We start from the raw sequence: 56,936 nt of genomic DNA, 5'->3' as shown, positions 1-56,936 counted from the left end.
GCTGGAGTCCGCTCGCGCCACGCTGGAGCGCAAGGTCGAGGACCTGCGTGGCTTCGAGCGCGAGTACCGGACCCGTCTGAAGTCCTACCTGGAGAGCCAGCTGCGCCAGCTGGAGAACCAGGCGGACGACTCGCTGGCTCCGCCGCGCACTCCGGCCGCCCCCTCGCTGCCGCCGTCGCCGTCGATGGCGGGTGCCGGTGCGGGATCGATGGGCCACACCATGGGCGGCAACCAGTCTCTCGGTGGTCACGGCGGGCACGGTGGTCACGGCGGGCACGGCGGGCACTCTCCGGCGAGCGGCGGGCCCTCGTACGGCGGGCAGCAGCAGATGTCTCCGGCGATGACGCAGCCGATGGCGCCGGTGCGGCCGCAGGGCCCGCCGATGCAGCAGGCGCCGTCCCCGATGCGGGGCTTCCTTATCGACGAGGACGACAACTGACGCGGGCGCACATCGTGCGTTGAGTTGTGGTCGTCGGCAGATCGCAACGGGCCGGGCCCGGGACACCAGTCCCAGGCCCGGCCCTTCGCGTATCCGCGCACTGGTGTGCGCGGCAGCGCCCGGCCGGAGGGGCCCCTGGTAACGCAAGGCCCCGCCCTGGCGGCGGTTACCCACGCCTGCGCGCCCTGTTCACAGCGACGGCGGGACGTCGCCGCGCCCCTCTTGTCTTGCTCGCCGCCCCATGAATGGGGCGGGTAGGGAAATCCCCCGGCGCGGAGCGCCGGGGGAGTCGGGGCCCGGGGCCGGAGGCCGTTAGGCCTTGCGGAGGCGGAAGGTGAGCGTCAGCGACTCATCGGTGAACGGATCACCGTAGCCATCGTCACCCTCGCCGGAGGCGAAGTCCGTGGCCAGAACCTCGTCGGCGATCAGCCCGGCATGCTCGCCCAGTGCGGTACGGACCTCCTCGTCCGCCGCCTGCCACCGCAGCGCGATCCGGTCCGCCACGTCCAGCCCGCTGTTCTTGCGCGCCTCCTGGATCAGCCGGATCGCGTCACGGGCCAGCCCCGCGCGCCGCAGCTCCGGGGTGATCTCCAGGTCGAGGGCGACCGTCGCACCCGCGTCGGAGGCCACCGACCAGCCTTCCCGCGGGGTCTCGGTGATGATGACCTCCTCCGGGGACAGCGAGATGGTCTCGCCGTCGACCACCACCGAGGCCGTACCCTCCCGCAGGGCCACCGACAGCGCCGCCGCGTCCGCCTCGGCGATCGCCTTGGCGACCGTCGGGGTGCCCTTGCCGAAGCGCTTGCCCAGCGCGCGGAAGTTGGCCTTCGCCGTGGTGTCCACCAGCGAACCGCCGACCTCGGAGAGAGCGGCGAGGGAGGAGACGTTCAACTCCTCGGTGATCTGCGCCCGCAGCTCGTCCCCCAGCTCCTCGAAACCGGCCGCGGCCACCAGCGCACGGGACAGCGGCTGGCGGGTCTTCACCCCGGACTCCGCGCGGGTGGCGCGCCCCAGCTCGACCAGCCGCCGGACCAGCACCATCTGCCGGGACAGCTCCGGGTCGATCAGCGTGCTGTCCACCTCCGGCCACGTGGCCAGGTGCACCGAGTCGGGCGCGCCCGGGGTGACCGGGACGACCAGGTCCTGCCAGACCCGCTCGGTGATGAACGGAACGATCGGTGCCATGAGCCGGGTGACGGTCTCGATCACGTCGTGGAGGGTGCGCAGCGCGGCCGCGTCGCCCTGCCAGAACCGGCGGCGCGAGCGGCGCACGTACCAGTTGGACAGGTCGTCGACGAAGGCCGACAGCAGCTTGCCGGCGCGCTGGGTGTCGTACCCGTCCAGGGCCTGCGTGACCTGCTCGGTCAGCGCGTTCAGCTCGCTGAGCAGCCAGCGGTCCAGCAGTGGCCGGTCCGCAGGCACCGGGTCGAACTCGCTCGGCGCCCATCCGGACGTCCGGGCGTACAGGGCCTGGAAGGCGACCGTGTTCCAGTAGGTGAGGAGCGTCTTGCGGACGACCTCCTGGATCGTGCCGTGGCCCACCCGGCGCGCGGCCCAGGGGGAGCCGCCGGCCGCCATGAACCAGCGCACCGCGTCGGCACCGTGCTCGTCCATGAGCGGGATCGGTTGCAGGATGTTGCCCAGGTGCTTGGACATCTTCCGGCCGTCCTCGGCCAGGATGTGGCCCAGGCACACCACGTTCTCGTAACTGGACCTGTCAAAGACCAGCGTGCCGACCGCCATCAGCGTGTAGAACCAGCCGCGGGTCTGGTCGATGGCCTCGGAGATGAACTGCGCCGGGTAGCGCTTCTCGAAGATCTCCTTGTTGCGGTACGGGTAGCCCCACTGCGCGAACGGCATCGAGCCCGAGTCGTACCAGGCGTCGATCACCTCGGGCACCCGCGTCGCCTCCAGCGCGCAGCCCTCGGCGGTGCAGGTGAAGGTGATCTCGTCGATGTACGGCCGGTGCGGGTCCAGGCCCATCTGGTCGGTGCCGGTGAGGTCGGACAGCTCGGTGAGGGAGCCGACGCAGGTGAGGTGGTTCTCGGCGCAGCGCCAGATCGGCAGCGGCGTGCCCCAGTAGCGGTTGCGGGACAGCGCCCAGTCGATGTTGTTGTTCAGCCAGTCGCCGTAGCGGCCGTGCTTGACCGACTCCGGGAACCAGTTGGTGTTCTCGTTCTCCCGGAGCAGCTTGTCCTTGATCGCGGTGGTGCGGATGTACCAGGACGGCTGCGCGTAGTAGAGCAGCGCCGTGTGGCAGCGCCAGCAGTGCGGGTAGCTGTGCTCGTACGGCAGGTGCCGGAACAGCAGGCCGCGCTGCTGGAGGTCCGCGACCAGGGCCTCGTCGGCCTTCTTGAAGAACTGGCCGCCGACCAGGGACAGGCCCTCCTCGAAGGTGCCGTCGGGGCGGACCGGGTTCACCACCGGCAGGCCGTACGCCCGGCAGGTCCGCAGGTCGTCCTCACCGAAGGCCGGTGCCTGGTGGACCAGGCCGGTGCCGTCGTCGGTCGTCACATAGTCGGCGTTGACGACGAAGTGGGCGTCCTCGATGTCGACGAGGGTGAAGGGACGCTCGTACGTCCAGCGCTCCATCTCCCGGCCGCTGAAGCTCTGCCCGGTGGCGGTCCACCCTTCGCCGAGGGCTTTCTCCAGGAGGGGCTCGGCGACGACCAGCTTCTCCTCGCCGTTCGTGGCGACGATGTACGTCACCTCGGGGTGCGCGGCGACGGCGGTGTTGGACACCAGGGTCCACGGGGTGGTCGTCCAGACCAGCAGGGACGCCTCGCCGGCGAGCGGGCCGGAGGTCAGCGGGAAGCGGACGAAGACCGAGGGGTCGAGGACCGTCTCGTAGCCCTGGGCCAGCTCATGGTCGGACAGGCCGGTGCCGCAGCGCGGGCACCAGGGTGCGACCCGGTGGTCCTGGACCAGCAGCCCCTTGTTGAAGATCTCCTTCAGCGACCACCACACGGATTCCACGTACTCGGGGTCCATGGTGCGGTAGGCGTCGTCCAGGTCGACCCAGTACCCCATGCGCGTGGTGAGCTGGGCGAAGGCGTCGGTGTGGCGGGTGACCGACTCGCGGCACTTGGCGTTGAACTCGGCGATGCCGTACGCCTCGATGTCCTGCTTGCCGGAGAAGCCGAGCTCTTTCTCCACCGCGAGCTCGACAGGCAGGCCATGGCAGTCCCAGCCGGCCTTGCGGGCCACGTGGTAGCCCCGCATGGTCCGGAACCGGGGGAAGACGTCCTTGAAGACGCGCGCCTCGATGTGGTGGGCGCCGGGCATGCCGTTGGCGGTCGGCGGGCCCTCGTAGAAGACCCACTCAGGGCGCCCTTCGGACTGCTCCAGGGAGCGGGCGAAGATCTTGCTCTCGCGCCAGAAGTCGAGCACGGCGTGCTCGAGCGCGGGCAGGTCGACCTGGGCGGGCACCTGACGGTACTGCTGAGGCATCGGATTCCTCCGGCGGACACGGTCTGCGTTCTCCGTCGGAGGGACGAGAGCTTGTGGCTCCCGCGGTACCACCCTCCTTGGCCGAGGAGAACTCCTCGGCCCCCTCATTGGGTCGCGCAGCCGGTTCTACTTGCTCGGGGAGCTTTCTTCCGGCGGCTCCGGGGTGATCTTCACGTCGCGCTCGCCCCCGGGCTCACACCGCCCCCGGGTCGCTCATGGCTGCGTACGGCGCTACTCGTCCCCTTCCACGCCTGTCGCTGCGCCCAGTGTACGGGGCGCAGCCGATCGCGGCCGACCGGTTTTGCGGCAGGCCGGCTGTGACCCGAATGGCGACCTGAGGACGATGGCGGATTACCTGGCCGGGAGCGGGGCACAACCGTTGCAGGCCAGCCCTGCCACCCCGGCAAGGCGGTGCGAATCGGGCGGCGTGCCCCGTTGCCGTGGGCTTCGAGTCGATTTATCGTCCCAGCACGATTCGCGCGCGAGATCACAATATGTGAAGGGGGCGCGGCCATGGTGGCGAAGAAGAGCACCACGAAGAAGACCACCAGCACAAAGACCACCGGAGCGGGCTCCAGGACCGCGCCGGCGAAGAAGGCCGCCGCCCCGAGGAAGAGCACCTCCCCGGCGGAGAAGGCGGCGCCGGTGATGAAGAAGACCACGACGACGGCTGCGAAGAAGACGGCGTCGAGGCCGGCGAGGACGAACGCGGCCGCGGCGACGGCGCCGAGGAATGCCGTGAGCGCGAAGACCCCGAAGACGACCACGGCGGCGAAGCCGGGCACGGCTGCGAAGACGGCGGCTGCGCCGAAGAAGACCGCGGACGCCAAGACGGTCCCGGCCAAGAAGGCCACAGCGAAGAAGACGACGGCGAAGAAGACGACGGCGGAGAAGACCGCTGCCAAGAAGACCACGGCCGCCAAGGCCGTACCGGCCAAGAAGGCCGCGAAGGCGGCGCCCGCCGCCGGGAAGCCCGCACAGCAGACGGGAGCCACGACGGTGGTTGCGAAGAAGACTCCACGGGGGACGGCCGCCAAGAAGGTCCCGGCCACTGCTGCGGCCGCGTCCACGGTTCCCAAGGCCCGCATCGCCAAGGCCGAGCCGGGAGAGCTTCCCGTACGGCCGGGCGAGGACCCCTGGTCGGCCGAGGAGGTCGCCGAGGCCCGCGCCGAACTGATGGGTGAGACGGTGCGGCTGCGCAGCGAGATCCTCGCCTCCGAGGAGGCGATCAGCGGGCTGATGCGCGACTCCGGCGACGGCTCCGGCGACGACCAGGCGGACACCGGCAGCAAGAACATCACCCGGGAGCACGAGCTGGCGCTCGCCGCCAACGCCCGCGAGATGCTCATCCAGACCGAGCGGGCGCTCGACCGCCTCGACGCGGGGACGTACGGGCTCTGCGAGTCTTGCGGAAACCCGATCGGCAAGGCGCGGATGCAGGCGTTCCCCCGGGCCACCTTGTGCGTGGACTGCAAGCAGAAGCAGGAGCGCCGCTGAGTCCGTACGTTTGTGCCGTACGCTCGTCCTCGAGTCAGGGGGGCGAGGGGAACCCCTGGAGGCGCCCCAGCGAGCTGGGGTGCGAGATGCGAGGTCGAGGGACTCAGGTGGCAGAGTCGGAGCGGATCATCGGTACTCCGGATTTTGAGGAGACCCGGCCGGAGCAGGCCGAGGAGCCCGCGGTCCGGGGGAAGAGGCGTATCGCGGTGCTGCTCACGGTGGCGGCGATGGCCTACGCCCTGGACCTGGTCAGCAAGCTGATCGTCGTCGCGGAGCTGGAGCACCGCCCGGCGGTGGAACTCGTCCCGGGGCTCCTCAGGCTCGAGGCGGTGCGCAACGCGGGCGCGGCCTTCGGCATCGGCGAGGCCCTGACCATCGTCTTCACGATCATCGCCGTGACCGTGGTCGTGGTGATCGCGAGGATCGCCCGCAAGCTCTACAGCGTGCCGTGGGCCATCGCGCTCGGCCTGCTGCTCGGCGGCGCGTTCGGCAACCTCACCGACCGGATCTTCCGGGCGCCCGCGGTCTTTCAGGGGGCCGTGGTGGACTTCATCGCGCCCACGCACTTCGCGGTCTTCAATCTCGCCGACTCGGCGATCGTCTGCGGCGGCATCCTCATCGTGATCCTCTCCTTCCGTGGTCTGGACCCCGACGGCACGGTTCACAAGGACTGAGACCACGGTGGAGTGCGCGGCCTGGCGCCCCCGGCGGCCGGGAGGGCGTACGGACTCGCCTGTCCGGTCCGGCATACTCGACGGGTGAGCATCCTTCCCGAGATCCGTACGCTGCCCGTACCCGAGGGGCTGGAGGGCGAGCGCGTGGACGCCGCCATAGCCCGTATGTTCGGCTTTTCCCGGACCAAGGCCGCGGAGCTCGCCGCAGCCGGAAAGGTCCAGGTCAACGGCAGTGTCGCCGGGAAGTCCGACCGGGTGGTCGGCGGGTCGTGGCTCGAGGTCGAGATGCCCCAGGCGGCCCCGCCGGTGCAGGTCGTGGCGGAGCCCGTGGAGGGCATGGAGATCGTGCACGACGATGAGGACATCGTCGTGATCGACAAGCCGATCGGGGTCGCGGCCCACCCGAGCCCGGGCTGGACCGGGACCACCGTCATCGGCGGGCTCGCGGCCGCGGGCTACCGGATCTCCACCTCCGGCGCCGCGGAGCGGCAGGGCATCGTGCACCGCCTCGACGTCGGCACCTCCGGCCTGATGGTCGTCGCGAAGTCCGAGCGCGCGTACACGCGGCTCAAGCACCAGTTCCGGGAGCGGATCACCGACAAGCGCTACCACGCGCTGGTGCAGGGCCACCCGGACCCGCTGAGCGGCACCATCGACGCCCCCATCGGCCGCCACCCGACCCATGACTACAAGTGGGCTGTGATCGCCGAGGGCAAGCCCAGCGTCACGCACTACGACCTCATCGAGGCCTTCCGGGCAGCCAGCCTGCTCGACATCAAGCTGGAGACCGGGCGCACTCACCAGATCCGCGTGCACATGGCCGCGCACCGCCACCCCTGCGTAGGCGACCTCACCTACGGCGCCGACCCCACGCTCGCGAAGCGGCTGAAGGTCACCCGGCAGTGGCTGCACGCGGTCAAGCTCGGCTTCGAGCACCCGGCGGACGGGCGCTGGGTCGAGTTCGAGAGCCCGTACCCGGAGGACCTGCAGCGCGCGCTGGACATCGTGCGGGCGGAGAGCGCCTGAGTCCCACCCACCCGCCCTGAAAAGGGTGGGTGGATGGGAAAAACCCGGGCGCAGCGCCCGGGAAACGTGGCCCTTGGGTCAGCGGTTGTCAGAGGAGCCGCGGCCGGCCAGCGCCGCAGGCAAGCGCTTCCCGTCCGTCGCCGGATGCGGCGGCGCGGGGGCCGTGGCAATGCGCGGCAGCGCGTACGGGTGCTCCTCGCGCAGCCAGTCGATCATGCGCTCGCGCACCTCGCACCGCGCATTCCACACCGCGTCCGCGTCCCGTGCCGTGACCAGGGCGCGCACCTCGATCGTGGTCGGTGTGGTATCCGTCACAACCAAAGACCAGGCGCGCCCGTCCCAGTCCTCGCACTCCGCCAGGATCGCGTGCAACTTCTCCCGCATCGCCTCCACCGGCGCGGAGTGATCCAGGTGGAAGAAGACCGTGCCGGTCATCTGCGGGCCACCGCGCGACCAGTTCTCGAACGGCTTGCCGGTGAAGTACGACACCGGCATGGTGATCCGGCGCTCGTCCCAGGTTCGTACGGTCAGAAACGTGAGCGTGATCTCCTCGACCGTGCCCCACTCGCCGTCGACCACGACCGTGTCCCCGATCCGCACCATGTCGCCGAACACGATCTGCAGTCCGGCGAAGAGGTTGCCCAGCGTGGACTGGGCGGCGATGCCGGCCACGATGCCGAGCAGACCGGCCGAGGCCAGCATGGAGGTGCCGACCGTGCGCATCGCGGGGAAGGTCAGCAGCATCGCGGCGGCCGCCACCACGCCCACAATGGCGGTCACCACCCGCTGGATCAGAGTCACTTGGGTGCGTACGCGCCGCACCCGCGCCGGATCGCGCGTCGCGGTCGCGTAGCGCGCGTACGTGGACTCCATGACCATCATGACGGTCCGCACCACCAGCCAGGCCGCGGCCCCGATCAGCACCAGGGTGAGGACCTGGCCGACCGCCTCCCGGTGATCGCGGGCGACGTGCGCCTGGTCGTACAGGCCGCGCAGCAGCGCAGCGCACAGCACCACCTGGAGTGGCACCCGGCAGCGGCGCAACAGCCCCCACAGCGGTGTCTCCGGATGCGTGGCATCGGTTCGGCGGAGCACTTGGTCGACCGCCCAGCCCGCGACGAGCGTGACCGTGACCGAGCCGCCGAGCACGATCACCGGGCGCAGAACCTCCTCCATGAACACCTCAGCTCCTCTGCCTCTCCTGCTTCGTGGTCATGGCTGTGCACGTACCCAGGACGGTAGCTGGCACGATGTGAGAAGCGCGATGGACTGAAGGAGATGAAGCCGTGTCCTCTTCGCACACGATTTTCCTGTTTCATTCCGCCTTCGGGCTGCGTCCTGCGGTCCACGCGGCCGCCGAGCGGCTGCGCGCCGCCGGGCACGAGGTCCACGTGCCGGACCTCTACGACGGGCGGACGGCCGAGACCGTTGAGGAGGGCATGGCGATCAAGGACGAGATCGGCAACGACGAGCTGCTGAAGCGGGCCGTCTCCGCCGTCGCCCCGTTCTCGGACCGGGGTCTGGTCTATGCCGGCCTCTCGCTCGGCGGCTCGATCGCGCAGAACCTGGCGCTCGCCGATGAGAAGGCCCGCGGGCTGCTGCTTCTGCACGGCACCTCGGACATCACGGAGGGCGCGACGACCGACGAGCTGCCCGTACAGCTGCATGTGGCCGACCCTGACCCCTTCGAGCCGCAGGACTGGCAGAACGCCTGGTATCTGCAGATGCGGCGGGCCGGTGCGGATGTCGAGGTGTTCCGCTACCGGGGCGCCGGGCATCTGTACACCGACCCGGAGCTGCCGGACTACGACGCCGAGGCGGCGGAGGCCACCTGGGCGGTGGCCCTCGCCTTCCTCGACGAGCTGTAGCGGTCGGCGTCGTTCAGCGCACGGGCTGATACGCCCGCTCCACCCGCTGGGTGCCGGACAGGGTCCGGTAGGAGCGGGCCCAGGTGGCCGACGCCTGGCGGTCGGTCCGGTCGGAGAGCACGTAGTAGTCCATCTGCGCGCGCTCGGCGGTCACATCGAGGACCCCGTAGCCGTGGGAGTCCATGTCCAGCCACTTGACGTGGCGGTTGGCCACCTTGATCGCCCCGGCCGCGGCGAGCGAGACGGTGTGCGGCGGCACATGGGCGAAGTCGTCGAGGTTGTCCGAGGTCACGGACGTCACCACGAACTCGGTCGCGGCGGTACCGGAGAACGGGTACGTCGCGGCCTTCACCGGCACGTCGTTGGCCCATGCCATGTGGATGTCGCCGGTCAGGAACACCGTGTTGGCGATGGAGCGCTCGCGCAGGTGGCTGAGCAGCTCACGGCGGTCATCGGTGTAGCCGTCCCACTGGTCGACGTTGATCGCCAGCCCCTCCTTGGGCAGGCCCAGTACCTCCGCCAGCGGGCCCAGCAGATCCGCGGGCACGGAGCCGAAGGCGACCGGCGAGATCATCACGGAGGTGCCGACGAGCCGCCAGGAGGTGTCGGAGGCGGCCAGCCCCGCCTTCAGCCAGTCGAGTTGGGCCCGGCCCGTGACCGTACGGTCCGGGTTGTCGACCTCCCCGCTGCCGATCTTGGCCTGCTGGGAGCGGAAGGAGCGCAGATCGAGGAGGTGGAGGTCGGCGAGCTTGCCGAAGCGCAGCCGCCGGTAGGTGGTGCCGGCGGTCGAGGGCCGGACGGGCATCCACTCGAAGTACGCCTGCTTGGCGGCCGCCACGCGCTGGGCCCAGGTGCCCTCGGTGTCCGGCGTGTGGTTCTGCGCCCCGCCGGACCAGGCGTCGTTGGCGAACTCGTGGTCGTCCCAGATCGCGATGACCGTGTGCGCGGCGTGCAGGGCCTGCAGATCGGCGTCCGTCTTGTACTGGCCGTGCCGGGTGCGGTAGTCGGCGAGCGTGAGGATCTCGTGGGCGGGGGAGTGCTGCCGCACCACGTACGGCTGCGCCGGGTACTCGCCCGTCTTGTACTCGTAGATGTAGTCACCGAGGTGCAGCACGGCGTCCAGGTCGGTACGGGCGGCCAGATGGCGGTAGGCGGAGAACCAGCCGGCCTCCCAGTTGGAGCACGACACCACGCCGAGGCGGACGGTGTGCGTGGCATCGTCGTGCGCCGGGGTGGTGCGCGTACGGCCCACCGGGGAGGTCACGCCGCCGGCGGTGAAGCGGTAGAAGTACCCGGTCGCCGGGCGCAGTCCGCGTACATCGGCCTTGACGGTGTGGTCGGAGGCGGCCGTGGCGGTCGCGGTGCCGCGGGCGACGACGCGGGCGAACGCCTTGTCCTCGGCGACCTCCCAAGCGACCTTCATCTCGGGCCCCTTGCCGGAGCCGGGCACGGCATCCGGGGCCGGGGTGAGACGGGTCCACAGCAGTACGCCGTCGGGGAGCGGGTCGCCGGAGGCGACGCCGTGGAGGAAAGCGGGGCCCGCCGCCGCGGCCGCGGTGGCGCGGGGTGCGGCGACGAGCGGGACGAAAGCGGCGGAGGCGGCCGCGGCCTTGACGACCGTCCGGCGGGAGGTGTTCTGAGTCTGGTCATCGGTCACGGCCGATCAGATTACTGGCAGGTAAGAACAAACGGGCGGGCGAACTCCATAAGTTCGCCCGCCCGTTGACAGATCGGCGTCACGTCGTTGCGTTCAGGACCTGTCAGTGCATCCGGCCGCTTGCCTACTTGGCGGCGAGAGCCTTCTGGTATGCGGCGTTGAACTGCTGAGGCGTGATGATGGGGGTGCCCTCCGGAGCGCCCTCAACGACCATCTTCTTGCCGTTCAGCTTGAAGCTCGGGGTGCCCGTGATGTCCTTGACCCCGTTGAACTTCTCGGACATCGCCAGCGCCCACTGGTCGTAGGTGCCGTTGTTGACGTCCTTCTCGAACGCCTTGTTGCCCTTCAGGGCCGGCACCTGCTGAGCGATCTCGATCAGCTTGGCGTCGCTGGAGAAGGCGTCGTCCGTCTCCTTCGGGTGGTTCTTCACGGAGTAGAGGGTCTTCTTGTACTCCAGAAAGGCCTCCGGGCTGACGTTCAGCGCGGCACCCAGCGCGCTCAGCGCGTTCTTCGAACCCGAGCCCTTGAGGTTGTTGTCGAGGAAGGTGCCCATGGTGAAGGACAGCTTGTACTTGCCTGCCTTCATGTCCTTCAGGACCAGGTCGCCGGACGCCTGCTCGAACGAGGCGCACACCGGGCAGCGCGGGTCCTCGAACACATCCAGGGTGTTCTTGGCGTTCTTCTGGCCGATGAGGACCGTCGTGCCCTTGTCGCCCGTGCTGTTGGCCGGGGCCTTGAACGGCTTCTTCTTGGCGGCGGCGGTCCAGTCCGAGGCGCTGACCTTGCTGGTGCCGTTGCCGCCGCTCAGGTTGGAGACGGCCACGCCGACGCCGGCGGCGATCCCCAGCACCGCGACGATCGCGCCACCGACGATCAGCCGGCGCCGGACCTTGTCCCGCTTCTGCTGTCGCTCGCGCTCCACGCGCATGCGCTCGGTGGCCGCCCGCTTGTTGGCCAGGTTGTTGCGATTGCTCATGGTGGTTTCTGCTCCGTGTGTGAGTGGTGGGACTGCTGTGCTCGGTGTGTCTGAGCGCTGAGGCTCAGACGGTGAGCGAGCACGGCGGTCCGCGCCGTACGACGGAGTGCACCAGCAGCGGGAGCGTACGGGCGGCCTGCACACGGTGCACGGCACGCGGCGCGCGCCGTGGCGGCCCGTACGGCCTCGTCACGGCGGCCACGGCGATCAGCAGCGGCCGGAAGGCAGCCGCGGCGGCGGAGCGCACCAGACGCCCCAGCGCCGCCTCGCCGCGCCGCAGCCACGCCGCCGCGGCGAGGCCGACCGCGACATGGGCCGCCAGCAGCAGCCAGGGCGTGGCCTGGTCGCCCAGGTCCGGCAGGGCGAGGGGGCTGTCGTGGCCGGCTGTCATACCGGCGAGCGGGGTGCCGACGTCGCCACCGCGGCACAGCAGGTCGACCCCGACCAGGCGCAGCGGTCCCGCGACGGGGCCGCCGGCCTGGCCGTAACAGGCGTGCTGCCCGGTGGTGAAGACCGTGTCCGCGGCCAGTTCCAGCGGTATGAGCAGGGCGGCGATCGCCCCGTAGCCGCGCTCCCGGCCGGCCAGTGCGTAGGCGAGCACGAACACACCGGCGCAGAGCGCGGCGACCGTGGTGACGGGCAGTGGCATCCCTGACAGCAGCACATGCGCGCCGGCGGACAGCGTCACGCAGAGCGCTGTGAACAGCGCAGCGCGCAGTGTCCGTAGCCGTGCACCTGATATGTCCATCGTCGGAGAGTGTGCCATGACCGCGGGTAAGCGGTGCTTAAAGCCCCGGAATGCGGCCGTTGCGGAACAGGTCGACGAAGATCTGGTGGTCGGCGCGGGCCTGGGCCCCGTAGGAGTGCGCGAAGTCCACCAGCAGCTTGGCGAAGCCGTCCTCGTCCGCCGCGATCGCCGCGTCGATGGCGCGCTCGGTGGAGAAGGGGACCAGCGAGTGGCCGCTCTCGTCGTCGGCGGCGGCATGCATGGTCGCCGTGGCGCGTCCGAGGTCCGAGACCACGGCGTGGATCTCGGCGAGGTCGTCGATGTCGGACCAGTCGAGGTCGACGGCGTACGGCGACACCTCGGCGACCAGCTGTCCCGCGCCGTCCAGCTGGGTCCAGCCCAGCCACGGGTCGGCGTTGTCCTGCAGGGCGCGCTGCGAGATGACGGTGCGGTGGCCCTCGTGCTGGAAGTAGGAACGAACCCGCTCGTCGGTGATGTGCCGGGAGACCGCCGGGGTCTGGGCCTGCTTCATGTAGATCACGACGTCGTTCTCGAGGGCGTCGCTGTTGCCCTCGAGCAGGATGTTGTACGAGGGCAGACCGGCGCTGCCGATGCCGATGCCACGGCGGCCGACGACGTCCTTGACGCGGTAGGAGTCGGGGCGGGCGAGGCTGGACTCGGGCAGGGTGTCCAGATAGCCGTCGAAAGCGGCCAGGACCTTGTAGCGGGTCGCGGCGTCCAGCTCGATCGCGCCGCCGCCGGGGGAGAAGCGGCGCTCGAAGTCGCGGATCTCGGTCATCGACTCCAGCAGCCCGAAGCGGGTCAGCGAGCGGGCGTCACGCAGCGCGTCCAGCAGGGCACCCTCGGCGGTGTCGAGGGTGAAGGGCCGCACCTCGCTCTCCCCGGCTCCGGTGGCGAGCGCGTGGATCCGCTCGCGGTAGGCGGCCGCGTAGGTACGGACCAGGTCCGTGATCATCTCGTCACTGAGCGCCTTGCTGTAGCCGATCAGGGCGACGGAGGCGGCGAAGCGCTTGAGGTCCCAGGTGAAGGGGCCGACGTAGGCCTCGTCGAAGTCGTTGACGTTGAAGATCAGCCGCCCGGTGGCGTCCATGTAGGTGCCGAAATTCTCGGCGTGCAGATCGCCGTGGATCCACACCCGCGAGGTCCGCTCGTCCAGATACGGGCCGCTGTCCCGCTCGGCCTCCAGGTCCTTGTAGAACAGGCAGGCGGTCCCGCGGTAGAAGGCGAAGGCGGATGCCGCCATCTTGCGGAACTTGACCCGGAAGGCCGCCGGGTCGGCGCTGAGCAGCTCGCCGAAGGCGGTGTCGAAGACGGCGAGGATCTCCTCGCCGCGCTGCTCGGCCTGGTCGGTCATGGCGGGCTGGGTCGGCATCGTGGTGCCTCCTGGTGCGTGACACATGGGACTGGCGTTCGCTCCGTTCCCCCGGCTGTCAACGCGCGAGGCTACCCGCGAGTGCCCGCCCGCTGTCAGTCCCGAGACGTAGACTTCGATGCCGTTGCCCCAACCTGTCGCCCACCCGTCACCCGACGGCCACCCCTCATCGAGGGGCTTCGCGCCGCAGTCATTTTGGAGGTCTTCCGCCGTGGCCAAGCCGCCGTTCACGCACCTGCATGTGCACACCCAGTACTCGCTGCTGGACGGTGCGGCGCGGCTGGGGGACATGTTCAAGGCGTGCCAGGAAATGGGCATGACGCACATCGCCATGACCGACCACGGCAACCTGCACGGTGCATACGACTTCTTCCAGCAGGCCACCAAGGCGGGCATCACGCCGATCATCGGCATCGAGGCGTACGTCGCGCCCGCGTCGCGGCGGCACAAGCAGCGCGTCACCTGGGGCCAGCCGCACCAGAAGCGTGACGATGTCTCGGGTTCGGGCGGTTACACCCACAAGACGATCTGGGCGTCGAACAAGACCGGTCTGCACAACCTGTTCCGGCTCTCCTCCGACGCCTACATGGAAGGCTTCTTCGTCAAGTGGCCGCGGATGGACAAGGAGACCATCGCCCAGTACTCCGAGGGGCTGATCGCCTCCACCGGGTGCCCGTCCGGCGAGGTGCAGACCCGGCTGCGGCTCGGCCACTTCGACGAGGCGCTGAAGGCGGCCTCCGAGTACCAGGACATCTTCGGGAAGGACAAGTACTTCCTGGAGTTGATGGACCACGGCATCGAGATCGAGCGCCGGGTCCGCGACGGGCTGCTGGAGATCGGCAAGAAGCTGGGCATCCCCCCGCTGGTCACCAATGACTCGCACTACACCTATGCGCGCGAGGCCGAAGCCCACGACGCGCTGCTGTGCGTCCAGACCGGCAAGAACCTCTCCGACCCCGACCGCTTCAGGTTCGACGGCACCGGCTACTACCTGAAGTCGACCGAGGAGATGTACGCCATCGACTCCTCCGACGCCTGGCAGGAGGGGTGCGCCAACACGCTGCTGGTCGCCGAGCAGGTCGACACCACGGGATGGTTCGAGAAGCGCGACCTGATGCCGCGGTTCGACGTCCCCGAGGGCTACACCGAGGTCACCTGGTTCCGTGAGGAGGTCGCGCGCGGCATGGCCCGCCGCTACCCGAACGGCATCCCCGAGGACCGGCAGCGCCAGGCCGACTACGAGATGGATGTCATCATCCAGATGGGGTTCCCGGGGTACTTCCTCGTCGTCGCCGACTTCATCATGTGGGCCAAGAACAACGGCATCGCGGTGGGCCCCGGCCGAGGATCCGCGGCGGGTTCCATCGTCGCGTACGCCATGGGCATCACCGACCTCGACCCCATCGAGCACGGTCTGATCTTCGAGCGGTTCCTCAACCCCGAGCGCGTCTCCATGCCCGACGTCGACATCGACTTCGACGAGCGTCGGCGCGGTGAGGTGATCCGGTACGTCACCGAGAAATACGGCGCCGACAAGGTCGCCCAGATCGGCACGTACGGCACCATCAAAGCCAAGAACGCCATCAAGGACTCCGCGCGCGTGCTCGGCTACCCATACGCCATGGGCGACCGGATCACCAAAGCCATGCCGGCCGACGTCCTCGGCAAGGGCATCCCGCTCTCCGGCATCACCGACCCCAGCCACCCGCGCTACAGCGAGGCGGGCGAGGTCCGGGGGATGTACGAGAACGAGCCGGATGTGAAGAAGGTCATCGACACCGCCCGTGGCATCGAGGGCCTGGTCCGGCAGATGGGTGTGCACGCGGCCGGCGTGATCATGTCCAGCGAGACGCTGGTCGACCACGTGCCCGTCTTCAGCCCCAAGAACGACGGCCAGGTCGTCACGCAGTGGGACTACCCCACCTGCGAGTCGCTCGGCCTGCTGAAGATGGACTTCCTCGGCCTGCGCAACCTGACGATCATGGATGACGCGGTCAAGCTGGTGAAGGCCAACAAGGGCATCGACATCACCCTGCTCGACCTGTCGCTGGACGACCCCAAGACCTTCGAACTGCTCTCCCGCGGCGACACCCTCGGCGTCTTCCAGTTCGACGGCGGCCCCATGCGCTCCCTGCTGCGCATGATGAAGCCCGACAACTTCGAGGACATCTCCGCGGTCTCGGCCCTCTACCGGCCGGGCCCGATGGGCATGAACTCGCACATCAACTACGCCCTGCGCAAGAACGGCCAGCAGGAGATCACCCCGATCCACCCGGAGCTCGAGGAGCCGCTGAAGGAAGTCCTCGACATCACCTACGGCCTGATCGTGTACCAGGAGCAGGTACAGAAGGCCGCCCAGGTGCTCGCGGGCTACTCCCTCGGCCAAGCCGACCTGCTGCGCCGCGCGATGGGCAAGAAGAAGAAGGAAGTCCTCGACGCCGAGTTCGTCAACTTCCAGAAGGGCGCTCGCGAGAAGGGCTACTCGGACGAGGCCATCCAGGCCGTGTGGGACGTCCTGGTCCCCTTCGCCGGCTACGCCTTCAACAAGGCGCACTCCTCGGCGTACGGCCTGGTCTCGTACTGGACCGCCTACCTCAAGGCCAACTACCCGGCCGAGTACATGGCGGCGCTGCTCACCTCGGTGCGCGACGACAAGGACAAGTCGGCGATCTACCTCAACGAGTGCCGCCGTATGGGCATCAAGGTGCTGCCGCCGGACGTCAACGAGTCCGATGCGAACTTCACCCCGCGCGGCGACGACACGATCGTCTTCGGTCTCACGGCGGTGCGCAACGTCGGGCAGAACGTGGTGGATTCGATCGTCCGCTGCCGCAAGGCCAAGGGGAGGTACACCTCCTTCCCCGACTTCCTGGACAAGGTCGAGGCGGTGGTCTGCAACAAGCGGACGGTCGAATCACTGATCAAGGCGGGCGCCTTCGACGAGCTGGGCCACACCCGCAAGGGCCTCATGGCGCACTACGAGCCCATGATCGACAACGTGGTGCAGGTCAAGCGCAAGGAGGCCGAGGGGCAGTTCGACCTCTTCGGCGGCATGGGCGACGACAGCGCCGACGACGGGCCGGGCTTCGGGCTGGACGTGCAGTTCTCCGACGTCGAGTGGGACAAGACCTATCTGCTGGCACAGGAGCGGGAGATGCTCGGGCTCTACGTCTCCGACCACCCGCTCTTCGGTATCGAGCACGTCCTGGGCGACAAGGCCGACGCCGCCATCTCCCAGCTCACCGGTGGCGAGCACGCCGACGGCGCGATTGTCACCATCGGCGGCATCATTTCCGGTCTGCAGCGCAAGATGACCAAGCAGGGCAACGCCTGGGCCATCGCCACCGTCGAGGACCTCGCGGGCTCGATCGACTGCATGTTCTTCCCCGCGACCTACCAGCTGGTGTCCACCCAGCTCGTTGAGGACGCCGTGGTGTTCGTCAAGGGCCGGCTCGACAAGCGGGAGGACGTCCCGCGACTGGTCGCGATGGAGCTGATGGTGCCGGACCTGTCCGAGGCGTCCGCCAACGCGCCGGTGACGATCACCATCCCGACGGTGAAGGTCACCCCGCCGCTGGTGGAGAAGCTGGGCGAAGTCCTCGCCCACCACAAGGGATCGACGGAGGTGCGGATCAAGCTGCAGGGGGCCCGTAAGACCACCGTTCTGCGGCTGGACCGGCACCGGGTCACCCCCGACCCGGCGCTCTTCGGCGACCTCAAGGTGCTGCTCGGGCCGTCCTGCCTGGCCGGCTGAGCGGGTCGCGGGCGCCCTTGCCCGGTGGCGAGGGCGCCGCGGTGTGCCCAGGGGTTCAGGCTCAGGGGCGGCGCGGGCCGCAAGCGGCGATGAACCCCTTGAGGAGACGGGTCCTGTGCTCGCTGGATCCGTCCGGATCCTCCGGGTGCCACTGCACTCCGACCACCCACTTCTCGGGGTGCTCGATCGCTTCGATCACGCCGTCATCGGCGTACGCGGCCGCCACCAGCTCCTGGCCCACCACGTCGACGGCCTGGTGGTGGCCCGACCGCACGGTCAGGCGTCCCGTGCCGGCGAGAGCCGAGAGTCGGGTGCCGTCGTTGATCGTGACCTTCTCGTCCACGAACAGCGGATGGCCCGGCTCTCCGCGGTGAAGCCGGTAGTCCTGGATGTCGGGTATGAGCGTGCCGCCGTAGGCGATGTTGATCAGCTGGGAGCCGCGGCAGATCCCGAGCACCGGGCGGTCCGCGGCGACGGCGGCCCGGATGGCTGCGATGCTGTGCTCGTCCGCCCTGCGGTCCACACCGTAGGAGTTCGGTACGTCGCCGCTGACGCCGTACAGCTCGCCGTCCACGTCGCCGCCGCCGAGCAGGAACAGCCCGTCGAAGCCGGCCACGCCGGCGGGGTCGCCGAGCGAGCTGTCCGAGGTGTCGAACAGCTCGTACCCGGCGCCCAGTTCACACAGCGTCGTCAGGGCCGTCCGCGTGAAGCGCCGCACCAGGTCCGCCACCGGCTCGGTCAGATCCGGGAAGTTCAGCGAGACCAGAACCGCGATCCGCGGATTCCCGCCACCGCCGCCCGGCTCCACCTCGTGCCGGTGGACGAACGGCCGGTTGCCGGACACCGCCCGCGCCGTCACAGCTTGATCCACGTGGTCTTGAGCTGGGTGTACTTCTCCAGCGCGTGCAGCGACTTGTCGCGGCCGAAACCGGACTGCGCGTACCCGCCGAACGGCACGGTGATGTCGCTCTCGTCGAAGCAGTTGACCCATACGGTGCCGGCCCGGATCGCCCGAGCCATGCGGTGCGCGGCCGACAGGTCCTTGGTCCACACCGCGGCCGCCAGGCCGTAGTCGGTGCCGTTGGCGATGCGCACCGCCTCCTCGGTGTCCTTGAAGGTGAGCACCGAGAGCACCGGGCCGAAGACCTCCTGCCGGGCGATGCGCATTCCGGGGTCGACCTGGTCGAAGACGGTCGGTTCCAGGTAGTAGCCCCCGGTCTCCTCGAGCACCCGGTTGCCGCCCAGAAGCAGCTGAGCTCCGTCGTCGACGGCGCCGCGTACGTGCCCGAGGACCCGCTCGAGGTGCCCCTCCTCCACCAGCGCGCCCACCGAGGTCCGGGGGTCGAGTGGGTCGCCCACCACGGTCCGGCGGCTCGCTGCGAGGACCCGTTCGAGCAGCTCGTCCTTGACGGCCCGGTGGACCAGGAGCCGCGACCCGGCCGAGCACACCTCCCCCTGGTTGAAGAAGATGCCCCCGGCGATCGCCTGGGCGACAACGTCCAGGTCCGGCGCGTCCTCCAGGACGACCTGCGGTGACTTCCCGCCGAGTTCGAGCGAGACCTGCTTGAGATTCGACTCCGCCGAGTAGCGCATGAAGAGCCGGCCGACCTCACCGGAGCCGGTGAAGGTGATCGCGTCGACGTCCGGATGCAGACCCAGGGCGGCACCCGCGGTGGGCCCGAACCCGGGCACCACATTGAGGATGCCGTCGGGCACGCCCGCCTCGGTGGCGAGCTCGGCGAACCGCAGGGCCGTCAGCGGGGACTGCTCCGCCGGCTTGAGGACGACGGCGTTGCCCACCGCCAGCGCGGGCGCGATCTTCCAGACCGCCATCATCAGCGGGAAGTTCCATGGCACCACCGCGCCGACGACACCGAGCGGCTCCCGGGTGATGGTGGCCAGGGTGTCCCGGTCGGTGGGCGCCACCTCGTCGTAACTCTTGTCCACCGCCTCGGCGTAGAAGTCGAGGGCCTGAACCGTAACCCGCAGGTCGACGGCGAGCGCGTCGGTGTACGGCTTGCCCATGTCGACGCTTTCGAGCAGGGCCAGCTCCTCGGCGTGCTCCTCGACCAAGCGTGCCAGGCGCTGCAGTACGGCACGCCGCTGCCGGGGCGACCGCCCCGACCAGCAGCCGCTCTCGAACGCGCGCCGGGAGCTCGCGACGGCGCGGTCGATGTCCTCGGCGTCCCCGGCGCTGACCTGGGCGATCAACTGTCCGTCCCGCGGGGAGATCCGCTCGAAGGTGGCACCGCTGAGGGCGTCGACCCGCTGCCCGTCGATGTACAGCTGCGTCGCCAGGGACAGACCGGCGAAGCGCTTTTCGAGCTCCGCGCGTGCGGCGAGGGCCTGGGCCTCGGCGGCCCGCGCGTCCACGGTCGTGGTGGTCATGCTGCGGCTTCCTTTCGGATTCTGGCACGGTCGATGAGGTCGCTGAACAGGGCACCGTCGTACCGGGACGTGTCCGCCAGGTCCTCGGGGTGCCATTGCACGGCGAGGACGTCCGCGGTCATGTGCTCCACCGCCTCCACGCAACCGTCCGCCGACCGCGCCACCACGCGCAGTCCACGGCCGAGCCGGTCGATCGCCTGGTGGTGGTAGGAGGAGACCTTGAAGGCCTCGGACCCGACAACGGACGCCAGTCGGGAATCCGGCACGGCTGTGACCTCGTGGATGGCGTCCAGGTGCTCGACCGGACCGTCGGCGAGGTGCTGTACGAGGGTCCCGCCGCAGGCGATGTTGAGCACCTGCATGCCGCGGCACACCGCCAGCGCCGGGACGCCGAGTTCGACCACGGCCCTCGCCACCGCCAGATCCAGCTCGTCCTGCTCGTCGTGATCGGGCTGCGTCTCGGGGTGCGGATCCTGGCCGTAGCGCACGGGATTGACATCCGAGCCGCCCGGCAGCAGGACGCCCGCGAAGGCGGTCAGCCGCTGCGGCAGGCCGGACAGCACGTGCCGCGGCCCACCGTGCAGCACCAGCGGCTCGCCTCCGGCAGCGAAAACCGCGTCACACACGGCCTCGGCCGCGATGGTGCCGCTGAACCGGATGCCGGAGACGCGCGTGGCGCGGCGGCCGACGACGGCGATGAGCGGGCGCATGCTCATCCCTCCGCGGTGCCGTCGAAGGGATATTCCAGCGCCGGGAGCCACGCGGCCCAGGCCTCGGCCAGCCGGCCGTCGGCGATGACCTTGCCGAGAGCGCCGTCCAGGGCCGCCAGCTGGTCGGGACGGTCCTTGGCCACGCCGATGCCCCAGCGGTTTCCGGTGCGCACGGTGAACGCCAGCTCGAAGTCCGGGTGGTCTCCCAGGGGCACGAACACGACATCGTCGTCGACGACCGCGTCCACCTCACCGGCGCGGAGTGCCTTGAGCATGTCGCCGAACACATCGTCCGAGTCGCCGCCGAAGCCCACCGGGATCACGCCGTCGAACGTCTCCGTCAGCGCCATGTTGGTGCTGCCCGCGATGGCGGCGACGCGGCGGCCGCGCAGATCCTCCGCCGTCCGTACCGGGGCGCCGCGACGTACGAGCACCGATTCGTGGAACACCGCGTACGGGCGGGTGAAGTCCACCTGGGCCGCACGGGCTTCGGTGATGCCCTGGCCGCACAGCACGGCGTCCGCATCCCCGCGCTGGACGGCGGGGATCATCTCCGCCCACGGCAGATACACCCACTCCAGCGGGCGGCCGAGCTCCTCGGCGATGAGCTGGGCGACGGCCGGCTCGTAACCTCGGCGTCCCTTCACGGGGTCCGCCAGGTGGAACAGCGGCGGCGCGTCGGAGTCGATGCAGGCCAGGCGCAGCGGCGCGGTCACGGGGCCTCCTCCGCGTACATCATGTGCTCCCAGTCGGTGACAACACCGCAGAACCGGGCCCACTCGTCCGACTTCAGAGCGTTGTACAGGTCGACCAGCTCCGAGCCGAGCGCCTCCTTGAGGACGTCGTCCGCGGCGAACGCCTCCAGCGCCTCGCCCAGGGTCAGCGGAAGCTTGGCGAACCGCACCTCACCCTCGTAACTCGAACCCTGCTGGGCCGGACCCGGGTCGATCCGGTTCTTGAGGCCGTCCTCGATGGCGGCGATGAGAGCGGCGTGCGACAGATACGGGTTGACCATGGCGTCGGGAAGCTTGAACTCAAGCCGTCCGTTGGCCGAGAGGCGCACGGTGCAGGTCTTGTTGTCCATGCCCCAGTTGATCTGCGACGGTGCGAACTGGCCGGCGTCCCAGTACCGCTTGTAGGAGTTCACCGTCGAGCCCATGATCGCCATGGAGGCGGCAGCGTGGGTCAGGATGCCGCCGAGCGCGTGCCTGCCGGTGTCGGTGAGGTGCAGCTCCCGCACCCCGGGGTCGGCCAGGACGTTCTCGTCGCCGCGCCAGAGGCTGAGGTTGTGGTGGCAGCCGTTGCCCATCATGCCGGTGGCCGGCTTGGGCATGAAGCTTGCCGTGACGCCGAGTTCGCGCGCGACCTGGCGGCAGATCTGGCGGTAGACGATGAGCCGGTCGGCGGTCCGGTCGGCGTGGTCGTACATCCAGTTCAGCTCGAGCTGGCCCGGGTCCTCGTAGTCGCCCTCGATCATGTCGAGCCCGAGCGCCTGCGCGTAAGAGATCACCTTCTGGTAGATCGCGCGGTACCGCTCCAGGTGGTCGACGTGGTACGCCGGGCTGGAGCCCGGGCGGTGCCGCGCTTCCAGCCCGGGGCCGGTCCACGTCATCTCGGGCTCGCACCCGCTGCGCAGCTCAAGACCGGTGCGCGCGGTGAAGTCGGCGTGCAGGCGCTGGAGATTGCCGCGCACGTCCGTGGCGAGCGGCTGTCCGCCGATGCCCGGGCGGTGGTCGGGCTCGTACAGCCGGCAGAAGAACCGGCCGATGCCGGTGTCCCAGGGCAGGACGGCGAAGGTGTCGAGGTCGGGCACCGCGGTGAACTCGGCGGCCTCGACGCCACCGCCGAGCAGGTTGCCGGCCCGGTCGACCTGGAGGTCCGACACCGCCGTGCGGTGGAGCTGAACGCCCTTCTCGGCGTTGCGGATCAGGTGCTTGGCGGGGACAACCTTCCCGACGACCCGACCGGTGACGGTGACGGCCTGGTAGTAGATGTACTGGACGCCGGCCTCGGCGATCCGGGTCCTGATCGCCTCGAGCGCGGCCTTGTCCGTGTTGCGTTCGCGGTGCTGGTCCAGCGCGGTGGGGCTGCTGGTGACGGTGGTCGTCATATGTTCCTCGCGGTGGGTGAGGGTCAGGCGGGGACGAGGGCGGTGAAGGCCTCTCGGAGCTCGCGCTGACGGGCAGGGGGGAGGTTGATCGCGACGGTGCCCACATGCACCGATCGCCGGTGGTACGTGGCCAGGACGCCGTCCTGGAGACGATCGGGGTCGCCTTGCTCCAGGCGCACCTCGTCGGCCAGGGCCGGTGAGCCGAAGCTCTGGAACCGCAGGTCCAGCTGGTCGCTCCAGAAGGAGGGGATCGGCGCGAAGGGCTCCTGGTCCGGCTCCCGGCCGGCCAGCTGCGCGGTGAGGGTGGCCGCCGCGCGCTTGGCGGTGTCGGTGGGGATGGACCAGTGCTCCACGCGGCGGGGCACGTCGTCGAACAGCGGGTTGGGGAACCGGGCGATATCGCCGACGGCGACCACACGGTGCGCACCGTCCGCCCTGAGCCGGTTGTCGCACAGGACGCCGTCGCTCAGATCGAGTTCGCGGTTGGCGGCGAGCCATTCGACGTTGGGGATGGAGCCGACGGCTTCGATGACGGCATCGGCCTCGATGGTGCCCCCGTCGTCGAGCTCGACTCCGGTGACCGCATCGGTGCCGCGGTAGCCGGCGATGGACCGGCCGATGACGAAACCGACCCCGGCCCTTTCGTGGTGGCGCTGGACCGCGTGGGCCAGCGACGCCCCGAGTACGCGGTTCATCGGCGCCCCGGTGGGCTCGACGACGGTGACGTGGCATCCCAGCCGTAGCGCGGTCGCGGCGACTTCGCAGCCGACGAAGCCGGCGCCGACCACGACGACCCTGGTCCCCGGGCGCAGAACACCGCGCAGTGCGATGCAGTCGTCCAGGGTGCGCAGGACGTACCGCCCGGCCTGCGGGCCGGGAAGCCCGAGCCGGCGGGGGCGCAGGCCGGTGGCCACGACCAGGCCGTCGAAGGTGACGACGGCGCCGTCCTCCAGGGTCAGCCGGCCGCGGCGCAGGTCTGACTCCACGACGGGCAGACCGAGCCGGAAGTCGACGTCGCCCACCACCGACCGGCGGCGGAAGGCCACCATCTGATGCAGCCGCTGCGGCGCGGAGTCGCCCGGTGCGGCCAGCACCTCCTTGGACAGCGGCGGCCGGTTGTACGGCGGGTGCCGCTCGTCACCGAGGACGGTGATGGGCCCGGTGTGCCCGGCGATGCGCAGCTGCTCGGCCGCCCTCAGGCCCGCCAGGGATGCTCCGACAACGGCGACGTGGGCAGCCATGTCAGTCCTTGATGAGGATGGCCTGGACGGGGCAGACATCGGCGGCCTCTTCGACCTCGAAGCGCTGCGACTCGTCCGGGTTGCCGTCGTAGACCAGCTTGCCCTCGTCGTTCATCTGGAAGACGACGGGCGCGGCGATGGCGCACTGGCCGTGGTCCTGGCACTTCGCCAGGTCGACGATGACCTGCATGGATGGTTCCTTTCGGTCGTGCGGCCGTTCAGGAGGCCGGGGTGAAGGCGATGGGCAGACGGATCGGTCCGGTGTTGCCGGAGTCGGGCAGCCACTCGTCCTGACCGTCGATGCGGGGGTCGCGCAGGCGCCGCGCCAGGAGCGGCAGGGCCTCGCTCATGTCGCTGCGGGCGACGAAGTGGCCGAGGCAGTGGTGCGCGCCGCCGCCGAAGCCGAAGTGGGGCTTGCGCTCGGCCGTGATGTCGAAGGAGTACTCCCCGAACACCCTCGGGTCGGTGCCGGCCGACTCGCTGAAGAGGTGGATCGTGGTGCCGGCCTTGATCTCCAGGTCCTGGAAGGTGAAGTCCTCCTTCGCTTCACGGGTCACCCAGCGGACGGTCGGGTTCACCCGCATGACCTCCTCGACCGCCTTGGCGCCCAGCTCGGGCCGCTCGGCCAGCAGGCGCCACTGGTCGGGGTGGCGCATGAAGGTCTGCATGGCCAGGCCGAGTTGGTTGCGGGTGGTGTCCATGCCGCCGAAGATCAGCAGCACCAGGCCGTCCCGCAGCTCGGTGTCGGAGAGGCTGTCGGAGTCGCGGTGGGCGCGCACCAGCGCGGAGACGAAGTCGTCTCGCTCCTTCCGGCGGCGGTCGGCGATGACCTCGTCGGCATACGCGTAGAGGTTGGCCAGCGCTGCCTCGATCTTCGGCAGGTCCTGCCGGAAGGTGACGCCGAGCGCCAGCCCGATGGTGGCGGAGTCGCGGGCGATGACCGGCCACTCCGACTCGGGCAGGCCGAGCATGATGGCGATGACGCGGGCCGCGTAGGGCTCGGCGAACTCCGAGACGAACTCGCAGCGGCCGGGCTCCTTGAAGTTGTCGATGAGTTCGGTGGCCAGCGCCTGGAAGCGGGGCACCAGGCCGCCGATGAGCTTGTGCGAGAAGGCGGGGTTCATCAGCCGGCGCAGGCGGTGGTGCTCCTCACCTTCCTTGTTGAGCACCCAGCTGGCCCACCAGTCGGCGAACGGCCCCTCGGTGACGCCGTTGTGGGCCGGCCATGCCGCGCTTCCCTGGCGCAGCTTGGGGTGCTTGAGCAGCCGGCTGACCTCCTCGTAACGCAGCACGGCCAGGCCGTAGTTGGTCCGGGCGTACCAGCTGCGTTCGCGCGCCTCGTGCACGGCGGCGGACTTGATCGAGAAGCTCGGGTCGGCGACGTCGAAGTACGGGGCTTCGGCGAGGGCGGTGCCCGTCATATGGCTCTCCAACTGTCGGTGCGAGCGTCGAGTTGGGCTAAATACTCTAAACTTATAGTTTGGGTGTCAAGAGCGTTGTGGAAAGAAATCCGGGAGCCAAGAAATGGGACCCCCGGAGCCGTCCCGGCTCCGGGGGTCCTGAGGCGGCCGTCTCCGCGCCGGCGTTCTCGTCGCGCTATTCGCGGCGCGCGAGGGCGAGCAGCCATTCGCTGTCCAGCCCGACCTCACCCACCGCCACGAACTCGCCGTCTCCGGCGCGCGGCACGCGCGGCAGCCTGGAGCCCACGAGCCAGCGCGAGGTGTTGGCGGCGACCACCCGCCGCTCGGCTCCCACCAGCACCGCGTCCTGGCCGGCGTCCCGCAGTACGTCCAGGAGCCGGGGTTCGAACTCGGTCATGCGCAGGTCGGTCCCCACCACACCGAGGAACCTCTCGTCCTCGACGGGGACGGTGACCGTGCACACGTAGCGGTCGGCGCCCGAGTAGTCCACATACGGGCCGAACACCGCGCGCCTGGAGTGGTCACGCGCGGCCGCGAACCAGTCCATCTCGAAGTAGTCGTAGACATCCGCACTGGTCGGGTCGAGGTTGAGCCGCATCGGTGCGAAGCCCCGTCCGCTGTGCTGCCACCACTCGATGTGCCGGTCCCGGTCCGGCAGAAGCTTCGGCGCCGCGAGGAAACCGAGCCCGTCCGCGGTCGGCTGCGCGGTCAACTGCTCGATGAGGAGCGGCCTGAGGCCGGCCAGGTCACGCACCCCGAACACGCCGCCCCCGGCAAGGGCCGCACGGCGCCGGGCGACGATCTCGGCCGCGACCATATCGAGGCGGTCGAACACCTCCCCGAGCAGGCCGCGTACCCGCTCCAGGAGTGCGTTCAGGCCCTCCCCTTCGTGGGCCGGACCGCCGTACGGCGTGGCGATCTCAGGACACATCAGACGCCTCCTCGGTCATCGTCCCGCCACCACGAGGTGCAGCTCGATCAGCCGCCGCAGGTTGCGCTGGACATGGCGCTCGGCCAGGGCCCGGGCCCGGTCGCTGTCCTCCTCGGCGATCGCCGTGGCGATGGCGTGATGCTCGGCGACCACCTCCTCCAGCACCGGCTCGGGCTTGTGCGGCAACCAGAGCATGGCGGTCAGCTCGGCCTGGAGGTTCACCTCCAGCCGAGTGAGCCGCTCCGACTGCGAGGCGATCGCCACCTCGATGTGAAATCGGCTGTCGGCGCGGATGCGGGCGCCGAGCTCCGTGGCGCTCGCGAGCTGCTCGACGAGGTGCAGCAGACGGCGCAGGCTCGCCCTCGACGCTCGCTCGGCCGCGAGTTTGGCGGAGGCGCCGGACACGGCGAACTGCTCGTCGGCGAGATCGCGGATCTGGGAGACGGTCGTGGACCGCAGCCGGTTCTCCAGTGGTTCCACCGGCGGATTGGCCGGCCGCCGGACGAAGGTGCCGCCGGTGCGGCCGCGGCGGGTCTCGACGAGCCCCTGCTGGCGCAGGACCGCAAGGGCCTCCCGCAAGGTCATGGGCGAGACCCCGAGCTGGCCCGCGAACTCCACCTCGGTGGGCAACTGCTCGCCGTCGACGACCAGGCCGAGGTGGATGGCCTTGCTGATGCGCTCGACGACCTCGTCCGTGCGGCCCCCCGTGGTGAGGGGGGATATCAACGAGGCGCGCATGACCGGTGCGCCGTCCGCCACCACGACCCCTCCTCGCCTGCCTTCATCGCTGGCCGCGAAACCCTTGTGCCATAACCCATGGGGTTGTAGTTTTTCGCATCACATCACCCCGACGTGCAAGCATCATAGGCCAGCCCGGCCGATCGGCCCGGCATGTCGGGCGCCAATGGATGTCCCCCGTGCACGGGGGCCGCGGCGAGTGCCGCCCCACGTTCCCTTACACCTTTGGTAACGAGAATCGGGAGCCTCCATGAGCCCCAATACTCCACCGGACCACCGTGACAGCGATGCCGCGCAACTGGCCGCGCTCGGGTACGAGTCCGAGTTCAAGCGGGACATGAGCCCGTGGGCCAACTTCTCGCTCGGCTTCACCTATCTGTCCCCCGTGGTCGCCATCTACACCATGTTCGCCTTCGGCCTGGCCACCGGCGGCCCGCCGATGATCTGGTCTCTCGTCATCACGGGCGTCGGGCAGCTGTTGGTCGCGCTCGTATTCAGTGAGGTCGTGGCACAGTTTCCCGTCGCCGGTGGCGTCTACCCCTGGGCGCGCCGGCTGTGGGGCCGCCGGTATGCCTGGCTGACCGGATGGGTCTACATGATGGCCCTGTTCGTGACCATCGCCAGCGTGGTGTCCGGCGCCGGCCCGTACATCGCGTCGATGTTCGGGTTCGAGGCCTCGGTCAACACCACCATCATCTGTTCCCTGGCGATCCTCGCCCTGGCCACGATCATCAACTACATGGGCACCCGCGTGCTCGCCATGGCCGCCATCATCGGCTTCACCGCCGAGCTCCTCGGAGCCGTGGCGGTGGGCGGCTGGCTCCTCGTGACCGGGCGGCACCACAACCTCGGTGTGGTGTTCGACAGCTTCGGTGCGGGGGACGGCGGCAACTACCTCTGGGCGTTCGCCGCCGCGACCCTGGTGGGCATCTACAACTACTACGGCTTCGAGGCCTGCGGTGACGTGGCCGAGGAGGTGCGCGACCCGGGCCGTCTGATCCCCAAGGCGATGCGCCGCACCATCTACGTCGGCGGCGCGGCGGCCACCTTCGTCGCCCTTGCTCTGGTGCTGTCGGTGGCCGATATCCCGGCGGTCATCTCGGGCGAGAACCCCGACCCCGTGTCCAGCGTTCTGGGCGAGGCATTCGGCCCCATCGGATCCAAGGTCATCCTCGGCATCGTGCTGTGCTCGTTCCTGTCCTGCGCGATGAGCCTGCAGGCGGCGGCCGGCCGGCTGGCCTACAGCTACGGCCGCGACGAGATGATCGTGGGCAGCCGCTGGCTGCGGAAGTTCTCGCAGGCCAGGCGTGTCCCGCCCTACGCCCTGCTGGTCGCGGGCATCATCCCGGCGATCGTCGTGCTGGCCTCGAAGTTCTCGGCGGACGCCCTGACGAAGATCGTCAGCTTCGCGTCACTCGGCATCTACCTCGGCTTCCAGATGGTTGTGTTCGCCGCGCTGCGCGCCCGGCTGAAGGGCTGGAAGCCCAGCGGGAAGTACCGCCTCGGCAAGTGGGGCCTGCCCGTCAACATCCTGGCCCTGGTCTACGGTGTCGTGGCCATCCTCATCATGAGCTGGCCCCGCACGCCCGACGCCCCCTGGTACGACAACTACATCGTGCTGATCTCCGGGGTCGTCGTCGTCGGCGCGGGACTGTTCTACATGGCGCTCCGCCGCCCGTACGGACGCAGTGACGCCCCGTACGACGACGCCATCCCGAAGGCGCCGAGCCGGGTCGCGCCGTACGGCGGAGAGCCGGCGCACACCGGCCAGCGGGAGCCGTCCAAGGCCTGAACCAGGACCGGTAGTTCCAGATGAAGTAGGGGCGCGCCCAGCACAGGCGCGCCCCTACTTCTCTCTCAAGCGGGTCAGTTATGGCCGAAACGCTGCTTCTGCCGTTTGCTCGAAGCGCCCTGCGGGCTGTCCGGGGCCAGGGTCTGCCTCCCCGCGTCCAGGGCCGGGTCGTTGGCCTGCGCCTTGCCGCGCTCGGCCGCCGCGCTGCGGGCCTTGCCCTGACTGCGTTCTCGGTTCTTGCTCTTGCCCATGATCGTGCCTCCTGGGGATCTCCGAGCCTGGCCGCGACCTCTGCGGGGTTGCCGGGGCCGCCTCGCGAGAACCACGCTCGCACGCTCGGATAAAGAACGCATGTTGGACAATTACCCTGAGTGAGAAGGAAGGTCACGGTCCCGTGCGGGTTTCCGCCACGCCGGAGATCGAGTTCCGACTGATAAGGGATGTACGGTCGGGCAGACTCAGGGGAAACCCAAGCAAAGCCGTTCCCAGGCGACGGACTTCACGAAAGAGGGGTGCAACGTGGACCGCTGCGTCGTCCTGGTGGACGCCGGTTATCTGCTGGGCGCCGCCGCGAGTCTGCTGGCCGGGGAACCCGCCCGGTCCCGCATCACCGTCGACCATGCCGCGCTCATCCAGGGGCTGCGGGAGCGTGCCGAGGCCGACACCGAGCAGCCCCTGCTGCGCATTTACTGGTTCGACGGGGCCCCCGACCGCGTACCGCAGCCGGAACACCGGCGGTTGCGCGTCATGCCCCGCGTCACCGTCCGGCTCGGCGCCCTGACGCGCAGCGACGGGCGCTGGGCGCAGAAGGGCGTGGACGCGGCGATGCACGCCGAACTCACCGAGCTCGCCCGCAATCGCGCCTGCTCCGACATCGTTCTCGTCACCGGCGACGGCGATCTGCTGCCCGGCCTGATGGACGCCAAGGAGCACGGCGTCGCCGTCCATCTGTGGGCCGTACAGGCCGCCGACGGCGACTTCAACCAGTCAGAGGACCTGGTCGCGGAGGCCGACGAGCGGCGCGTCCTCGACCGCGCCTGGATCAGCCGGGCGGTACGGGCCAAGGACCTCGGTGGCGTCTGCCCGCCGGCGACCGTCCCGCGGCCGGAGATCGCGGCGATCCTCTCCGCGCCGCTGCCGGATCCGGCCGCGCCCGCTCCCGCACCCGCCGGAGCGGGCAGCCACTCCAGCGCGGCGCCGCCCGGCCACACTGCGGCTGAGCGGAACGGCACCGTGTGCTCCGGCAGCCTGCCGGCCGACGCCACGGCGGCCGACGGCAGTGCGGCAGCGGCCGGTGCCGGCGCCGGTGCCGGTGCCGGTGCCGGTGCCAAGGGCGTACCGACCCCCAAGGACCTCGCCGACCTGGGCCGCCCCCATGCAGGGCCCGCCGTACAGCAGCCCGTGGCCGGAGCCACCCTGCGGTGGTCCTCCGACAAGGGCTGGGTCGAGCGCGGCGGCACGGCAGAGCCCCCGGAAACGGCCGCCCTGCCGACACTGGCCCAGCTCACCAGCGCGGAACAGCGCTGGGCCGACCGCGAGGAGGACATCACTGCGGTGAGCGGCGATCCGTTCGAGGTGGGGCAGGTGTTCGCGCGCCGCTGGATCGGACGGCTGCCGACCCCGTCCCATGTGCAGCAGCTCTCCTCGGAGTACCCGCGCATCCCGCACCGCATCGACGGCGAGCTGCTGCGGTACGCGGCCCGCTTCGGGCTGCTCGCGCACAAGGACGACCAGATCGACGAGCAGGACCGCTACGCGATCCGCGCGGGCTTCTGGCGGGAGGTGGAGTCGCGGGCCACCTCGGCCCGCACGTCTGCGGAGGAGTGACCCCGGCGGCAACACCGCGTGGGGGAGGGGCGCACCGGGCGGCCGGTTCAGCTCGGCCGGTCGGGTCCTGCGGCGCCGGTCCCCCCAGCGTCCGTCCCATGCCCGTCAGAGGCCACGGGGTTGTCACCCGGCCGGGTGTACGGCGCGGAGACGGGTTACACGCGGGCCGTGTGAGTGGGACCCGAGAGGTCCGGCAGGGCGTCGGACGCGTACCCTCATAGCTCGTGAGGACGGGCGCCAAGCAGGCAAGGCACGGCATCAATGCCGGTACGGCGGAAGCCGTACCGGTGTGCACCGTGCGGGACCTGGTCAAGACCTACCCCGCCACTCGCGCCCGCCGCCCCGGCCCCGCGGCCCCCGCCGTACGGGCCAGCGACGGCATCAGCCTCGACATCCACCGCGGCGAGATCTTCGGGCTGCTCGGCCCGAACGGCGCGGGCAAGTCCACCCTGGTACGCCAGCTCACCGGGCTTATGCGGCCCGACGCGGGCAGCGTCCGCCTGCTCGGACACGACTTGGTGCGCCACCCCGAGCGGGCGGCGCGCCTCATCGGCTACCTCGGCCAGGAGTCCCCAGCGCTCGACGAGCTGACCGTCGCCCTCGCCGCCGAGACCACCGGCCGGCTGCGCGGTCTCGACGCCCGCACCGCCCGGGCCGAGCGCGATGCCGTCCTCGACGAGCTCGGGCTCGCAGGTCTCGCGGGCCGCCCCCTGAAGAAGCTGTCCGGCGGCCAGCGCCGGCTCGCCTGCTTCGCGGCCGCCCTGGTCGGTGACCGGCCCGTCCTTGTCCTCGACGAGCCGACGACCGGCATGGACCCTGTCGCCCGCCGCGCCGTGTGGGCGGCCGTGGACCGGCGCCGGGCCGAGCGCGGCACCACGGTCCTGCTGGTCACCCACAACGTCATCGAGGCCGAGACCGTCCTCGACCGGGTCGCGGTCCTGGAGCGCGGCCGCGTCATCGCCTGCGACACTCCCGCCGGCCTGAAGGCGCTCGTCGCCGACGAGGTGCGGGTGGAGCTGGTGTGGCGCGACCGGGCGCCGCTGGAGGTGCCTGAGGTCGCCGCGCTGCGCGCCTCCGCGCGGGAGTCCGGCCGGCGCTGGACGCTGCGGCTGGCCCCCGACCAGGCGCGCGCCGCCGTCGCCGCCGTCACCGGGGGCGAAGCCTTCGCGGCCCTCGACGATTTCACGCTCGCCATGCCCAGCCTCGAGGACGTCTATCTCGCGCTCGGCGGCCGTACGGAGGGGCTGGTCAAGGGTTGACCGATCGCACACCGCGCGCGGAGCGCGCAAGAGCGGCGGGCCTCGTCACCCGCCGCACCGTTCCGCCCGTATCGAACAGGAGCAGCGCAACGTGAGTGCCGTGCCCGCGCAGGCGGTCTCCCAGGGCGTCTGGGGGACCGGGGCCGAGCCCAGGTCCCATGACGCCGCAGCCCCGCTCGCGCCCAGGGCACGGCTGCTGCCCGCGCTGGCCGCCGTCTACCGGGCGCAGCTGTCGCGGGCCCGCGTGGCCCGTATCCCGCTGCTGTTCGTGGCGACCTTCCAGAGCATCGGGATCATGGTGCTGATGCGCGGGGTCGTCGACGGCGGGGACGAGGCGCGGGCCGTGGTCGCCGGGTCCAGCGTGCTGGTCGTCGCCTTCGTCGCGCTCAATCTGCTGGCGCAGTACTTCGGCCAGCTGCGGGCGAACGGCGGCCTCGACCACTACGCGACCCTGCCCGTGCCGCCGGCCGCGGTGGTGCTCGGCGCGGCAGGGGCGTACGCCTCCTTCACCGTGCCCGGAACCGTGGTGACGGCCGTCGTGGGCAGTGTTCTGTACCAGCTGCCGCTCGCGAACCTGTGGGTGCTGGCCGCCGTGATCCCGCTCGCCGGAGCCGCCCTGGCCGGCCTGGGCGCGGCCCTCGGCCTGCTCGCGCCCCGGCCCGAAATCGCCACGCTGCTGGGCCAGATGGGCATGTCCGCGGCGCTGCTGCTGGGGGTTCTGCCCGCGACGCACCTGCCCGGCCCGGTGGCCTGGGCACGGGATCTGCTGCCGTCCACGTACGGGGTCGAGGCGTTCGACCGGACCTTCGCGCCGCAGCCGGACTGGCCGGCGGTGGCCGGTGACCTGGGGGTCTGCGCGGTCGTCGGGCTGGTGTCGCTGGCCGTCGCCACCTGGGCGTACCGCAGGGCGGCCGTCCGATGACGCGCCCGGACCGCCGTCCTGCCGCCGATGGCCCCTTGCCCACCTGGCACGATGGCCATGTGAGCGCACCATTGACACCGCACGGCAGGCCCCGACAGGGCGAGAAGCGGCACCGGGAGACTCCGCACGGCTCCGGGCAGCAGCCGGCCCACCCCGCCGCGGGCATGGAGGGGCCGGAGTACGGAGGGCCCGGCGTGGGGGCGGAGATTCGGCAGGCCGCGCTGGTGGCGGTGGGCATCACCGTCGCCGGGGTGCTGCTCGGGCTGCTGTGGCTGTGGCTGGCTCCGCGGATCCCGCTGGTCTCCAACGGCGAGGCGGTGTACTTCAAGAACTCCGAGGGCGAGGAGGCGATCGGTGCGGACGGCACGTTCGCGCTGCTCGCGCTGGGCTTTGGTGCGCTGACGGCGGCGGTCGTCTTCTTGCTCTTCCGGAAGGGGGGCATCCCGCTGGTGATCGGGATCGCCGTCGGCGGGCTGCTCGCCTCGGTGCTCGCGTGGCGGCTGGGCGTCTGGCTGGGCCCGACGCAGGACGTGGCGGCGCACGCGCGGGCGGTCGGCCAGGGCCGGGTCTTCGACGCGCCGCTCCAACTGCGGGCGAAGGGCGCGCTGCTGGCCTGGCCGATGGCGGCGACGGTCGCGCACCTGGGTCTGACGGCCCTGTTCGGGCCCCGCGACCCGTACCCGGGGCCCGACGCGGCGCTGTAGGGGAAGCGCCCCGGGGCAGCGTTGGCCACACGAGCCCTCGCGCCGCCAGGGGGAGTCGCTACGCGCGGGCGATCGGGGCGAGCACCGCGTCGGTGAGCGCGGCCAGGTCGGCGGGGGCCAGCTCGACCTCCAGTCCCCGTCGGCCCGCCGACACGCACACCGTCGCATGCGCCGCGGCCGAGGCGTCCAGCACCGTCGGCAGCCGCCGCCGCTGCCCCAGCGGTGAGATGCCGCCCACCACATAGCCCGTCGCGCGCTCCGCCGCCGCCGGGTCGGCCATCGCCGCCCGCTTGCCGCCGACCGCCGAGGCCAGCGCCTTGAGGTCGAGCGAGCCGGCGACCGGGACGATCGCGACGGTCAGCGCGCCGTCCACGTCGGCGAGCAGGGTCTTGAACACTCTCTCCGGCTCAACGCCCAGCGCTTGGGCGGCCTCCTCGCCATACGACGCGGCTGACGGGTCGTGCTCGTAGGAGTGCACCGTGAAGACCGTGCCTGCCTTGGTCAGGGCGACCGTCGCAGGCGTGCCGGCGGACCGCTGCTGCTTCTGCTTCTTCGCCAACGCCGGGACCTCTGCGCTCAGTTCTGGCTCGTCGGCTGCCGGGTGAGGTCCACCGCGGGCAGCGAGGGGATGGTACGGATCAGCGAGCTCTCCGTGCGCAGTATTCTCAGCTCCTCCCGGAGCCGGGATGCGGTGTCCGGAGCCTCCAACAGCCGCTGTTTCGCCGGGGTGTCGAGCACCGTGGCCGCCGCCACCAGGTAGGACACCACGGACGGCTCGTCCGGCAGGTCCTGTTCGCCGGCCAGCGAGCGCTCGTGCGCCCCGGCCAGCCGCTTCTGGTACGTACGGAAGGCATGCAGCACGCCGGAGGCGAGCGCACCGGCGCCCTCCCCCTGCTCCTCGGGGATCTCCTCCGTCTCGCCGACCAGATACGGCCCCGTGGCATCCACCGACAGCAGCCGGAAGCGGGTCGTACCGGTGGCCAGCACGTCGAAGCGGCCGTCCTCCTTCTCCCGGATGGTGGCCGCGTCCGCGACACAGCCGACGTGGTGGAAGGCCTGCATCGGATCGTCGCCGAAACCGGCGGCAGCACCCCGCTCGGGCAATGCCGTGGCGTCCGGCAGGCCGGGGGCGCTCGGCGCCACCTCGCGCCCGTCGCGGATGGCGACCACGCCGAAGCGGCGCGGGCCGTCCTCGTCCTGCTTCAGCAGGTCGCGCATCATGGCGCGATACCGCTGCTCGAAGACGTTCAGGGGCAGGACGAGGCCCGGGAACAGCACCGAGTTCAGCGGGAACAGCGGAAGGCGCGCGGTGGTCACGACCGTCAAGCCTAATGGCCGCCCGCTGGGCCGTTGCGCGGCCCACCGGGGGTGCGCCGCCACAGGGGCATGGTGGAGGCCAGCTGTATACGGACGCCGTCGCGCAGCTCGAGGAACTGGCCCAGCGGATCGTCGGAGAGGCAGCCCCAGGGGAAGGTGGTGGCGTACGGGCCGATCCGCCGGAACTCCTCCAGTGCGGCCGCCCACCGCTGCCGCACGATCAGTACGTACACCAGGAGGTTGCGGACCTCGGCGACCGATGGGTCAGCGGGCTCGTACCGGGCGGACAGCGCGAGCGCCAGGTCGGCGGCCGCATCGATGCGCCATCCATCGACGCCCTCGATGCTCTGCTCCTCCCCGCGCCGCTCGGCCACCTCCAAGGGGACGCGCCCGTCCCCCTCCATCTGCTGCTCGAGGAGGACTTTGTACGCGGCCCGTACCGGCAGAGCCTTGAGCAGCGAATTGGGCAGCGCCCGGGCCGCGGTCCGCTCGGCGAAGTCGAAGCACTCGCCGTACGAGCAATGCGAGGCCCGGTACCGGAGCGCCGCGACATGGCAGCCGTAGTGGTGCGGGGCCCGGCTCACCGCCTCGTGCCACAGGGCGTCGGCCTCCGCCGTGGAGGCGTGCGTGCCCCGTGCGTGGTCCAGGGCGATCCGCCACGGCACGGGGTCGTGCGGCGCCCGCCGTGCGGCGGCGTCGATGAGCGGCTGGGTCTCCCGCAGCGACTCGGCACGCCCCGGCCGCCCCCACGCCGTGCGCACCGCCAGCTCGGCCTCGAGCAGCGCCGCGTCCGGATCGCGCGGGGACTTGGCGAGCCAGCGTGTGAACCAGTGGGAGCGGGACTGCGCGAAGACGGCCAGCCGGGTGGCATAGCGGTCGCGCGCCTCCCACTCCGCGGCCTCCCGGGTCTGAGCCAGCAGCGCGGCGGCCGGCCGGTGGTGTCCCTGCCCGGCGGCGGCGAGCACCGGAGCCAGCCGCCCGTCGGGGGCGTCGAGCAGCACTTCGTTGTCCGGGGTGAGGCCGACGGCGAGCTGCGGGGTGTTGCAGATCATGCGCGTGGTGCTGATCAGGGCGCGGAGGAAGACCATGGACCCTACTGGCGGCGGTGGGGCGAAGCGACAGGAATCATTGAAAGCCGCAGGTCCGGTGGGTGCCAGAGTGACGCGGTGACGCTTTGGTATCGGTCGGAAGGTTGCCTCTTGAACGATCAAATTCGGGTAAAAGCGCCCCTGTCCGCGCACAGTGGGCAGCTGTGCGGTCAGCTGCGGCGCAGCAGCCGGGAGGCGCCCGTCGCCACCGTCGTGGCCAGGATCCAGCCGAGCAGAATCAGCATCGCGGCCGCCCACTGGTAGGGGCCGCGCGGTTTCCAGTAGCTGTCCTGCCCCAGGTCGATGACCGGCAGCAGCAGGTCGAGGGCGTAGAGGTACGGGTTCCAGGGCGGTGACTCGCCGTGCTTGATCTCCGTCGGCGGATGGGAGCGGAAGAGCACCGCCCCGACCGCCCACAGGACCGCCATCCACACCGCGGCGCGCCCAGGCCGGTAGCCGTACGCCACCGTCCAGTCCTGCAGGTAGCCCCACGTCTTGCCCGCCAGCGGCAGCGTTTCCCGGCGCCGCCGTTGCTTGGCGAGCAGCACCTCGCGGGCATCGGCGTCCTCGCCACTGGCGCGCATGGCGCCGGCCAGCCGCTCGTATGGCTCCGGGGCGTATTCGGGGGTCGCGGCGGCCACCCACTCCAGGCGCCGGGACAGCGGGAACGGCCCGCGCGGCACCAGCGTCTCGTACATGAAGCCGGCCATCGACAGCCCGCCGGGCCCCGGCCAACTCGCCGCTTTGTCGATGAGGTTGACGACCTTGGCCCCCGACAGCACCACCCGGCCGCGCTGCGGGCGCTCGCCGAGGAACCGCAGCTCCGGCGTCTGGATCCGGCGCAGGGACAGCTCCTGGTCGGACTCCATCACAAAGCGCGCCTGGTAGAAGTCGACCGCGTCCCCGAACCGCCCGTCGTCCAGCCGGATCCCGCCCTCGCACTCGAAGCGCTGCATCCGCGTGCCGCGCGAGGGCGTGTTGACCACGCCGTACGGCGGGGTGCCGCTCGAGCTGATGAACGGCGAGCTGCTGAGGCCCGCCGCCGTCATATAGAGCGTCCGTTCGACTGTGAGCTGCGGGGCGTTGAGAGCCCGGCGCCCGTACGGATTGCGCAGCTGGCTGCCGCGCAGGCTCAGGGACACCCCGATGTGCGCGCCGCGCATGCTGATCTCGCCGAACGACTCGATCATCTCCGCCTGCAGGTCCTGTCCGACGGTCACCCCGTCGGCGGCGATCGAGCGGCCCTTGCGGTCCCGGTAGACGGTGAGCTGGTTGAGCAGCAGATCAGTGCCGATGTGTGCGTCGGTGAGCCGGATTCCGCCTCGGACGGTGCAGCGCGGCAGGTGCAGATCCCCCTCGGTGGCCAGCCGGGCGGCCTCCAGCCGCGGAATCGCACAGCTCACCAGGCGCAGGGTGGTGAAGCGGCACTCGGGGAGCTTGATCTCCTGCTCGAAGCGGCAGGACGTCAGCTCGACATACGGCGTGACGGTGCCGCCGGAGAGATCGAGGGAGCCGGTGATGTACGCACCCTTGAGCTTGAGCGCCGAGACCCGGCCGGGCTGCGGGGGCGGCCCGTTGAGCAACAGCAGGGCGACCACCCGGGCCCGGATGCTGCGGTCCGTGCCCCAGTGGTAATGGCCGTTCGGATCATCCTGGACCGGGTTGCGGGTGCGAAGATCGTGGGTGCTGCCATTCCGGAATGCCTGCCACATTCCCCACTCGGCCGGAGTCAGCTCCAGGCCCTCCGGCGGCTCGCCGTCCTCAGGCTGCGACACCGCTGCCACCCCTCCTCGCCCGCATGGCCCGCGCGGCTCGTACACACTCCCTATTTCCGTGAGTGACGGAGTGAACGCTAGCCGTCCACGGCATGTAGAGATCCGCGGGGGCGTGTATCAGCCATTGATACGTCCGGCGGGTCGCGGAGCGGGTCTGAGACAATGGGCTGCGTGATCTCCCGAATCGATCTGCGCGGCGACGCCCTCCCCGAGGGCGCCGCCCTGCGTGACCTGCTGCCCCGTGCCGAGTTCGACGTCGAGGCCGCCCTGGAGAAGGTGCGGCCGATCTGCGACGACGTACGCCATCGTGGCACCGCGGCACTGATCGACTACGCGCAGCGGTTCGACGGTGTCTCGATTCAGCGGGTGCGGGTCCCCGAGCAGGAGCTCGTCCGCGCCCTGGAGCAGCTGGACCCGCAGGTGCGGGCGGCGCTCGAGGAGTCGATCCGGCGCGCCCGCCTGGTCCACCGCGACCAGCGCCGCACCGACCACACCACCCGGGTCGTACCCGGCGGCACGGTCACCGAGCGCTGGGTGCCGGTCGAGCGCGTGGGTCTGTACGTGCCGGGCGGCCTCGCCGTCTACCCGTCCTCGGTCGTGATGAACGTGGTCCCGGCCCAGGAGGCGGGCGTCGACGCCGTCGCCGTCAGCTCCCCGCCGCAGGCCGAGTTCGGCGGCCTGCCGCACCCGACGATCCTGGCCGCCTGTGCGCTGCTGGGCGTCGACGAGGTGTACGCGGCCGGCGGCGCCCAGGCGATCGCCATGTTCGCGTACGGCACCGGCGAGTGCCTTCCGGTCAATCTGGTCACCGGCCCCGGCAACATCTACGTCGCCGCCGCCAAGCGCCTGCTCAAGGGCCGGATCGGCATCGACGCCGAGGCGGGCCCGACCGAGATCGCCATCCTGGCGGACGCGACCGCCGACGCGGCGCACGTCGCCGCCGACCTGATCAGCCAGGCCGAGCACGACACGCTGGCCGCCGCCGTGCTGGTCACCGACTCCGTGGAGCTGGCCGAGGCGGTCGAGGCCGAGCTGAAGACCCAGGTCGCGGCCACCAAGCACCGCGAGCGGATCACCGATGCGCTGGCGGGGCGGCAGTCCGCGATCGTCCTGGTCGACGGCGTGGACGAGGGCCTGCGGGTCGTCGACGCGTACGCCGCCGAACACCTGGAGATCCAGACCGCGAACGCGGCCGGCGTGGCCGCCCGGGTGCGCAACGCCGGCGCGATCTTCGTCGGCCCGTACGCCCCGGTCTCGCTCGGCGACTACTGCGCGGGATCCAACCACGTGCTGCCCACCGGCGGCTGCGCCTGCCACTCCTCCGGCCTGTCCGTGCAGTCCTTCCTGCGCGGCATCCACGTCGTGGACTACACACGCGACGCCCTCGCCGAGGTCACCCACCATGTGGTGAGGCTCGCGGAGGCCGAGGATCTGCCCGCGCACGGGGCGGCCCTCAAGGCACGGTTCGACTGGAAGGTGCCGCAGCCCAAGTGACCGGCATTGACGATCTTCCCATCCGGGACGAGCTGCGCGGCAAGTCCCCGTACGGCGCCCCGCAGCTGCAGGTGCCCGTACGCCTGAACACCAACGAGAACCCGTACCCGCTGCCCGAGCCGCTGGTGCGCCGGATCGCCGAGCGCGTCAGCGAGGCGGCCCGAAACCTCAACCGCTACCCGGACCGGGACGCGGTCGAGCTGCGCACCGCCCTCGCGGCATTCCTCACCCGCACCGGCGGGCACCAGGTCGGCGTGGCCAATGTATGGGCGGCCAACGGCTCCAACGAGGTCCTGCAGCAGCTGCTGCAGACCTTCGGCGGGCCCGGCCGCACCGCCATCGGCTTCGAGCCCTCGTACTCGATGCACGCGCTGATCGCCCGCGGCACCGGCACCGGCTGGATCTCCGGCCCGCGCCATGAGGACTTCACCATCGATGTGGAAGCGGCGACGTCGGCCATCGCCGAGCACCGGCCCGACGTGGTCTTCATCACCTCGCCGAACAACCCCACGGGTACGGCGGTCGGGGCCGAGACCGTGCTGGCGCTGTACGAGGCCGCGCAGGCGGCGGGGCCCTCCATCGTCGTGGTGGACGAGGCATATGTGGAGTTCAGCCACGGCCCCTCCCTGCTGCCGCTGATCGAGGGGCGCCCGCACCTGGTGATCAGCCGCACCATGTCCAAGGCCTTCGGCGCTGCGGGGCTGCGCCTGGGCTACCTCGCCGCGCACCCCGCCGTGGTCGACGCCGTGCAGCTGGTCCGCCTGCCGTACCACCTGTCCGCCGTCACCCAGGCCACCGCGCTGGCCGCCCTGGAGCACACCGATACGCTCCTGGCCTACGTCGAGCAGCTCAAGGCGGAGCGCGACCGGCTGGTGAGCGAGCTGCGTGCGATCGGCTGCGAGGTCACGGAGTCGGACGCCAACTTCGTACAGTTCGGGCGCTTCGCCAACGCCCAGGAGGCGTGGCAGGGACTGCTGGACCGGGGCGTCCTGGTCCGCGACAACGGCGTACCGGGCTATCTGCGGGTCACCGCGGGCACCCCCGAAGAGAACGACGCGTTCCTGGATGCGGTGCGCGCGCTGAAGAAGGAGAACGACGCATGAGCCGCGTGGGACGCGTGGAGCGGGTGACGAAGGAGACCTCCGTCCTGGTCGAGATCGACCTGGACGGCAAGGGCGATGTGGCTGTATCAACAGGTGTCGGCTTCTACGACCACATGCTCGACCAGCTCGGCCGCCACGGCCTGTTCGACCTCACGGTCAAGACCGACGGCGACCTGCACATCGACACCCACCACACCATCGAGGACACCGCCCTCGCGCTCGGCGCGGCCTTCAAGCAGGCGCTCGGCGACAAGACGGGCATCTACCGCTTCGGCAACTGCACCGTGCCGCTGGACGAGTCCCTCGCCCAGGTGACCGTCGACCTCTCCGGCCGCCCCTACCTGGTGCACACGGAGCCGGAGAACATGGCGCCGATGATCGGCACGTACGACACGACGATGACCCGGCACATTCTGGAGTCCTTCGTCGCGCAGGCGCAGATAGCGCTGCACGTCCACGTACCGTACGGGCGCAACGCGCACCACATCGTCGAGTGCCAGTTCAAGGCGCTCGCCCGCGCACTGCGCTACGCCAGCGAGCGGGACCCGCGGGCTGCGGGGATCATCCCTTCCACCAAGGGCGCGCTGTGACGGGGCTGTCGACTCTGCTGATCCTTCTCGGGCTGTTTCTGCTCGGCGGAGTGATCTCCTTCTCGAAGCAGAAGATGCCCAGGGGCGTGATCGTGCTGCTCGGTGTCGCCTCCGCGATGTCCCTGGTGGCAGGCGTCATGCGACTGCAGGGAGTGTGGGAATGACCAAGCGCGTGGTCGTCTTCGACTACGGATTCGGCAACGTACGCTCCGCCGAGCGCGCCCTCGCCCGCGTCGGCGCGGACGTCGAGATCACCCGTGACTACGACAAGGCGATGGCTGCCGACGGCCTGCTCGTACCGGGCGTCGGCGCCTTCGCCGCCTGTATGAAGGGCCTGAAGGAGGCGCGCGGCGACTGGATCGTCGAACGCCGGCTGTCCGGCGGCCGGCCCGTGATGGGCATCTGCGTCGGCATGCAGATCCTCTTCGCGCGCGGCATCGAGCACGGCGTCGAGGCCGAAGGCCTCGACGAGTGGCCGGGCACGGTCGAGCCGCTGCGCGCGCCCGTCGTCCCCCACATGGGCTGGAACACGGTCAAGGCCGCGCCGGGCTCGTACCTCTTCGCCGGCCTCGACGCCGACGCCTACTTCTACTTCGTGCACTCCTACGCGGTGCGCGAGTGGAGCCTGGAGGCCACCAGCCCGGCCATGGCGCCGCCCAAGGTCACCTGGGCCACGCACGGCGAGCCGTTCGTCGCCGCCGTCGAGAACGGCCCGCTGTGGGCGACCCAGTTCCACCCCGAGAAGTCCGGCGACGCCGGCGCCCAGCTGCTCACCAACTGGATCAACACCTTCTAGGACTGACCTGCCGTGACCTCTCACCGCCCTCAAACGACCTCCGGGCCCCTCCGTCTCGAACTCCTTCCCGCCGTCGACGTCCGCAACGGCCAGGCCGTGCGTCTCGTCCACGGCGAGTCCGGATCCGAGACCTCCTACGGCGACCCGCTCGAGGCCGCCCTCACCTGGCAGCGGGCGGGCGCCGAGTGGCTGCACCTGGTGGACCTCGACGCCGCCTTCGGCACCGGCAACAATCGCGAGCAGATCGCCCAGGTCGCTCAGTCGATGGACATCAAGGTCGAGCTGTCCGGCGGCATCCGCGACGACGAGACGCTCGCCGCGGCCCTCGCCACCGGCTGCACCCGCGTCAACCTCGGCACCGCCGCCCTGGAAACCCCGGAGTGGGTCGCCAAGGTCATCGCCGAGCACGGGGACAAGATCGCGGTCGGTCTGGACGTACGCGGCACCACCCTGCGCGGCCGCGGCTGGACCCGCGACGGCGGCGACCTGTACGAGACCCTCGCCCGCCTCGACTCCGAGGGCTGCGCCCGCTACGTCGTGACCGACATCAACAAGGACGGCACCCTCCAGGGCCCCAACCTGGAGCTGCTGCGGAATGTCTGCGCCGCCACCGACAAGCCCGTCGTCGCCTCCGGCGGGGTCTCCTCCCTTGACGATCTGCGGGCGATCGCCAGGCTGGTACCGGAGGGCGTGGAAGGTGCCATTGTGGGCAAGGCCCTCTATGCCGAGGCTTTCACTTTGGAAGAGGCGCTGAAGGCCGTCTCATGAGCCGTGCCGTAGCCGCGTCGTACATGGCAGCAGCCTGAAGGGGAGCAGCCCGATGACCGAGCCCGTGCAACGCGTGCAGTCCGACAGCCCCTGGGAAGAGATCATCGGTTTCGCGCGCGCTGTCGCGGCCGGGGACCGGGTCCTGGTCTCCGGCACGCTGCCGCTGGTCGGCGGCGTGCTGCAGGGCGAGGGCGACCCGTATGAGCAGGCGATCGCGGCCTTCCGCAACGCCCTGGAAGCCCTGAAGAAGTTCGACCTCGGGGTCGAATCCGTCATCCGCACCCGTATGTACCTCACCCACCTGCGCGATGTGGACGCGGTCGGCCGCGCCCACAAGGAGATCTTCGATGCCGTACGCCCGGCCGCGACGCTGGTCGTGGTGTCCGGCTTTGTGGACTCGCGGGTGCTGGTGGAGGTCGAAGTAGAAGCATTCAGAGGAGCCCGGAACTCATGACCCTGGCGGTCCGAGTCATTCCCTGCCTGGACGTGGACGGCGGCCGGGTCGTCAAGGGCGTCAACTTCCAGAACCTGCGGGACGCGGGCGACCCCGTCGAGATGGCCAAGGTGTACGACGCCGAGGGCGCCGACGAGCTGACGTTCCTCGACATCACGGCCTCTTCGGGCAACCGTGAGACGACGTACGACGTCGTGCGGCGCACCGCGGAGCAGGTTTTCATCCCGCTGACGGTCGGCGGCGGTGTCCGTACACCGGACGACGTCGACAAGCTGCTGCGCGCCGGGGCCGACAAGGTCGGCGTCAACACCGCCGCCATCGCCCGCCCGGAGCTGATCCGGGAGATCGCGGAGCGCTTCGGCAGCCAGGTGCTGGTGCTGTCGGTGGACGCCCGCCGCTGCCCCTCTGGCCCCGCCGGGGGACCGGTCACGCCGTCCGGCTACGAGATCACCACCCACGGCGGGCGCCGCGGTACGGGCATCGACGCCGTGGAGTGGGCGCACCAGGCCGCGGAGCTGGGCGCGGGCGAGATCCTGCTGAACTCGATGGACGCCGACGGCACGAAGGACGGCTACGACACGGCGATGATCGAGGCGGTGCGCAAGCACGTCACGGTGCCGGTCATCGCGAGCGGTGGTGCGGGGAAGCTGGAGGACTTTCCGCCGGCCGTCGAGGCAGGGGCGGATGCGGTGCTGGCCGCCTCCGTCTTCCACTTCGGCGACCTGCGCATCGGCGAGGTCAAGGCCACGCTGCGGGCGGCGGGCCACCCGGTCCGCTAGTGCGGCACTAGCCCGGCATCCCGCCGGTGGGTCCGCCCACCCGCTCCAATGTGGGGCGGGTGGGGCGGAACCGATCTATGTCGCGATGCCCAGCGGAGCGTCCTGCGCCTGGGCGATCGCGTCCTTGTCGCCGTCCAGCTCCACCCGGGCCGCGTTCTGGCGCCCGAAGGCGAACAGCGTCAGCTCGCCCGGATCACCGGTGACCGTGACCACCGGAGTCCCGCGGTGGGCGACGACCGTCTGGCCGTCCGGGCGCCTGAGGACGAGCCCGACCTTCGACTTCCGGCCGAGCAGCCGCGCACCCCGCTCCAGTCGGGACCACAGGACATCTGCGAAGACCGGGTCGAGCTGCCGGGGCGTCCAGCCCGGCTGGGCGCGCCGGACGTCCTCCGCGTGCACGAAGAACTCGACCGTATTGGCAGCCTCGTCGATCGGCTTGAGGGCGAACGGCGACAACGGGGGCGGACCGCTGCGGATGAGCTGGATCAGTTCCTCGTACGGCTTCTCGGCGAACTCCGCCTGCACCCGTTCCAGGCGGGCGGCCAGCGGCTTGAACACGATGCCCGCGGCGGCATCGCCGCGCCGCTCGCGCACCACCAGGTGTGCGGCCAGATCGCGCGTGGTCCAGCCCTCGCACAGCGTCGGCGCGGCGGGACCCGCCGTCTCCAACAGATCGGCCAGCAGCAGACGTTCACGCTTCGCATGCGTCGACATGCGGCCAGCGTACGGCCGGCCCGCGTGCCCTGCCACGGCAACCGCGGCCCGCTCAGCCCGGCAGCGGCGCCGTGAGCTTCGCGCCGCCCTGCTCGAGGCTGAGGGTCAGCGCGCAGGAGACCCGCCTCTCCTGGTGCGTCCGGTAGGTGTCCAGCGACGGGTACAGCGCGTAGCTGAAGTACTGCCGGCCGTCCTCCGGAATGGACCGCATGCGCCGCGTTACCTCCGGCTCGCACAGCTCCAGCGCCTTGTCCCGCAGCTTCCGCTCGGAGGTGAAGGAGCCGGTCAGCGTCTTCCCGCCGATCACCTCACCGTCGTGCGCCCCGTCGCACGGGCGCGTCTGGACCTGGTGGACGGTCGCGTCGAGCGCGGGGTGGTCGAAGCACTGCCCCGTCCGCAGAGCGACGAACGGCACCTTGGGGAAGTCCTGATCGCCGGGTGGGCGCGAGGGCGACGCGGAGTCCCCCGAGCTCGTTGGTGCGGGCGAGACGGCGACCGGCTTTGCGTCGGCGGCAGCCTCCCCGTCACCCGAGCGGCTGAGGACCAGCAGGCCGCCGACCGCAAGCCCGGCTGTCAGCACCCCGACGATGAAGAACGCCGCGACCTTCGCCCCGCTCACGCCGCCACCCTCCGGCGCCGGAGCCGACGGCGCATACGTTCCGTAGCCGACCGATGGCGGCCCGAAGCCCTCGGGTGCGGGGCCGAAGCCCTGCGGCGGCGGTCCGAAGCCGCTCCCGGCGGCAGGAGTGGGGGCACCCCCGGCGGGAGCCGGGGGAGTGCCCCCAGGGGGAGGAATGGTCATGCGCGAAGCATGCCGTATTCCACCGACAACCGTGTCATCGGCCCAGCGGGTCAAGCCAGTTGGCAGATCCCGAGGCTTCGCGGCCCGTACCGAGCCCTTATCAGCTGGTCCGACGCGGCACAATGGAGCGCATGTCCAGCACAGTGCCCCCTTCCGGCCTCGACCCGGCCATCGCCGCCCGCCTCAAGCGGAACGAGGACGGTCTCTTTCCCGCCGTCGCCCAGCAGTACGACAGCGGCGAGGTGCTCATGCTCGGCTGGATGGACGACGAGGCACTGCACCGTACGCTCACCACCGGACGCTGCACATACTGGAGCCGCAGCCGTCAGGAGTACTGGGTCAAGGGGGACACCTCCGGCCACGTCCAGTACGTCAAGTCCGTCGCCCTCGACTGCGACGCCGACACCGTGCTGGTCAAGGTCGACCAGGTCGAGGCCGCCTGCCACACCGGCGACCGCACCTGCTTCGACGCCGGACAGCTGCCGCTGGGACCCGCCGCCCACCCGGGCCCGGCCGACTAGGATCCGCAACCATGACCCTGGGCGCTCCCACGATGGACCTCGAGACCTTCCGCAAGCTGGCGGCCGACCGCCGCGTCATCCCGGTCAGCCGCAAGCTGCTCGCGGACGGGGACACGCCGGTCGGCCTCTACCGCAAGCTGGCCGCCGAACGGCCCGGCACCTTCCTCCTGGAATCCGCCGAGAACGGCCGCTCCTGGTCCCGCTACTCCTTCGTCGGCGTACGCAGCGCCGCCACTCTCACCGAACGGAACGGGCAGGCGCACTGGCTCGGGACGGCGCCCGTCGGCCTGCCCACGAGCGGTGATCCGCTGCAGGCGCTGCGCGCCACCGTCAAGGCCCTGCACACTCCCCGCGACCTGGCCGACCGGGAGCATCTGCCGCCCTTCACCGGCGGCATGGTCGGCTACCTCGGCTACGACATCGTGCGCCGCCTGGAGCGCATCGGGGACAGCACCCGCGACGATCTGCGGCTGCCCGAGCTGACCATGCTGCTCACCTCGGACCTCGCCGTCCTCGACCACTGGGACGGCACGGTGCTGCTGATCGCCAACGCGATCAACCACAACGACCTCGACACGGGCGTGGACGAGGCGTACGCGGACGCGGTCGCCCGCCTCGACGCGATGGCCGCCGACCTGTCCCGGCCCGCGCCCGCCGGCGCGGCCGCCGTACTGCCGCCCTCCGAACTGCCCGACTACACCGCGCTGTGGGGCGGGCCCGCCTTCCAGGACGCGGTGGAGGACATCAAGGAGCGCATCCGGGCCGGCGAGGCGTTCCAGGTCGTGCCCTCGCAGCGGTTCGAGACCCCCTGCCCGGCCTCCGCCCTCGATGTCTACCGGGTGCTGCGGGCCACCAACCCGAGCCCGTATATGTACCTCTTCCGGTTCCCCGGCCTGGAGGACGGCGACGACGGCTTCGACGTCGTCGGCTCCAGCCCGGAGGCGCTGGTGAAGGTCGAGGACGGGCGGGCCATGCTCCACCCCATCGCCGGCACCCGGCCGCGCGGCGCGACCCCGCAGGAGGACGCCGCCCTCGCCGACGAGCTCCTCGCCGACCCCAAGGAGCGCGCCGAGCACCTGATGCTGGTCGACCTGGGGCGCAACGACCTTGGGCGGGTCTGCGAACCCGGCAGTGTCGAGGTCGTCGACTTCATGTCCATCGAGCGCTACAGCCATGTCATGCACATCGTGTCGACGGTCGTGGGGCGGCTGGCGGAGGGCCGTACGGCCTTCGACGTGCTCACCGCCTGCTTCCCGGCCGGCACCCTGTCCGGGGCCCCGAAGCCGCGCGCGATGCAGATCATCGAGGATCTGGAGCCGAGCCGCCGCGGGCTGTACGGGGGCTGCGTCGGCTACCTCGACTTCGCCGGCGACTCCGACACGGCGATCGCGATCCGTACCGCCCTGTTGCGCGGCGGTACGGCGTACGTCCAGGCGGGCGCGGGTGTCGTCGCCGACTCCGACCCGGCGGCGGAGGACGCCGAATGCCGCAACAAGGCGGCCGCGGTCCTCCGCGCGGTCGCGATGGCGGCCGGCCTCGCATCGCGATAGGCCTTGGGGCATCCGCCGCTTGGCACGGTTGTGCCCCACATGCCCGTTCCGCCGTCGGCGAGAGGTGAGGGGGCCGGGCCGTGAGGTGAGACGTTATGGCGGGGCCGGGGTTGTGAGCTGGGGGGGTCGGGCCGTGAGGTGAGACGTTATGGCGGGGCCGGGGTTGTGAGCTGGGGGGGTCGGGCCGTGAGGTGAGACGTTATGGCGGGGCCGGGGTTGTGAGCTGGGGGGTCGGGCCGTGAGGTGAGACGTTATGGCGGGGCCGGGGTTGTGAGCTGAGGGGGTCGGGGTCGTAGGGAGGGGGTCCTGGACGCTCAGGAATATTTGTGGGCCGCCAGGCCCGTAAATGTTCCGTCCAGGACCCCCCTCCCGGAGGCCACGGCCCCCGACCCACGGCCGTGGGTGGCGTGGTCGCGCGCCGACCCGTGTGCGGGCCAGGCACACCACGCGCCGACCCGTGTGCGGGCCAGGCGCACCACGCGCCGACCCGCGTGCGGGCCAGGCGCACCCACGCGCGATAGTGATGGGGTGAGTGCCGCACCCCAGCCCCGTACCGACGCCGTATCCGAACCCGCGCGAGCCGAGCGCAGCTCACAACGCAGCCTCGCCCTCGCGCTGCTCCTCGGCGCCGTCGGCGCCGCGATCGTTCTGCTCGCGGGCGGCCAGACCTGGAGCCAGGGCACGTCGACCGCCGCCCAGGGCTCCCTCCCGCTCAGCGTCAGCGGGCGGGACGTCACCGGGCTGCCCGCCGCGCTCGCCGTCGTCGGGCTCGCCGCGCTCGTCGCGGTCTTCGCCGTACGCCGGATCGGCCGCTTCGTCGTCGCCCTGCTGCTCGCGCTCTGCGGCGCCGCCGTGGTGCTCACCTCGTTCGTCGGGGTCTCCGACACCGCCGGGCTCCAGGCCAAGGCCGCGAAGGCCACCGGGCTGACCGGTGCCGGCGTCGAGCACATCACACAGACCGCCTGGCCGTGGGCCTCCGCCGCGGGCGGAGTTCTGCTGCTGCTCGCCGGGCTGCTCGCCCTGCGGTACGGGCGTCACTGGCCGGCCATGTCCGGTCGGTACGAGCGGTCGGACCGGCCCACTCCGCGCCGCGCCGCCGCCCCGGTGGACCCTGACCGGCCGGAGGAGCTCTGGAAGGCCCTGGACCGCGGTGAGGACCCGACCGGGGACGCCTGACCAACGGCCCTGGAGGCCGACCGGAATCCGCCCCCGACGCGAGGTGGGGACCCCGATATCGCCGCCTCCACGCGTCGGGGAGAATGTCCCTGAGCGTTCACCGTGCCCGATCCCGGGCTCTCCCGGACGGGGTCCGGGAGGAGCGACACAGCAACGCGCGACAGAGCAACGAGGAGAACTCATGGCGGGTAGCAGCCACGGACACACCCCGGCCGCGTGGACCGGCGTCATCATCGCCTTCATCGGCTTTTGCATCTCCGGTGCGTTCACCGTGATGGCGCAGCCCATCGGCTTCGTGGCAGGCCTCGTCGTCGTCGCGCTCGGCGGTGTCGTCGGCCTCATGATGCGGGCCGCCGGCCTCGGTCAGCCGAAGCGCGAGGAGCAGCTCGGCAAGCCGGGTACACCGACGGAGGCGCGGGCGGAGGGCTGACCCGACCTGGGGAAGCCGGGCGCCGGCGCTGCGAATACAGCAGGCGCACCGCCGCCGCACAGCGGGACGACGTCGCAGCCAGGGGCCGTACGACCTGTACGTACGCCTCCTAGGCTGCGATTTCGCGTTGGTGCGAGGAAACTCGACAGTGTGACCGACGAATCCGCACAGCGGCAGCAGCAGACCATCGGGCCCGCCCCGGCGGCCCGGCGGCTGGCGGCGCCGCTCGGCACGCTCGCTTCAGTCGCCGCCGCCGTCGGCTACGTCGCCGCGGTGGACCCGAACGAGCCGGGTCACTACCCCGTCTGCCCGCTGCTCCGCTACGCCGGGATCTACTGCCCCGGTTGCGGCGGGCTGCGCAGCACCCACGCCCTCGCGCACGGCGACCTCGCCACGGCCGTCGGCACGAACGCGCTCGTGGTCACCGCCTGGGCCGCCTTCGCGGCGGTCTGGACGGTCTGGCTCGTACAAGCCACCCGAGGCCGCCCCATGACGCTGCCGGTGCGACCGGTACACGCGTGGGCCTTCGCGGCCGTTGCGCTCGTCTTCGCCGTTGTCCGTAATCTGCCCCTCGGGGCTGGGCTGGCGCCATGACCACCCCCGAGCGGGCCTTCAAGCCTGCTGGACAAACCAGCTCGAATGTCCACGTACTGGGACCGGCGTCCACCGGATGCGAGAACGCCCTTCGCGTCCGGATACCATCGCAGTGCCTCATACAACTGCAGGTGAGGCAGCGCCCACCGGGCGCCGACCACCGTCTCCCGGCCTCTGGACCGGGGGAGTCCGCATACCGTCCCGGAAGGGGGCCGCTCGCGTGAGTGTGCTCGACGAGATCATCGACGGAGTCCGCGCGGACCTCGCCGAGCGGCAGGCGCGTGTCAGCCTCGACGAGCTCAAGGAGCGGGCCGCGAAGGCCACCCCCGCCAAGGATGGCGTCGCCGCGCTGCGGGGCGATGACGTCAAGGTGATCTGTGAGGTCAAGCGCTCCAGCCCGTCCAAGGGCGCGCTCGCCGCGATCGCCGACCCGGCTGGGCTCGCCTCCGACTACGAGGCAGGCGGCGCGGCCGCGATCAGCGTGCTGACCGAGAAGCGCCGGTTCGGCGGGTCGCTGGCCGACCTGGAGGCCGTGCGGGCCAAGGTCGACATTCCGATCCTGCGCAAGGACTTCATCGTCACCTCCTATCAGCTGTGGGAGGCCCGGGCCTGCGGCGCCGACCTGGCGCTACTGATCGTCGCGGCGCTGGACCAGGAGGCGCTGGTCTCGCTGGTCGAGCGGGCCGAGTCCATCGGGCTGACGCCGTTGGTCGAGGTGCATGACGAGGAAGAGGCTGAGCGGGCGCTCGACGCCGGGGCGCGGATCATCGGCATCAACGCACGCGACCTGAAGACGCTTGAGGTGGACCGCGACACGTTCGCTCGTCTCGCGCCGGAGATTCCGGCGCACATCGTGAAGGTCGCCGAGTCCGGTGTGCGCGGGCCGCACGACCTGATCGCGTACGCGAACGACGGCGCGGACGCCGTGCTGGTGGGCGAGTCGCTGGTCACCGGTCGTGACCCGAAGGCCGCCGTCGCCGATCTGGTCGCGGCGGGTGCGCATCCGGCGCTGCGGCACGGGCGGGGCTGAGGCTCGTATGCGCGTGTACGCACGGCTGGCTCGCGGCTGCAGGCCGCGCGGTTGCCGTGCGCCCGCGCGGAGGGTGCGGGGGCGCCGGGTTCGCTATGTGATCGGGTGCGAGCCGGGACAGGTCAACGGGATGCGATGGCGCCTGGCGGCTGGCCGTATGGGGTTTTAGGGGTTCGCCGCCTGCCGCGCTGAGTTCGGGTGCCGGGTATGGCGCCGTGCTGTGGGTTCTCCCTGCGCGGGGGGGCCGGGTACGGCGCCGTGCTGTGGGTTCTCCTTGCGAGGGGGGTGCCGGGTATGGCGCCGCGCCGCGGGGGTGCCGGGGCCGGGGCCTCCGGGGTGGGGGTCCTGGACTGCGCGCCCTCGGGCCTGGCGGCCCTGGACACGCTTTTACGTCCAGGACCCCCACCCCTACGACCCCGACCCCTCCCGTCAGCGCCCCGGCCCGCCGTCGGCACGTGCCACCCGGCCCGTGTCCGGTAGCTGCCAGGGGAGGCGCCTCCGGTACGTGCCACCCAGGCGCGGTACCAGCACAGCTGAGGTGCCTTCGGGAGACGCCGCCTGACCCTCCCGGCGTCCGGCTGGAGCACTGCGCCAGTCCGGTCTCGAAGGCGGGTGGGATCCTGGCGTGGCCCGGCTGCCGACAGCATCTGTGGGTGGCCAGCTCGGCACCACGGGAGTGGTGGGCAAAGGGCCGCTGGGTCCCGGGCGGTGGGTGGGCGAAATACCCAGCCGCATACGCGGCGGGGACGGCGCAGCCGCCGAGTCGTACCGTGACGTTTACATACCGATACTTTCTGGGGCGCAAGCCCCGTACGAGGAGTACGTCGGATGTCCTCTGACTTCTTCATTCCGGACCCGGAGGGGAACACCCCCACCGCCGAGGGCTACTTCGGCCGGTTCGGCGGCAAGTTCATCCCCGAGGCGCTCGTCGCTGCCGTCGACGAGGTCGCGGTCGAGTACGAGAAGGCCAAGGCCGACCCGGCCTTCGCCGCCGAGCTGGACGATCTGCTGGTCAACTACACCGGGCGGCCCAGCGCCCTCACCGAGGTGCCGCGGTTCGCGCAGCACGCGGGAGGCGCGCGGATCTTCCTCAAGCGGGAAGACCTGAACCACACCGGATCCCACAAGATCAACAACGTGCTGGGCCAGGCGCTGCTCACCAAGCGCATGGGCAAGACCCGCGTCATCGCCGAGACCGGCGCCGGCCAGCACGGGGTGGCCACGGCGACCGCGTGTGCGCTGTTCGGCCTCGACTGCACGATCTACATGGGCGAGGTGGACACCCAGCGGCAGGCCCTCAACGTGGCCCGGATGCGGATGCTCGGCGCCGAGGTCATCGCGGTGAAGTCGGGCTCCCGGACGCTGAAGGACGCGATCAACGAGGCGTTCCGCGACTGGGTCGCCAACGTCGACCACACCCACTACCTCTTCGGGACCGTGGCCGGGCCGCACCCGTTCCCGGCCATGGTGCGCGACTTCCACCGCGTCATCGGCGTGGAGGCCCGGCGCCAGATCCTGGAGCGGGCCGGACGGCTGCCCGACGCCGCGGTCGCCTGCGTCGGCGGCGGCTCCAACGCCATCGGCCTGTTCCACGCCTTCATCCCCGACGCGTCGGTACGCCTCATCGGCTGCGAGCCCGCCGGACACGGCATCGACACCGGCGAGCACGCGGCGACCCTCACCGCGGGGGAGCCGGGCATCCTGCACGGCTCGCGGTCGTATGTCCTGCAGGACGAGGAGGGCCAGATCACCGAGCCGTACTCGATCTCGGCCGGACTCGACTACCCGGGCATCGGGCCCGAGCACGCCTACCTCAAGGACAGCGGCCGCGGTGAGTACCGCGCCGTCACCGACGACGCGGCGATGCAGGCGCTGCGCCTGCTCTCGCAGACGGAAGGCATCATCCCGGCCATCGAGAGTGCCCACGCGCTTGCCGGTGCCCTCGAGGTCGGCAAGGAGCTCGGCAAGGACGGGCTGATCGTGGTCAACCTGTCCGGCCGCGGTGACAAGGACATGGACACGGCCGCGCGCTACTTCGGGCTCTACGACCGGGACGCGGTCAAGGACGACGCCGCGGTCGACGCGGTGGTCGAGGCGGAGGAGAACGGCGGGGTCGCCGAGATCCGGGGGGACGCGAAGTGACCGGGAACATCCAGCTGCTCAGCGACACCCTCGCGGCCGCCAAGGCCGAGGGCCGCTCCGCCCTCATCGCCTACCTCCCGGCCGGCTTCCCGACCGTGGACGGCGGCATTGAGGCGATCAAGGCCGCGTTCGACGGCGGCGCCGACGTCGTCGAGGTGGGACTGCCGCACAGCGACCCCGTGCTCGACGGGCCCGTCATCCAGACCGCCGACGACATCGCGCTGCGCGGCGGCGTGAAGATCGCCGACGTGATGCGCACGGTGCGCGAGGCCCACCAGGCCACGGGCAAGCCGGTGCTCGTCATGACGTACTGGAACCCGATCGACCGGTACGGCATCGAGCGGTTCACCGCCGAGCTCGCCGAGGCGGGCGGCGCGGGATGCATCCTGCCGGACCTGCCGGTGCAGGAGTCCGCGACATGGCGCGAGCACGCCGAGAAGCACGGCCTCGCCACCGTCTTCGTCGTCGCCCCGAGCAGCAAGGACGAGCGGCTCGCGAAGATCACCGCGGCGGGCTCGGGCTTTGTGTACGCGGCGTCGCTGATGGGCGTCACCGGCACTCGCGAGTCGGTCGGCACGCAGGCCCGGGACCTCGTGAAGCGGACCCGGGCCACCACCGACATGCCGGTCTGCGTGGGGCTCGGTGTCTCAGACGGGGACCAGGCGGCCGAGGTGGCCTCCTTCGCGGACGGGGTGATCGTGGGCTCCGCCTTCGTCAAGCGGCTGCTGGACGCCCCGGACCTGGGAACCGGCCTGGCCGGGGTCCGTGAGCTGGCGGCCGAGCTGGCGGAGGGCGTGCGGCGGCGCGCCGGACGTCGCCCGTAAGGGTGGATCTTCGACCGGGGAGGCACGCTGGTGCCTCCCCGGTTCGTTTCTTCAGGGCGTGAGCGAGAAGAACCGTGAGGGAAAGCGCGCCGCCCGCGAGCGGCTGAAGGAACAGCGCGAGCGGGACAGGTCGCGCGAGAAGCGCAAGCGGGCGCTGATCGCCGGGGTCGCTGCCGTCGCGGTACTGGGCATCGCCACGGCCGTGGGCCTGGTGGTGTCCCAGACCAAGAAGAGCGAGGAGAGCGGGCCGGTGGTCGCTCCGTCGGGCGCCCAGGGCCAGGACGACCTCGCGATCCCGGTGGGGAAGGCCGGGGCGCCCTCCACCCTCACGGTCTACGAGGACTTCCGCTGCCCGGCGTGCGGCCAGTTCGAGAACACCTTCCGCTCCACCGTCCATGAGCTGGTCGGGAAGGATCAGCTCAAGATCGACTACCACCTGGTCACGATCATCGATGGGAACCTGGGCGGCAGTGGCTCCCGCAACGCCGCGAACGCGGCGGCGTGCGCGCAGGACGCCGGCAAGTTCTGGCCGTACCACGATGTGCTCTACCAGAACCAGCCGCTCGAGACGAACGACGCCTTCGCGAACAAGGACCACCTGATCAAGCTCGCGGGCAAGGTCCCGGGCCTGGTCACCAGCGCCTTCCGGACCTGCGTCCAGGAGGGACGGCACGACAACTGGGTGAAGAAGTCCAACAACGCCTTCACCAACTCCGGGCACCAGGGCACCCCGACCGTCCTGCTCAACGGCAAGGATGTCTACAGCAACCAGCAGCAGCCGCTGACGCCCGCGAAGCTGAAGAAGCTCGTCGCCGACGCGGCCAAGCAGCAGTCGTGATCCAACCGATGTGCGGGAGGGTTTCCGCGCTTTGGGCCCAGCACGGTAGCGTCGACCTCGCCATGGACCTCGCATACATTCCCAGCCCGTCGACCGGCGTGATCCACCTTGGACCGATCCCGCTGCGCGGCTACGCGTTCTGCATCATCATCGGCGTCTTCGTCGCCGTCTGGCTCGGCGGACGGCGGTGGGTCGCCCGCGGTGGTCTGCCCGGGACCGTCGCTGACATCGCCGTCTGGGCGGTGCCCTTCGGCCTCGTAGGCGGTCGCCTCTATCACGTGGTCACCACGTACGAGCCGTACTTCGGCAAGGGTGGCAACTGGGTCGACGCGTTCAAGGTCTGGCAGGGCGGCCTTGGCATCTGGGGCGCGATCGCCCTCGGCGCCGTGGGCGCGTGGATGGGCTGCCGGCGACGGGGCATCCCGCTGCCGGCGTACGCGGACGCGGTGGCGCCCGGTATCGCGTTGGCCCAGGCCATCGGACGCTGGGGCAACTGGTTCAACCAGGAGCTGTACGGGCGGCCGACCCAGGTGCCGTGGGCGCTGAAGATCGACGCCGACCCCGCGATCGGGCGGGTGGCCGGGACGTACCACCCGACCTTCCTGTACGAGTCGCTGTGGTGCGTGGGTGTGGCGCTGCTGGTCATCTGGGCGGACCGGCGCTTCACCCTCGGCCACGGGCGGGCCTTCGCGCTGTACGTCGCGGCGTACACGGTGGGTCGCGGCTGGATCGAGTACATGCGAATCGACGAGGCCCACCACATCCTGGGCCTGCGGCTGAACGTCTGGACCTCGCTGATCGTCTTCCTGGCGGCGGTGGCGTACCTGATCATCTCCGCGAAGCGGAGGCCCGGCCGGGAGACGGTCGTGGAACCGGCGGCCGAGGCGGTTCGCGCGAAGGCCGAGGCCACGGCAGATGGCACCGACGCGGCTCACGACACGGCCGGCCCGCAGCCCGCGTCGGACGACGGCGAGGACACCGCCGACCAGCCAGCGGAGCCTGAGCCGTCCAGTCATACGGACAACGAGACCCCTGCCGAGGACTCCACCCCGGCCACGCCGAAGAAGTCCTGACAACCGCAACCCCACGGCCGCGAGCCCTCCCCAGAGGCCTCGCGGCCGTTCGCCCCCTGACCCACGCCTGCGGCGCGCGCATTTCCCAACCCACTGCGGGCCAGAGGAGGTTGGCGGAAGACGGCTGGCTGGCGGGAGGGGCCGGGGTTGTAGGCGGAGGGCGCGTGGCCGGGCCCGTGGCCAGGTGAATTCTGGAGGCACAGCGGCTGGCCCTGGCGGTAGAGGGCTGCCGATCGGAGGGGCCGGGGTTGTAGGCGGAGGGCGCGTGGGCGGGACCGTGGCCAGATGAATTCTGGGGGCAGACGGCTGGGCGACGGGAGGGGTCGGGGTTGGAGGGGTGGGGGTCCTGGACGTAAAAGCGTGTCCAGGGCCGCCAGGCCCGAGGGCGCGCAGTCCAGGACCCCCGCCCCGGAGGCCCCGGCCCCGGCAGGCTCACGGCGCCGCGCCGTATCCGGTGCCACCGCGCGGTGTGGGTGCCGTATCCGGGACCCCCACCCCGGAGGCCCCGGCCCCTGCAGGCTCACGGCGCCGCGCCGTATCCGGTTCCACCGCGCGGTGTGGGTGCCGTATCCGGGGGACCCCCGCCCCGGAGGCCCCGGCCCCTGCAGGCTCACGGCGCCGCGCCGTATCCGGTTCCACTGCGCGGTGTGGGTGCCGTATCCGGGACCTCCGCCCCGGAGGCCCCGGCCCCTGCAGGCTCACGGCGCCGCGCCGTATCCGGTGCCACCGCGGTGTGGGTGCCGTATCCGGGACCTCCGCCCCGGAGGCCCCGGCCCCGGCAGGCTCACGGCGCCGCGCCGTATCCGGTGCCACCGCGGTGTGGGTGCCGTATCCGGTTCCACCGCGGCGCAGGCGCCGTACCCCCGCACCCCTCCGGAGGAGAACCCGCAGGTCAGCGCGGTAAGTACGGCCTTCCTTGCTAGCGGATCATGCCCCTTCGTGCGTACCTTCGAACGCGTGGGGGAGGGCGCCGGGCCGGCCCCCGGGGGAAGGAGCCTCACCGCATGTCCGTCATCGAGACCGACGTCGCACCGCACATCGCCCACCGCGACAACCACACCCACCGTGACGTCAACGGCGGCTGGCTCCGCCCCGCGGTCTTCGGCGCCATGGACGGTCTGGTCTCCAACCTCGCCCTGATCACCGGCGTCGCCGGTGGCTCCGTGTCCTCGCAGACCATCGTGATCACCGGTCTGGCGGGGCTCGCCGCCGGTGCCTTCTCGATGGCGGCCGGCGAGTACACCTCCGTCGCCTCCCAGCGCGAGCTGGTCCTCGCCGAGCTGGAGGTCGAGCGGGCGGAGCTGCGCCGGCACCCCAAGGACGAGCAGAAGGAGCTCGCCGAGCTGTACATCTCCCGCGGTGTGGAGCCCGGGCTCGCAGCCGAGGTCGCGCGGCAGCTGTCGAAGGACCCCGAGCAGGCGCTGGAGATCCACGCCCGCGAGGAGCTCGGCGTGGACCCGTCGGAGCTTCCCTCTCCGCTGGTCGCGGCCCTGTCGTCGTTCGGGTCCTTCGCTCTCGGCGCGATGCTGCCCGTGCTGCCGTACCTGCTCGGCACCGCCGCGCTGTGGCCCGCG

The 56,936-nt window shown here is 71.0% G+C and carries 55 protein-coding genes (2 of these 55 cut by a window edge); 31 read left to right on the top strand and 24 right to left on the bottom strand.

Going from position 1 to position 56,936, the window contains the following annotated elements:
- On the top strand, positions 1 to 439 hold the 3' end of the coding sequence (locus ACY34J_RS09755; protein ID WP_462724878.1) for a DivIVA domain-containing protein. Its footprint begins 671 nt before the window's first position; the window shows 439 of its 1,110 coding nt (coding positions 672–1,110); the start codon falls outside the window, past its left edge; it ends in the stop codon at positions 437 to 439.
- A gap of 312 nt (positions 440 to 751) precedes the next feature.
- Here the strand turns inward: ACY34J_RS09755 and ileS are convergent, their stop codons facing one another.
- Positions 752 to 3,889 carry an isoleucine--tRNA ligase gene (ileS, locus tag ACY34J_RS09750; protein WP_462724877.1) on the bottom strand — a complete coding sequence of 1,046 codons (3,138 nt, stop codon included), beginning with the start codon at positions 3,887 to 3,889 and terminating at the stop codon, positions 752 to 754.
- A gap of 170 nt (positions 3,890 to 4,059) precedes the next feature.
- Positions 4,060 to 4,656 (bottom strand): hypothetical protein, encoded by a 597-nt coding sequence (locus ACY34J_RS09745; protein ID WP_462761947.1) that lies wholly within the window; start codon positions 4,654 to 4,656, stop codon positions 4,060 to 4,062.
- On the opposite strand from ACY34J_RS09745, the gene ACY34J_RS09740 reads away from it, so the two are divergent.
- From ACY34J_RS09740 to ACY34J_RS09730, 3 genes are all read left to right on the top strand, one after another.
- Positions 4,628 to 5,386, top strand: coding sequence for a TraR/DksA family transcriptional regulator (locus ACY34J_RS09740; protein WP_462724875.1), 759 nt, complete (start codon positions 4,628 to 4,630; stop codon positions 5,384 to 5,386). The genes ACY34J_RS09745 and ACY34J_RS09740 overlap by 29 nt on opposite strands.
- A 107-nt stretch (positions 5,387 to 5,493) precedes the next feature.
- Positions 5,494 to 6,060, top strand: a complete 567-nt coding sequence (gene lspA, locus ACY34J_RS09735; RefSeq protein ID WP_462724874.1) for a signal peptidase II — start codon at positions 5,494 to 5,496, stop codon at positions 6,058 to 6,060.
- A gap of 84 nt (positions 6,061 to 6,144) precedes the next feature.
- A complete protein-coding gene (locus ACY34J_RS09730; RefSeq protein ID WP_462724873.1) occupies positions 6,145 to 7,086 on the top strand; it encodes an RluA family pseudouridine synthase in 942 nt (313 codons plus the stop codon).
- Between the two features lie 78 nt (positions 7,087 to 7,164).
- On the opposite strand, the gene ACY34J_RS09725 is transcribed toward ACY34J_RS09730, so the two are convergent.
- Positions 7,165 to 8,262 (bottom strand): mechanosensitive ion channel family protein, encoded by a 1,098-nt coding sequence (locus ACY34J_RS09725; protein WP_462724872.1) that lies wholly within the window; start codon positions 8,260 to 8,262, stop codon positions 7,165 to 7,167.
- A gap of 110 nt (positions 8,263 to 8,372) precedes the next feature.
- Between ACY34J_RS09725 and ACY34J_RS09720 the strand changes: the two genes are divergently transcribed.
- Positions 8,373 to 8,954 (top strand): dienelactone hydrolase family protein, encoded by a 582-nt coding sequence (locus ACY34J_RS09720; RefSeq protein ID WP_462724871.1) that lies wholly within the window; start codon positions 8,373 to 8,375, stop codon positions 8,952 to 8,954.
- A gap of 13 nt (positions 8,955 to 8,967) precedes the next feature.
- On the opposite strand, the gene ACY34J_RS09715 is transcribed toward ACY34J_RS09720, so the two are convergent.
- From ACY34J_RS09715 to ACY34J_RS09700, 4 genes are all read right to left on the bottom strand, one after another.
- A complete protein-coding gene (locus ACY34J_RS09715) occupies positions 8,968 to 10,611 on the bottom strand; it encodes an alkaline phosphatase D family protein (RefSeq protein ID WP_462724870.1) in 1,644 nt (547 codons plus the stop codon).
- Between the two features lie 124 nt (positions 10,612 to 10,735).
- On the bottom strand, positions 10,736 to 11,587 hold the full coding sequence (locus tag ACY34J_RS09710) for a thioredoxin domain-containing protein (RefSeq protein WP_462724869.1): 852 nt from the start codon (positions 11,585 to 11,587) through the stop codon (positions 10,736 to 10,738).
- Between the two features lie 64 nt (positions 11,588 to 11,651).
- Positions 11,652 to 12,335, bottom strand: a complete 684-nt coding sequence (locus tag ACY34J_RS09705) for a hypothetical protein (protein WP_462724868.1) — start codon at positions 12,333 to 12,335, stop codon at positions 11,652 to 11,654.
- A 37-nt stretch (positions 12,336 to 12,372) separates the two neighbouring features.
- Positions 12,373 to 13,707, bottom strand: coding sequence for a DUF2252 domain-containing protein (locus ACY34J_RS09700; RefSeq protein WP_462724867.1), 1,335 nt, complete (start codon positions 13,705 to 13,707; stop codon positions 12,373 to 12,375).
- 211 nt (positions 13,708 to 13,918) lie between these two features.
- Between ACY34J_RS09700 and dnaE the strand changes: the two genes are divergently transcribed.
- Positions 13,919 to 17,461: a DNA polymerase III subunit alpha gene (gene dnaE, locus ACY34J_RS09695; RefSeq protein WP_462724866.1), complete on the top strand. Its 3,543-nt coding sequence runs from the start codon at positions 13,919 to 13,921 to the stop codon at positions 17,459 to 17,461.
- Between the two features lie 61 nt (positions 17,462 to 17,522).
- Here the strand turns inward: dnaE and ACY34J_RS09690 are convergent, their stop codons facing one another.
- The 10 genes from ACY34J_RS09690 to ACY34J_RS09645 all read right to left on the bottom strand — a co-directional run bounded on the left by ACY34J_RS09690 (position 17,523) and on the right by ACY34J_RS09645 (position 27,024).
- A complete protein-coding gene (locus ACY34J_RS09690) occupies positions 17,523 to 18,320 on the bottom strand; it encodes a gamma-glutamyl-gamma-aminobutyrate hydrolase family protein (protein ID WP_462724865.1) in 798 nt (265 codons plus the stop codon).
- Entirely contained in the window at positions 18,317 to 19,849 is a 1,533-nt protein-coding gene (locus ACY34J_RS09685; RefSeq protein ID WP_462724864.1) for an aldehyde dehydrogenase, read from the bottom strand. Before ACY34J_RS09685 ends, ACY34J_RS09690 begins: the two co-directional genes overlap by 4 nt.
- On the bottom strand, positions 19,846 to 20,565 hold the full coding sequence (locus ACY34J_RS09680) for a gamma-glutamyl-gamma-aminobutyrate hydrolase family protein (protein ID WP_462724863.1): 720 nt from the start codon (positions 20,563 to 20,565) through the stop codon (positions 19,846 to 19,848). The genes ACY34J_RS09685 and ACY34J_RS09680 overlap by 4 nt, the downstream gene beginning before the upstream one ends.
- Positions 20,562 to 21,275 (bottom strand): substrate-binding periplasmic protein, encoded by a 714-nt coding sequence (locus tag ACY34J_RS09675; protein ID WP_462724862.1) that lies wholly within the window; start codon positions 21,273 to 21,275, stop codon positions 20,562 to 20,564. Before ACY34J_RS09675 ends, ACY34J_RS09680 begins: the two co-directional genes overlap by 4 nt.
- A complete protein-coding gene (locus ACY34J_RS09670) occupies positions 21,272 to 22,669 on the bottom strand; it encodes a glutamine synthetase family protein (protein ID WP_462724861.1) in 1,398 nt (465 codons plus the stop codon). Before ACY34J_RS09670 ends, ACY34J_RS09675 begins: the two co-directional genes overlap by 4 nt.
- A 23-nt stretch (positions 22,670 to 22,692) precedes the next feature.
- Positions 22,693 to 23,910, bottom strand: a complete 1,218-nt coding sequence (locus ACY34J_RS09665) for an NAD(P)/FAD-dependent oxidoreductase (RefSeq protein ID WP_462724860.1) — start codon at positions 23,908 to 23,910, stop codon at positions 22,693 to 22,695.
- A gap of 1 nt (position 23,911) precedes the next feature.
- Positions 23,912 to 24,100: a ferredoxin gene (locus ACY34J_RS09660; RefSeq protein WP_462724859.1), complete on the bottom strand. Its 189-nt coding sequence runs from the start codon at positions 24,098 to 24,100 to the stop codon at positions 23,912 to 23,914.
- Positions 24,101 to 24,128: 28 nt separating this feature from the next.
- Positions 24,129 to 25,331, bottom strand: coding sequence for a cytochrome P450 (locus ACY34J_RS09655; RefSeq protein ID WP_462724858.1), 1,203 nt, complete (start codon positions 25,329 to 25,331; stop codon positions 24,129 to 24,131).
- A gap of 175 nt (positions 25,332 to 25,506) precedes the next feature.
- Positions 25,507 to 26,262 carry a PDC sensor domain-containing protein gene (locus ACY34J_RS09650; RefSeq protein ID WP_462724857.1) on the bottom strand — a complete coding sequence of 252 codons (756 nt, stop codon included), beginning with the start codon at positions 26,260 to 26,262 and terminating at the stop codon, positions 25,507 to 25,509.
- A gap of 15 nt (positions 26,263 to 26,277) precedes the next feature.
- Entirely contained in the window at positions 26,278 to 27,024 is a 747-nt protein-coding gene (locus tag ACY34J_RS09645; RefSeq protein ID WP_462724856.1) for a FadR/GntR family transcriptional regulator, read from the bottom strand.
- Positions 27,025 to 27,250: 226 nt separating this feature from the next.
- Here ACY34J_RS09645 and ACY34J_RS09640 point away from each other — a divergent pair, with 226 nt between their 5' ends.
- A complete protein-coding gene (locus tag ACY34J_RS09640; protein WP_462724855.1) occupies positions 27,251 to 28,792 on the top strand; it encodes an APC family permease in 1,542 nt (513 codons plus the stop codon).
- A 74-nt stretch (positions 28,793 to 28,866) separates the two neighbouring features.
- Here the strand turns inward: ACY34J_RS09640 and ACY34J_RS09635 are convergent, their stop codons facing one another.
- Entirely contained in the window at positions 28,867 to 29,043 is a 177-nt protein-coding gene (locus ACY34J_RS09635) for a hypothetical protein (protein WP_462724854.1), read from the bottom strand.
- A gap of 268 nt (positions 29,044 to 29,311) precedes the next feature.
- On the opposite strand from ACY34J_RS09635, the gene ACY34J_RS09630 reads away from it, so the two are divergent.
- From ACY34J_RS09630 to ACY34J_RS09615, 4 genes are all read left to right on the top strand, one after another.
- Entirely contained in the window at positions 29,312 to 30,619 is a 1,308-nt protein-coding gene (locus ACY34J_RS09630) for an NYN domain-containing protein (RefSeq protein ID WP_462724853.1), read from the top strand.
- Positions 30,620 to 30,906: 287 nt separating this feature from the next.
- Positions 30,907 to 31,878 carry an ABC transporter ATP-binding protein gene (locus tag ACY34J_RS09625; protein ID WP_462724898.1) on the top strand — a complete coding sequence of 324 codons (972 nt, stop codon included), beginning with the start codon at positions 30,907 to 30,909 and terminating at the stop codon, positions 31,876 to 31,878.
- 91 nt (positions 31,879 to 31,969) lie between these two features.
- Positions 31,970 to 32,800 (top strand): ABC transporter permease, encoded by an 831-nt coding sequence (locus ACY34J_RS09620; RefSeq protein WP_462724852.1) that lies wholly within the window; start codon positions 31,970 to 31,972, stop codon positions 32,798 to 32,800.
- Between the two features lie 59 nt (positions 32,801 to 32,859).
- Positions 32,860 to 33,504, top strand: coding sequence for an ABC transporter permease (locus ACY34J_RS09615; RefSeq protein WP_462724851.1), 645 nt, complete (start codon positions 32,860 to 32,862; stop codon positions 33,502 to 33,504).
- Positions 33,505 to 33,562: 58 nt separating this feature from the next.
- Here the strand turns inward: ACY34J_RS09615 and ybaK are convergent, their stop codons facing one another.
- From ybaK to ACY34J_RS09595, 4 genes are all read right to left on the bottom strand, one after another.
- Positions 33,563 to 34,063: a Cys-tRNA(Pro) deacylase gene (ybaK, locus tag ACY34J_RS09610; RefSeq protein ID WP_462724850.1), complete on the bottom strand. Its 501-nt coding sequence runs from the start codon at positions 34,061 to 34,063 to the stop codon at positions 33,563 to 33,565.
- Between the two features lie 17 nt (positions 34,064 to 34,080).
- Entirely contained in the window at positions 34,081 to 34,821 is a 741-nt protein-coding gene (locus tag ACY34J_RS09605) for an LON peptidase substrate-binding domain-containing protein (protein ID WP_462724849.1), read from the bottom strand.
- 11 nt (positions 34,822 to 34,832) lie between these two features.
- A complete protein-coding gene (locus ACY34J_RS09600; RefSeq protein WP_462724848.1) occupies positions 34,833 to 35,909 on the bottom strand; it encodes a hypothetical protein in 1,077 nt (358 codons plus the stop codon).
- Between the two features lie 170 nt (positions 35,910 to 36,079).
- A complete protein-coding gene (locus tag ACY34J_RS09595) occupies positions 36,080 to 37,684 on the bottom strand; it encodes an oxidoreductase (RefSeq protein WP_462724847.1) in 1,605 nt (534 codons plus the stop codon).
- A 171-nt stretch (positions 37,685 to 37,855) separates the two neighbouring features.
- On the opposite strand from ACY34J_RS09595, the gene hisD reads away from it, so the two are divergent.
- From hisD to hisF, 8 genes are read left to right on the top strand one after another with little or no spacing between them, the layout of a single operon-like run.
- Entirely contained in the window at positions 37,856 to 39,178 is a 1,323-nt protein-coding gene (gene hisD / locus ACY34J_RS09590; protein ID WP_462724846.1) for a histidinol dehydrogenase, read from the top strand.
- Positions 39,175 to 40,281, top strand: a complete 1,107-nt coding sequence (locus tag ACY34J_RS09585) for a histidinol-phosphate transaminase (protein WP_462724845.1) — start codon at positions 39,175 to 39,177, stop codon at positions 40,279 to 40,281. The genes hisD and ACY34J_RS09585 overlap by 4 nt, the downstream gene beginning before the upstream one ends.
- Positions 40,278 to 40,871: an imidazoleglycerol-phosphate dehydratase HisB gene (gene hisB, locus ACY34J_RS09580; protein ID WP_462724844.1), complete on the top strand. Its 594-nt coding sequence runs from the start codon at positions 40,278 to 40,280 to the stop codon at positions 40,869 to 40,871. The genes ACY34J_RS09585 and hisB overlap by 4 nt, the downstream gene beginning before the upstream one ends.
- Positions 40,868 to 41,035, top strand: coding sequence for a hypothetical protein (locus tag ACY34J_RS09575; RefSeq protein ID WP_462724843.1), 168 nt, complete (start codon positions 40,868 to 40,870; stop codon positions 41,033 to 41,035). The genes hisB and ACY34J_RS09575 overlap by 4 nt, the downstream gene beginning before the upstream one ends.
- Positions 41,032 to 41,667: an imidazole glycerol phosphate synthase subunit HisH gene (gene hisH, locus ACY34J_RS09570; protein ID WP_462724842.1), complete on the top strand. Its 636-nt coding sequence runs from the start codon at positions 41,032 to 41,034 to the stop codon at positions 41,665 to 41,667. The genes ACY34J_RS09575 and hisH overlap by 4 nt, the downstream gene beginning before the upstream one ends.
- A gap of 12 nt (positions 41,668 to 41,679) precedes the next feature.
- Positions 41,680 to 42,435 carry a bifunctional 1-(5-phosphoribosyl)-5-((5-phosphoribosylamino)methylideneamino)imidazole-4-carboxamide isomerase/phosphoribosylanthranilate isomerase PriA gene (gene priA, locus ACY34J_RS09565; protein ID WP_462724841.1) on the top strand — a complete coding sequence of 252 codons (756 nt, stop codon included), beginning with the start codon at positions 41,680 to 41,682 and terminating at the stop codon, positions 42,433 to 42,435.
- A 52-nt stretch (positions 42,436 to 42,487) separates the two neighbouring features.
- Positions 42,488 to 42,889 carry a RidA family protein gene (locus ACY34J_RS09560; RefSeq protein WP_462724840.1) on the top strand — a complete coding sequence of 134 codons (402 nt, stop codon included), beginning with the start codon at positions 42,488 to 42,490 and terminating at the stop codon, positions 42,887 to 42,889.
- On the top strand, positions 42,886 to 43,668 hold the full coding sequence (gene hisF, locus ACY34J_RS09555; protein ID WP_462724839.1) for an imidazole glycerol phosphate synthase subunit HisF: 783 nt from the start codon (positions 42,886 to 42,888) through the stop codon (positions 43,666 to 43,668). The genes ACY34J_RS09560 and hisF overlap by 4 nt, the downstream gene beginning before the upstream one ends.
- 75 nt (positions 43,669 to 43,743) lie before the next feature.
- Here the strand turns inward: hisF and ACY34J_RS09550 are convergent, their stop codons facing one another.
- On the bottom strand, positions 43,744 to 44,382 hold the full coding sequence (locus ACY34J_RS09550) for a TIGR03085 family metal-binding protein (RefSeq protein ID WP_462724838.1): 639 nt from the start codon (positions 44,380 to 44,382) through the stop codon (positions 43,744 to 43,746).
- 52 nt (positions 44,383 to 44,434) lie between these two features.
- Positions 44,435 to 45,184, bottom strand: a complete 750-nt coding sequence (locus ACY34J_RS09545) for a hypothetical protein (RefSeq protein WP_462724837.1) — start codon at positions 45,182 to 45,184, stop codon at positions 44,435 to 44,437.
- A 122-nt stretch (positions 45,185 to 45,306) separates the two neighbouring features.
- On the opposite strand from ACY34J_RS09545, the gene hisI reads away from it, so the two are divergent.
- From hisI to ACY34J_RS09485, 12 genes are all read left to right on the top strand, one after another.
- On the top strand, positions 45,307 to 45,705 hold the full coding sequence (gene hisI / locus ACY34J_RS09540) for a phosphoribosyl-AMP cyclohydrolase (protein ID WP_462724836.1): 399 nt from the start codon (positions 45,307 to 45,309) through the stop codon (positions 45,703 to 45,705).
- A gap of 32 nt (positions 45,706 to 45,737) precedes the next feature.
- Positions 45,738 to 47,255: an anthranilate synthase component I gene (locus ACY34J_RS09535; protein ID WP_462724897.1), complete on the top strand. Its 1,518-nt coding sequence runs from the start codon at positions 45,738 to 45,740 to the stop codon at positions 47,253 to 47,255.
- Between the two features lie 528 nt (positions 47,256 to 47,783).
- Entirely contained in the window at positions 47,784 to 48,431 is a 648-nt protein-coding gene (locus tag ACY34J_RS09530) for a TIGR02234 family membrane protein (RefSeq protein WP_462724835.1), read from the top strand.
- A gap of 181 nt (positions 48,432 to 48,612) precedes the next feature.
- Positions 48,613 to 48,861 carry an HGxxPAAW family protein gene (locus ACY34J_RS09525; RefSeq protein ID WP_462724834.1) on the top strand — a complete coding sequence of 83 codons (249 nt, stop codon included), beginning with the start codon at positions 48,613 to 48,615 and terminating at the stop codon, positions 48,859 to 48,861.
- A gap of 150 nt (positions 48,862 to 49,011) precedes the next feature.
- Positions 49,012 to 49,455 carry a DUF2752 domain-containing protein gene (locus ACY34J_RS09520; RefSeq protein ID WP_462724833.1) on the top strand — a complete coding sequence of 148 codons (444 nt, stop codon included), beginning with the start codon at positions 49,012 to 49,014 and terminating at the stop codon, positions 49,453 to 49,455.
- 220 nt (positions 49,456 to 49,675) lie between these two features.
- Entirely contained in the window at positions 49,676 to 50,485 is an 810-nt protein-coding gene (gene trpC / locus ACY34J_RS09515; protein ID WP_462724832.1) for an indole-3-glycerol phosphate synthase TrpC, read from the top strand.
- Entirely contained in the window at positions 50,451 to 50,654 is a 204-nt protein-coding gene (gene trpM / locus ACY34J_RS09510) for a tryptophan biosynthesis modulator TrpM (protein WP_462724831.1), read from the top strand. Before trpC ends, trpM begins: the two co-directional genes overlap by 35 nt.
- A gap of 659 nt (positions 50,655 to 51,313) precedes the next feature.
- Positions 51,314 to 52,627 (top strand): tryptophan synthase subunit beta, encoded by a 1,314-nt coding sequence (gene trpB / locus ACY34J_RS09505; protein WP_462724830.1) that lies wholly within the window; start codon positions 51,314 to 51,316, stop codon positions 52,625 to 52,627.
- Positions 52,624 to 53,451, top strand: a complete 828-nt coding sequence (trpA, locus tag ACY34J_RS09500; protein WP_462724829.1) for a tryptophan synthase subunit alpha — start codon at positions 52,624 to 52,626, stop codon at positions 53,449 to 53,451. The genes trpB and trpA overlap by 4 nt, the downstream gene beginning before the upstream one ends.
- A gap of 58 nt (positions 53,452 to 53,509) precedes the next feature.
- Positions 53,510 to 54,289, top strand: coding sequence for a DsbA family protein (locus ACY34J_RS09495; protein WP_462724828.1), 780 nt, complete (start codon positions 53,510 to 53,512; stop codon positions 54,287 to 54,289).
- Between the two features lie 62 nt (positions 54,290 to 54,351).
- The gene (gene lgt / locus ACY34J_RS09490) at positions 54,352 to 55,362 is read left to right on the top strand and encodes a prolipoprotein diacylglyceryl transferase (protein ID WP_462724827.1); all 1,011 of its coding nucleotides are present in this window, start codon (positions 54,352 to 54,354) and stop codon (positions 55,360 to 55,362) included.
- 1,004 nt (positions 55,363 to 56,366) lie between these two features.
- Positions 56,367 to 56,936: the 5' portion of a VIT1/CCC1 transporter family protein gene (locus tag ACY34J_RS09485; protein WP_462724826.1), read on the top strand. The gene runs 162 nt beyond the window's last position; 570 of the gene's 732 nt are visible here — the first part of the coding sequence; it begins with the start codon at positions 56,367 to 56,369; its stop codon lies beyond the right edge, outside the window.

This window comes from Streptomyces sp. HSS9-12 (assembly GCF_054963655.1).
This window is presented reverse-complemented; position numbering and strand designations above follow the sequence as displayed.

Coding starts and splice junctions, on each gene's coding strand:
- hisH (WP_462724842.1), top strand. CDS start 41,032: ATGACCAAGCGCGTGGTCGTCTTCGACTACGGATTCGGCAACGTACGC.
- ACY34J_RS09710 (WP_462724869.1), bottom strand. CDS start 11,587: ATGAGCAATCGCAACAACCTGGCCAACAAGCGGGCGGCCACCGAGCGC.
- trpB (WP_462724830.1), top strand. CDS start 51,314: ATGTCCTCTGACTTCTTCATTCCGGACCCGGAGGGGAACACCCCCACC.
- ACY34J_RS09545 (WP_462724837.1), bottom strand. CDS start 45,184: ATGACCATTCCTCCCCCTGGGGGCACTCCCCCGGCTCCCGCCGGGGGT.
- ACY34J_RS09550 (WP_462724838.1), bottom strand. CDS start 44,382: ATGTCGACGCATGCGAAGCGTGAACGTCTGCTGCTGGCCGATCTGTTG.
- lgt (WP_462724827.1), top strand. CDS start 54,352: ATGGACCTCGCATACATTCCCAGCCCGTCGACCGGCGTGATCCACCTT.
- ACY34J_RS09560 (WP_462724840.1), top strand. CDS start 42,488: ATGACCGAGCCCGTGCAACGCGTGCAGTCCGACAGCCCCTGGGAAGAG.
- ACY34J_RS09650 (WP_462724857.1), bottom strand. CDS start 26,262: ATGTGTCCTGAGATCGCCACGCCGTACGGCGGTCCGGCCCACGAAGGG.
- ACY34J_RS09680 (WP_462724863.1), bottom strand. CDS start 20,565: ATGAGCATGCGCCCGCTCATCGCCGTCGTCGGCCGCCGCGCCACGCGC.
- ACY34J_RS09700 (WP_462724867.1), bottom strand. CDS start 13,707: ATGCCGACCCAGCCCGCCATGACCGACCAGGCCGAGCAGCGCGGCGAG.
- ACY34J_RS09705 (WP_462724868.1), bottom strand. CDS start 12,335: ATGGACATATCAGGTGCACGGCTACGGACACTGCGCGCTGCGCTGTTC.
- ACY34J_RS09670 (WP_462724861.1), bottom strand. CDS start 22,669: ATGACGACCACCGTCACCAGCAGCCCCACCGCGCTGGACCAGCACCGC.
- ACY34J_RS09665 (WP_462724860.1), bottom strand. CDS start 23,910: ATGGCTGCCCACGTCGCCGTTGTCGGAGCATCCCTGGCGGGCCTGAGG.
- ACY34J_RS09600 (WP_462724848.1), bottom strand. CDS start 35,909: ATGGTCTTCCTCCGCGCCCTGATCAGCACCACGCGCATGATCTGCAAC.
- ACY34J_RS09640 (WP_462724855.1), top strand. CDS start 27,251: ATGAGCCCCAATACTCCACCGGACCACCGTGACAGCGATGCCGCGCAA.
- ileS (WP_462724877.1), bottom strand. CDS start 3,889: ATGCCTCAGCAGTACCGTCAGGTGCCCGCCCAGGTCGACCTGCCCGCG.
- ACY34J_RS09660 (WP_462724859.1), bottom strand. CDS start 24,100: ATGCAGGTCATCGTCGACCTGGCGAAGTGCCAGGACCACGGCCAGTGC.
- hisB (WP_462724844.1), top strand. CDS start 40,278: ATGAGCCGCGTGGGACGCGTGGAGCGGGTGACGAAGGAGACCTCCGTC.
- ACY34J_RS09725 (WP_462724872.1), bottom strand. CDS start 8,262: ATGGAGGAGGTTCTGCGCCCGGTGATCGTGCTCGGCGGCTCGGTCACG.
- hisI (WP_462724836.1), top strand. CDS start 45,307: ATGGAGCGCATGTCCAGCACAGTGCCCCCTTCCGGCCTCGACCCGGCC.
- ACY34J_RS09535 (WP_462724897.1), top strand. CDS start 45,738: ATGGACCTCGAGACCTTCCGCAAGCTGGCGGCCGACCGCCGCGTCATC.
- ACY34J_RS09525 (WP_462724834.1), top strand. CDS start 48,613: ATGGCGGGTAGCAGCCACGGACACACCCCGGCCGCGTGGACCGGCGTC.
- ACY34J_RS09635 (WP_462724854.1), bottom strand. CDS start 29,043: ATGGGCAAGAGCAAGAACCGAGAACGCAGTCAGGGCAAGGCCCGCAGC.
- ACY34J_RS09685 (WP_462724864.1), bottom strand. CDS start 19,849: ATGACCACCACGACCGTGGACGCGCGGGCCGCCGAGGCCCAGGCCCTC.
- hisF (WP_462724839.1), top strand. CDS start 42,886: ATGACCCTGGCGGTCCGAGTCATTCCCTGCCTGGACGTGGACGGCGGC.
- ACY34J_RS09655 (WP_462724858.1), bottom strand. CDS start 25,331: ATGACGGGCACCGCCCTCGCCGAAGCCCCGTACTTCGACGTCGCCGAC.